At 65.7% G+C, this 57,671-nt stretch carries 43 protein-coding genes and 1 riboswitch (2 of these 44 cut by a window edge); of the genes, 21 read left to right on the plus strand and 22 right to left on the minus strand.

What is annotated here, in order from left to right; all coding sequences use genetic code 11:
• A protein-coding gene (locus H4O11_RS07515) for an NADP-dependent malic enzyme (RefSeq protein ID WP_182338777.1) crosses the window boundary here: on the plus strand, positions 1–1,524 show its 3' portion. It extends 768 nt beyond the left edge of the window; only the last 1,524 of its 2,292 coding nucleotides appear in the window; its start codon lies beyond the left edge, outside the window; it ends in the stop codon at positions 1,522–1,524.
• A gap of 149 nt (positions 1,525–1,673) precedes the next feature.
• Here H4O11_RS07515 and H4O11_RS07520 read toward each other — a convergent pair whose 3' ends face one another.
• On the minus strand, positions 1,674–5,015 hold the full coding sequence (locus H4O11_RS07520; RefSeq protein ID WP_182338778.1) for a GH92 family glycosyl hydrolase: 3,342 nt from the start codon (positions 5,013–5,015) through the stop codon (positions 1,674–1,676).
• Between the two features lie 237 nt (positions 5,016–5,252).
• Here H4O11_RS07520 and H4O11_RS07525 point away from each other — a divergent pair, with 237 nt between their 5' ends.
• The 3 genes from H4O11_RS07525 to H4O11_RS07535 are packed head-to-tail and all read left to right on the plus strand — an operon-like array spanning position 5,253 to position 7,921.
• Positions 5,253–5,450, plus strand: a complete 198-nt coding sequence (locus H4O11_RS07525; RefSeq protein WP_182338779.1) for a zinc-finger domain-containing protein — start codon at positions 5,253–5,255, stop codon at positions 5,448–5,450.
• Between the two features lie 16 nt (positions 5,451–5,466).
• Positions 5,467–6,582 (plus strand): glycosyltransferase, encoded by a 1,116-nt coding sequence (locus H4O11_RS07530; RefSeq protein WP_182338780.1) that lies wholly within the window; start codon positions 5,467–5,469, stop codon positions 6,580–6,582.
• The gene (locus tag H4O11_RS07535) at positions 6,563–7,921 is read left to right on the plus strand and encodes an O-antigen ligase family protein (protein WP_182338781.1); all 1,359 of its coding nucleotides are present in this window, start codon (positions 6,563–6,565) and stop codon (positions 7,919–7,921) included. Before H4O11_RS07530 ends, H4O11_RS07535 begins: the two co-directional genes overlap by 20 nt.
• Before the next feature lie 116 nt (positions 7,922–8,037).
• Here the strand turns inward: H4O11_RS07535 and H4O11_RS07540 are convergent, their stop codons facing one another.
• Positions 8,038–8,955 (minus strand): LpxL/LpxP family Kdo(2)-lipid IV(A) lauroyl/palmitoleoyl acyltransferase, encoded by a 918-nt coding sequence (locus tag H4O11_RS07540; protein WP_182338782.1) that lies wholly within the window; start codon positions 8,953–8,955, stop codon positions 8,038–8,040.
• Between the two features lie 70 nt (positions 8,956–9,025).
• Here H4O11_RS07540 and waaA point away from each other — a divergent pair, with 70 nt between their 5' ends.
• The 3 genes from waaA (at position 9,026) to H4O11_RS07555 (ending at position 12,605) form a co-directional block, all read left to right on the plus strand.
• Positions 9,026–10,327, plus strand: coding sequence for a lipid IV(A) 3-deoxy-D-manno-octulosonic acid transferase (gene waaA / locus H4O11_RS07545; RefSeq protein WP_182338783.1), 1,302 nt, complete (start codon positions 9,026–9,028; stop codon positions 10,325–10,327).
• Between the two features lie 104 nt (positions 10,328–10,431).
• On the plus strand, positions 10,432–11,394 hold the full coding sequence (locus H4O11_RS07550) for a hypothetical protein (protein ID WP_182338784.1): 963 nt from the start codon (positions 10,432–10,434) through the stop codon (positions 11,392–11,394).
• Between the two features lie 290 nt (positions 11,395–11,684).
• Positions 11,685–12,605 carry a hypothetical protein gene (locus H4O11_RS07555; protein WP_182338785.1) on the plus strand — a complete coding sequence of 307 codons (921 nt, stop codon included), beginning with the start codon at positions 11,685–11,687 and terminating at the stop codon, positions 12,603–12,605.
• A 172-nt stretch (positions 12,606–12,777) separates the two neighbouring features.
• On the opposite strand, the gene H4O11_RS07560 is transcribed toward H4O11_RS07555, so the two are convergent.
• The 5 genes from H4O11_RS07560 to H4O11_RS07580 form a co-directional block, all read right to left on the minus strand.
• Entirely contained in the window at positions 12,778–13,950 is a 1,173-nt protein-coding gene (locus H4O11_RS07560; protein ID WP_246333337.1) for an MFS transporter, read from the minus strand.
• Between the two features lie 82 nt (positions 13,951–14,032).
• Complete coding sequence (locus H4O11_RS07565) at positions 14,033–14,635, minus strand: TetR/AcrR family transcriptional regulator (protein WP_182338786.1); 603 nt, start codon at positions 14,633–14,635, stop codon at positions 14,033–14,035.
• A 141-nt stretch (positions 14,636–14,776) separates the two neighbouring features.
• Positions 14,777–16,138, minus strand: a complete 1,362-nt coding sequence (locus H4O11_RS07570; protein ID WP_182338787.1) for a TolC family outer membrane protein — start codon at positions 16,136–16,138, stop codon at positions 14,777–14,779.
• 16 nt (positions 16,139–16,154) lie between these two features.
• Positions 16,155–16,802, minus strand: a complete 648-nt coding sequence (locus H4O11_RS07575) for a protein-L-isoaspartate O-methyltransferase family protein (RefSeq protein ID WP_182338788.1) — start codon at positions 16,800–16,802, stop codon at positions 16,155–16,157.
• A 139-nt stretch (positions 16,803–16,941) separates the two neighbouring features.
• Entirely contained in the window at positions 16,942–17,631 is a 690-nt protein-coding gene (locus tag H4O11_RS07580) for a TetR/AcrR family transcriptional regulator (RefSeq protein ID WP_182338789.1), read from the minus strand.
• 113 nt (positions 17,632–17,744) lie between these two features.
• Between H4O11_RS07580 and H4O11_RS07585 the strand changes: the two genes are divergently transcribed.
• Together H4O11_RS07585 and H4O11_RS07590 are read left to right on the plus strand one after the other, a co-directional pair.
• Positions 17,745–18,884, plus strand: a complete 1,140-nt coding sequence (locus H4O11_RS07585) for an efflux RND transporter periplasmic adaptor subunit (protein ID WP_182338790.1) — start codon at positions 17,745–17,747, stop codon at positions 18,882–18,884.
• Positions 18,885–18,888: 4 nt separating this feature from the next.
• On the plus strand, positions 18,889–22,056 hold the full coding sequence (locus tag H4O11_RS07590) for an efflux RND transporter permease subunit (RefSeq protein ID WP_182338791.1): 3,168 nt from the start codon (positions 18,889–18,891) through the stop codon (positions 22,054–22,056).
• Between the two features lie 158 nt (positions 22,057–22,214).
• Here the strand turns inward: H4O11_RS07590 and leuB are convergent, their stop codons facing one another.
• The 9 genes from leuB to ilvC all read right to left on the minus strand — a co-directional run bounded on the left by leuB (position 22,215) and on the right by ilvC (position 31,871).
• Positions 22,215–23,279, minus strand: coding sequence for a 3-isopropylmalate dehydrogenase (leuB, locus tag H4O11_RS07595; protein ID WP_182338792.1), 1,065 nt, complete (start codon positions 23,277–23,279; stop codon positions 22,215–22,217).
• Positions 23,269–23,847 carry a 3-isopropylmalate dehydratase small subunit gene (gene leuD, locus H4O11_RS07600; protein WP_182338793.1) on the minus strand — a complete coding sequence of 193 codons (579 nt, stop codon included), beginning with the start codon at positions 23,845–23,847 and terminating at the stop codon, positions 23,269–23,271. Before leuD ends, leuB begins: the two co-directional genes overlap by 11 nt.
• Positions 23,847–25,265, minus strand: a complete 1,419-nt coding sequence (leuC, locus tag H4O11_RS07605; protein ID WP_182338794.1) for a 3-isopropylmalate dehydratase large subunit — start codon at positions 25,263–25,265, stop codon at positions 23,847–23,849. The genes leuD and leuC overlap by 1 nt, the downstream gene beginning before the upstream one ends.
• A gap of 61 nt (positions 25,266–25,326) precedes the next feature.
• The gene (locus tag H4O11_RS07610) at positions 25,327–26,100 is read right to left on the minus strand and encodes a class I SAM-dependent methyltransferase (RefSeq protein WP_182338795.1); all 774 of its coding nucleotides are present in this window, start codon (positions 26,098–26,100) and stop codon (positions 25,327–25,329) included.
• Positions 26,101–26,110: 10 nt separating this feature from the next.
• On the minus strand, positions 26,111–27,700 hold the full coding sequence (locus H4O11_RS07615) for a 2-isopropylmalate synthase (RefSeq protein WP_182338796.1): 1,590 nt from the start codon (positions 27,698–27,700) through the stop codon (positions 26,111–26,113).
• Entirely contained in the window at positions 27,697–28,797 is a 1,101-nt protein-coding gene (locus H4O11_RS07620) for a threonine dehydratase (protein ID WP_182338797.1), read from the minus strand. The genes H4O11_RS07615 and H4O11_RS07620 overlap by 4 nt, the downstream gene beginning before the upstream one ends.
• A gap of 87 nt (positions 28,798–28,884) precedes the next feature.
• Positions 28,885–29,136: an ACT domain-containing protein gene (locus H4O11_RS07625; protein ID WP_182338798.1), complete on the minus strand. Its 252-nt coding sequence runs from the start codon at positions 29,134–29,136 to the stop codon at positions 28,885–28,887.
• Complete coding sequence (ilvG, locus tag H4O11_RS07630) at positions 29,120–30,856, minus strand: acetolactate synthase 2 catalytic subunit (protein WP_182338799.1); 1,737 nt, start codon at positions 30,854–30,856, stop codon at positions 29,120–29,122. The genes H4O11_RS07625 and ilvG overlap by 17 nt, the downstream gene beginning before the upstream one ends.
• A gap of 40 nt (positions 30,857–30,896) precedes the next feature.
• The gene (ilvC, locus tag H4O11_RS07635) at positions 30,897–31,871 is read right to left on the minus strand and encodes a ketol-acid reductoisomerase (protein WP_182338800.1); all 975 of its coding nucleotides are present in this window, start codon (positions 31,869–31,871) and stop codon (positions 30,897–30,899) included.
• Positions 31,872–32,440: 569 nt separating this feature from the next.
• Here ilvC and ggt point away from each other — a divergent pair.
• Positions 32,441–34,162, plus strand: coding sequence for a gamma-glutamyltransferase (gene ggt / locus H4O11_RS07640; RefSeq protein WP_182338801.1), 1,722 nt, complete (start codon positions 32,441–32,443; stop codon positions 34,160–34,162).
• 192 nt (positions 34,163–34,354) lie between these two features.
• Here the strand turns inward: ggt and H4O11_RS07645 are convergent, their stop codons facing one another.
• Positions 34,355–35,932, minus strand: a complete 1,578-nt coding sequence (locus H4O11_RS07645) for a BCCT family transporter (protein WP_182338802.1) — start codon at positions 35,930–35,932, stop codon at positions 34,355–34,357.
• A 281-nt stretch (positions 35,933–36,213) separates the two neighbouring features.
• A riboswitch (TPP riboswitch) is annotated at positions 36,214–36,315 on the plus strand.
• A gap of 84 nt (positions 36,316–36,399) precedes the next feature.
• Here H4O11_RS07645 and thiC point away from each other — a divergent pair.
• The 5 genes from thiC to H4O11_RS07670 all read left to right on the plus strand — a co-directional run bounded on the left by thiC (position 36,400) and on the right by H4O11_RS07670 (position 45,528).
• On the plus strand, positions 36,400–38,187 hold the full coding sequence (gene thiC, locus H4O11_RS07650; RefSeq protein ID WP_182338803.1) for a phosphomethylpyrimidine synthase ThiC: 1,788 nt from the start codon (positions 36,400–36,402) through the stop codon (positions 38,185–38,187).
• Between the two features lie 93 nt (positions 38,188–38,280).
• Positions 38,281–38,958 (plus strand): ion channel, encoded by a 678-nt coding sequence (locus H4O11_RS07655; protein WP_182338804.1) that lies wholly within the window; start codon positions 38,281–38,283, stop codon positions 38,956–38,958.
• A gap of 251 nt (positions 38,959–39,209) precedes the next feature.
• On the plus strand, positions 39,210–41,585 hold the full coding sequence (locus tag H4O11_RS07660) for a winged helix-turn-helix domain-containing protein (protein ID WP_182338805.1): 2,376 nt from the start codon (positions 39,210–39,212) through the stop codon (positions 41,583–41,585).
• Between the two features lie 125 nt (positions 41,586–41,710).
• Positions 41,711–42,610: a helix-turn-helix transcriptional regulator gene (locus tag H4O11_RS07665; RefSeq protein WP_182338806.1), complete on the plus strand. Its 900-nt coding sequence runs from the start codon at positions 41,711–41,713 to the stop codon at positions 42,608–42,610.
• 47 nt (positions 42,611–42,657) lie between these two features.
• Positions 42,658–45,528 carry a TonB-dependent receptor domain-containing protein gene (locus H4O11_RS07670; RefSeq protein WP_182338807.1) on the plus strand — a complete coding sequence of 957 codons (2,871 nt, stop codon included), beginning with the start codon at positions 42,658–42,660 and terminating at the stop codon, positions 45,526–45,528.
• Positions 45,529–45,690: 162 nt separating this feature from the next.
• On the opposite strand, the gene H4O11_RS07675 is transcribed toward H4O11_RS07670, so the two are convergent.
• Together H4O11_RS07675 and ppa are read right to left on the minus strand one after the other, a co-directional pair.
• Complete coding sequence (locus tag H4O11_RS07675) at positions 45,691–46,812, minus strand: HDOD domain-containing protein (RefSeq protein WP_182338808.1); 1,122 nt, start codon at positions 46,810–46,812, stop codon at positions 45,691–45,693.
• A gap of 175 nt (positions 46,813–46,987) precedes the next feature.
• A complete protein-coding gene (gene ppa / locus H4O11_RS07680; RefSeq protein WP_182338809.1) occupies positions 46,988–47,524 on the minus strand; it encodes an inorganic diphosphatase in 537 nt (178 codons plus the stop codon).
• 241 nt (positions 47,525–47,765) lie between these two features.
• Between ppa and H4O11_RS07685 the strand changes: the two genes are divergently transcribed.
• Both H4O11_RS07685 and H4O11_RS07690 read left to right on the plus strand, forming a co-directional pair.
• On the plus strand, positions 47,766–48,251 hold the full coding sequence (locus tag H4O11_RS07685; protein ID WP_182338810.1) for a hypothetical protein: 486 nt from the start codon (positions 47,766–47,768) through the stop codon (positions 48,249–48,251).
• Positions 48,248–48,712, plus strand: a complete 465-nt coding sequence (locus H4O11_RS07690; RefSeq protein WP_182338811.1) for a hypothetical protein — start codon at positions 48,248–48,250, stop codon at positions 48,710–48,712. The genes H4O11_RS07685 and H4O11_RS07690 overlap by 4 nt, the downstream gene beginning before the upstream one ends.
• A 94-nt stretch (positions 48,713–48,806) precedes the next feature.
• Here the strand turns inward: H4O11_RS07690 and H4O11_RS07695 are convergent, their stop codons facing one another.
• Positions 48,807–50,834, minus strand: coding sequence for a sodium-translocating pyrophosphatase (locus H4O11_RS07695; protein WP_182338812.1), 2,028 nt, complete (start codon positions 50,832–50,834; stop codon positions 48,807–48,809).
• A 278-nt stretch (positions 50,835–51,112) separates the two neighbouring features.
• Between H4O11_RS07695 and H4O11_RS07700 the strand changes: the two genes are divergently transcribed.
• Entirely contained in the window at positions 51,113–51,616 is a 504-nt protein-coding gene (locus H4O11_RS07700; RefSeq protein ID WP_182338813.1) for a hypothetical protein, read from the plus strand.
• Positions 51,617–51,664: 48 nt separating this feature from the next.
• Here H4O11_RS07700 and H4O11_RS07705 read toward each other — a convergent pair whose 3' ends face one another.
• Positions 51,665–52,921: a 6-phosphofructokinase gene (locus H4O11_RS07705; protein WP_182338814.1), complete on the minus strand. Its 1,257-nt coding sequence runs from the start codon at positions 52,919–52,921 to the stop codon at positions 51,665–51,667.
• Between the two features lie 135 nt (positions 52,922–53,056).
• Between H4O11_RS07705 and H4O11_RS07710 the strand changes: the two genes are divergently transcribed.
• From H4O11_RS07710 to H4O11_RS07720, 3 genes are all read left to right on the plus strand, one after another.
• Complete coding sequence (locus tag H4O11_RS07710) at positions 53,057–53,623, plus strand: adenylate kinase (protein ID WP_182338815.1); 567 nt, start codon at positions 53,057–53,059, stop codon at positions 53,621–53,623.
• A 336-nt stretch (positions 53,624–53,959) separates the two neighbouring features.
• Positions 53,960–55,333 carry a UDP-N-acetylmuramate:L-alanyl-gamma-D-glutamyl-meso-diaminopimelate ligase gene (gene mpl / locus H4O11_RS07715; RefSeq protein WP_182338816.1) on the plus strand — a complete coding sequence of 458 codons (1,374 nt, stop codon included), beginning with the start codon at positions 53,960–53,962 and terminating at the stop codon, positions 55,331–55,333.
• A complete protein-coding gene (locus H4O11_RS07720; RefSeq protein ID WP_182338817.1) occupies positions 55,330–55,908 on the plus strand; it encodes an LON peptidase substrate-binding domain-containing protein in 579 nt (192 codons plus the stop codon). Before mpl ends, H4O11_RS07720 begins: the two co-directional genes overlap by 4 nt.
• Before the next feature lie 35 nt (positions 55,909–55,943).
• Here H4O11_RS07720 and H4O11_RS07725 read toward each other — a convergent pair whose 3' ends face one another.
• Positions 55,944–57,671, minus strand: partial view of a bifunctional DedA family/phosphatase PAP2 family protein gene (locus H4O11_RS07725; protein WP_182338818.1) — the 3' portion only. It continues 267 nt past the right edge of the window; the window shows 1,728 of its 1,995 coding nt (coding positions 268–1,995); its start codon lies beyond the right edge, outside the window; it ends in the stop codon at positions 55,944–55,946.

Below are 57,671 nucleotides of genomic sequence, written 5' to 3' on the forward strand. Positions count from 1 at the left end.
GATATCTTCCTGGGCCTGTCGGCGCCGGGCATCCTGACCGCGGACATGGTCAAGACCATGGCGCCGGATCCGGTGATCTTTGCGCTGGCCAACCCGACCCCGGAGATCATGCCGGAAGATGCGCGTGCGGCACGCCCGGACGCGATCATCGGCACCGGCCGTTCGGACTATCCGAACCAGGTCAACAACGTCCTGTGCTTCCCTTACCTGTTCCGCGGTGCGCTGGATGTGGGTGCAACCGCGATCAACGAAGAAATGAAGATCGCCTGCGTGCGCGCCATCGCGGCGCTGGCACGCCGGGCAGCCACCGACATGGGCTCGGCCTATGGCGGCGAAACGCCGAGCTTCGGCCGTGACTACCTGATCCCGCGTCCATTCGACCGCCGCCTGCTGGTGGAGCTGTCGGCAGCGGTGGCGCAGGCCGCGATGGATTCCGGTGTTGCGGCTCGTCCGATCGAGGACATGGACGCCTATCGCCAGAAGCTGTCCCAGTTCGTGTACCGCACCAGCCTGATGATGAAGCCGGTGTATGACCGCGCGCGCGCCGACAAGCAGCGCGTGGTGTATGCCGAAGGCGAAGAGGAAGTGGTGCTGCAGGCAGTGCAGAACGTGGTCGATGAAGGCCTGGCGCATCCGATCCTGATCGGCCGTCCGGATGTCATCGAGGCCCGCATCCAGCGGCTGGGCCTGCGCCTGAAGATCGGCGAGAACATCCAGGTCACCAACATCAACGATGACCCGCGTTTCAATGAGTACTGGCAGTACTACCACGGCCTGACGGGTCGTCGCGGCGTTACCGTGGCGGCAGCGAAGAACCTGATGCGTTCACGCCCGACCCTGATCGCGGCGGTGATGGTGGCCCGCGGCGAAGCCGATGCACTGCTGACCGGGGTGGTCGGCCGTTTCCACAAGAAGCTGGGCTATGTACGCAGCGTGCTGCCGCTGGAGTCGAAGGTTACGTCGACCTCGGCGATGACCGGCGTGATCAACCAGCAGGGCGTGTTCTTCTTCGTGGATACCCACGTGCAGGAAGACCCGACCGCCGAGCAGATCACCGAGGCCACGCTGCAGGCGGCGTACCGCATGAAGCTGTTCGGCATCGAGCCGAAGGTGGCGCTGCTGTCGCACTCCAACTTCGGCAGCCATGATTCGAAGGACGCGCTGAAGATGCGCCAGGTCCGCGACATGCTGCTCAAGCGCAATCCACGTTTGAACGTGGACGGCGAGATGCAGGGCGATACCGCATGGGACGAGGCGCTGCGGCAGAAGCTGCTGCCGGGTTCCACCTTGCAGGGGCGTGCGAACCTGTTCGTGCTGCCGAACCTGGAGGCGGCCAACATCGCCTATAACCTGGTGCGTGTGTTCACCGATGGCGTGGCGATCGGCCCGATCCTGATGGGCGTGGCCAAGCCGGCACACATCCTGACCACCAGTGCGACCTCGCGACGCATCCTCAACATGAGCGCCATCGCGGCCGTGGACGCGCAGATCCGCAAGCAGCTGGAAGCCGAAAAGAAGGCCTGACGGCCTTCCTTCCCTCCAGGTAGCGCGAGCACCCGGGTAGCGCCGAGCCATGCTCGGCGAGCGCGCAGCGCGGCCCATGCCGGATCGCATGAGGCCCGGGAAGAAGCCGCCGAGCATGGCTCGGCGCTACCACCAGGGGGCTCAGCCGGCTATTGGCCGGGTGCCAGCAGTTCCACTTCGGCCAGTTGCATCCGGCTCGGGGCGCCGATGCGCAGGCGGTATTCGGCATAGCGCCCCGGCTTGGCGATGCGGAATGGCCGGGTCTGCCGTGCCCATGCGAAGTCCTCGCCACGGCGCGTATCGAGCGTCGTCCAGCGGCCACCGGACGTGCGGGCTTCCAGCGTCCATTCGCCGCCATCGATGGTGCGGTCGCCGCTGGTCAGGGTGTACATCGACGGGGCGCCGTCGGCCACGCCGCTGAACACCACTGATGCCTTGGCTCCCAACGGAACCGTCGTGCCCGCATCGTCATCGACCAGTGCGTCCAGCGCGCTGCCATCCTCCAGCCGTGCCCGGGCACCCGCTGCCAGCAGGTCGTGCAGCAGTGCGGGGTGTTTGCCGCGCGCGGTCAGCGATGGCAGCACGTCGTCCGCACCGCTTCCCCAGCGCGAAGGCTCCGGGCCCATCTGGAAATCCAGCGTCGCGCCGCCTGCCACCACCTCATGTGGCAGCCAGGTCTTGGTCCACGGCTTGCCATTGACCTTCAGCGACTGCACGTAGACATTCTCCGGCGAGTTGTCCGCCGCGTTCACCGTCAGCACTGCGCCATCCTGCAGGGTCACCCTGGCATGGCGGAACAACGGCGAGCCAATGGCGTACTCCGGCGCGCCCATGCGCAGCGGATACAGCCCCAGCGAGGCGAATACATACCACGCAGAGGTCTCGCCGTTGTCCTCGTCGCCCGGATAGCCCTGGCCGATCTCGCTGCCCACGTACAGGCGCGCCAGGATCTCGCGCACGTGCTTCTGGGTCTTCCACGGCTGTCCGGTGTACAGGTACATCCACGGGATATGGTGCGAAGGCTGGTTGCTGTGCGCGTACATGCCCATGCGCACGTCGCGCGCCTCGGTCATCTCGTGGATCAGCCCGCCATAGGAGCCTGCCAGCGCCGGGTCGGCGGTTTCGGGCGTATCGAAGAACGCATCCAGCTTGGCGGCAAGGGCCTGGCGGCCGCCATACAGCGCGGCCAGCCCTTCGCCGTCGTGGGCGGCGGTGAAAGCGAACGTCCAGCCGTTGGATTCGGTGTAGTCGTGGCCCCAGGTACGCGCGTCGTAATCCTTTGCGTCCAGCCGCCAGGCGCCGTCCGGACGACGGCCCTGGAAGAAGCCGGCAGCCGGATCGAACATCGTCGAATAACCGGCGGCGCGGTGCCTGAAGTAGTCCGCCTCGGTGGCGTAGCGCTCGCGTGCCTGTGCCGTTGCCGCGCTGGTCGCCAGCTTCGCGGCCATGTTGGCGATGCCGAAATCGTTCAACGCACCTTCCAGCGTCCAGGACATGCCTTCGTGCACCTCGCTGCTGGCGAAACCACGGAAGGTGGAAAGGTCCATGCCCTTGCGACCGACGTGGCGGTCCGGTGGCACGACGGTGGCATTGCGCAACGCCGCGTCATACGCCACGTCCACATCGAATCCGCGCACGCCCTTCAGCCAGGCATCGGCGAAGGCCACGTCCGAACTGGTGCCCACCATCAGGTCGGCATAACCCGGTGACGACCAGCGTGCCACCCAGCCCCCGGCGCGGTATTGCTCCAGGAAGCCCTGCACCAGTGCGCCGGCATCGTCGGCACGGAACAGGGCATAGGCCGGCCAGGTCGTACGGAAGGTGTCCCAGAAGCCGTTGTTGACGTAGACGCGGCCATCGCGGATGGGCGCGAAGCTGCGTGCGGCACTGCCGTCGGTGTTGTCTTCGGCGGCACTGGCCTGGCTGGCATAACGCCATTCGGGTGCCTGCGCGGTGCCGACGTTCTCGTGGCCGGAATTGGGATACAGGTACAGGCGGTACAGGTTGGAATACAGCGTGGTCTTCTGGTCATCGCTGGCATCGCCGATGTCGAATGCCCCCAGCCGTGCATCCCATGCATCCTGCGCGCGCGCCGCCACCTGTTCCAGGCCATCGTCGGCAGCCAGCTCCAACGCAAGGTTGTGCCGGGCCTGTTCCACCGAGATCAACGAGGTGGCGATGCGCATGTGCACGCGGTGGTCGTCACCGGCATCGAATTTGATGTAGCCGGTGGGACGGCCGGTGTCGATGCGGCCGCTGCTGCGCCAGGGACGGTCGAAACTCGCCACCACGAACATGCGGGTCGCGCCGTTGGAGAGCCCGCTGCGTACGTCGGTGTGGCCGGACAACGTCTGCGATGCGGCATCCAGGGTCAGCCCGCCGCGTCCATCGACATTGTCGAACAACAGGTTGGCGTCCGAGCCGGCGGGAAAATCGAAACGGAACAACGCCGCATGGTCGGTCGGCGCGATGGAGGCGCTGATCCCGTTGTCGAAGCGCACGTCGTAACGATAGGGGCGGGCACTTTCCTGGTCATGCGAAAAGGACAGGGAGCGCTTGCCGCGGTCGGCCTCGGGCACGCCCCGGGTGCTGGAGGGCATGACCTGGAAGGTCTGCCGGTCGCCCATCCAGGGGCTGGGCTGGTGGCTGAGCGAAAGTGCCTGCAGGCGTGGCCGGTTGGCGTCGTCGTTGTGCTCGTTCCAGCGGTACAGCCAGTTCAACACGCCTGCATCGGTCACCGGCGTCCAGAAATTGAAGCCATGCGGGACGGCCGTGGCCGGGAAATTATTGCCGCGCGAAAAGGTGCCGTTGGATTGCGTGCCGCGGGTGGTCAGCACCCATTCGGACGGCCGCTGTGGTTGGCGGGGCGGTGCCGCGTCCAGGCGTATGTCGTCGATCCAGCCGGATACGGGCGCACCTTCCGCGCTGGCCAGCTCCAGCTCCACTGCGACAACGCGGCGCCCACGCAGCGAAGGGTCGTCGCCCAGGCGCACGGCCTTGCGTGCCCACTGCTGCGGATACAGGGTCTTCGAATCGCCCTGTGCACGGGCGCCCAGGGCGACGCCATGCTGGTCGCGCGCGGCACTGGTGGAGATCCGCTGTCCATCGTCCAGGCGCAGGTCCAGCGAGACATACGTGGAGGCCACGGTATCGCCGTGGACGATTTCCGGCAGGACCATCCACGACAGCGTGGTATCCGCATCGATCACCTGGTCGGCGTCCAGTACCACCTGCCGCGCGGCGCCACCGGCGCTGGCGTAGTGCAGCGCGTGCAGGCCGCTGTAGCCCATGTCGGCCTTGGCCGCATAGGGTGCGCTGGGGCCGGCGCCGACACGCAGTTGGATCGGTCCTTCGCTGCCGGTCGCCGGCGCCGGCTGCCCGGTTTCGAACGAGGTTGCCAGCGGGGTCGCATGGGCAGCCGGGATCAGGGCCAGCGCCAATGCGATGGACAGTGGCGCACGGCGGGCACGGTAAGGCACGGACAGGGGCATTGCGTTCTCCTCCCAGAGCAACATGAACCATCCTGCAACATGCACGTTGGCGCTGACAAGTGAATTTGGTTCGATCCAAATTCGTGAAATGGCGGTTTTGCGATATTTCACGCCCCTGGACATGGATCGATCCAAATCATGTCTGGCCCTCCACCAGCCCCTGCCGTGCCGCAAAGGCCCTGTGGCGGTGCAGATGCTAGAATCACAGGCCTCGTACCTCCTTTCACGACGCCTGCCATGAGCCATACCGCCACCGCTCCCGCCAACGCTGAAAAGCGTTACACCGTGCACCGCAGCGATCTTCCGCTGAGCTGCCCGACCCCGGAGATGGCGCTGTGGAACTCGCACCCGCGCGTCTACCTTCCGATCGAAGACGAGCCGAACGGCGAAGCCAAGTGCGCCTACTGCGGCGCCGTGTTCGTGCTGGCCGACTGACCGGAGCCCGCGCCCGATGCGCCGATTGACCGTGGTGCAGCTGCTGCCGGCGCTGCATTCCGGTGGCGTCGAACGCTCGACGCTGGAGATCGCCGCCGCGCTGGTTGCTGCCGGCCATCGCGCGCTGGTGGTGTCTGCCGGCGGCCGCTTGGTGGAGCCGTTGCTGGCCAGCGGTGCAGAGCACCTCACGCTGGATATCGGCCGCAAATCGCTGCTGACGCTGCGCCACATGCCAACGCTGCGGCGCTTGTTCGCCGAGGTCGGCGCGGACATCGTGCACGCGCGCTCGCGGCTGCCCGCATGGCTGGGGCTGAAGGCGGTGAAAGCGCTGCCGGTGGCCGGACGCCCCCACTGGGTGACCACCGTGCATGGCCTGAATTCGCCCGGTCGCTACAGCGCGGTGATGACCACTGGCGAGCGCGTCATCTGCGTGTCCGATACCGTACGCGACTACGTACGCCGGCATTACCCCGACGTGGCCGCCGAGCGCCTGCAGGTGATCCCGCGCGGGGTCGATACCGGCCAGTTCCCGCGCGTGGCGCGCAACGACCAGCGTCCCCGGCTTGCATTGGCCGACGAACATCCCTGGTTGCTGGACGAAGCGGGGCCGCTGCTGCTGCTTCCCGGCCGCGGCACCCGGCTGAAAGGCCATATCCACGCGTTGCAACTGTTGGCCAGGGTGCGCGCGGCGGGAACCCCGGCACGCCTGTGGCTGCTGGGCACCGACGAGCCGGGCCGCGAATCCTACGTCAGCGAACTGCGCCAGCAGGCCCGCGTGCTGGGGGTCGATGCGGCGCTGCATATCAGCGTTCCCACCTCGCGCATCGCCCAGGCTTACGCGGCCAGTGACCTGGTACTGCAGTTGTCCGACAAGCCCGAGGCGTTCGGTCGCACCGTCGTTGAAGCGATCGCGGTCGGGCGTCCGGTGCTGGGCTGGGACCATGGCGGCGTGGGAGAACTGCTGCGGCAACTGCAGCCTTCCGGCGCGGTGCCGCTGGACGACATGGCGGCGCTGGGTGAACGCGCGCTGGCGCTGCTGGCCAATCCGCCTGCCTTGCCGTCCCGCATCCCGTTTACCCTGCAGGCCATGCAGCGCGACACGCTCCGCCTCTATGCCGACCTCACCAGCTGACCATCACGGAGTGCCACCGGACGACCGTGCCGGTCGCTGGGCGCCATGGTGGGTGCTGGCCTTCGTGGCACTGTGGCCACTGCCGGGCATTGCCGAAGGCGTGCTGGTGCTGGGGGCGCTATACGCTGCCACGCGCATGGTCACGCGCCGGTTGCAGGGGCATGCGCGCCTGCTGAGCCCGGCTGCATGGGCGCTGGCCAGCATCCTGTTCCTTGGCTATTGGCTGCCGCAGGCATTCTCCGCGCTGGATGCAGTGGACCCGTCCGCGGCATGGACCAAGACCGCCGCGGGCCTGCGCTATCTGCCCTTCATGTGGCTGGTGGCGATCGCGGTGGCTACGCCGCAACGGCGCTCATTGACCTTGAACGGCCTGGCGTTGATCACCGCGGCCTGGACCGCAGATGCACTGGTGCAGGCAGTGGCCGGAACCAGCCCGTGGTTCTGGTCGTTGGACCAGCTGAAGCAGCTGACGGGTGGAGGTGCGCTGTGCAGCCCCGAAGAAACGGCGCTGGCTGATCGTCTCAGCGGGGCGCTGGGACCGTGCAACCTCAAATTCGGCCAGGTCCTGGCAAGCCTGTCGCCGTTCCTGCTGCTGCCTGCAGCAGCGCGGCATGGGCGCATCGGCTGGCTGCTGGCGACGTTGGCGGTGGGCATCGTGCTGTTGCTGGCTGGCTCGCGCGCCTCCTGGATCACCTTCGCACTGGTGGTGGCCTATAGCGGCTGGCGCCTGCTGGGTGGTCGGCTGCTGCTGTTGCTGGCCTTGTTCGGCAGCCTGGTTGCGGCAGGATTGGCGGCCAGCGTGCCGCAGCTGCGCGAACGCGTGGCACGCACCGCGCAGGCCTGGGAGGGCAGCGACGACGGCATGGAACAGGCACTCTCGGGTCGTGGCCGCATCTGGGCAGCGGCCGGCTGCATGATCCAGGCGCACCCGATCAATGGAGTGGGCGCGCGTGGCTTCCGCGACGCCTACCCGGCGTGCGACGCGCAGGCCGGGCAGCAGGAGGTGTGGGGCGAGGGGCCAGCGTTGCACGCGCACCAGATCGTGCTGGAAATCCTCGCCGAGACCGGAGTGATCGGCCTGCTGCTGTGGCTGGCGGCTTTCGCCCAGGCATGGCGTGCATGGCGTTTCGCCCCGCCTGATGCCCGCGACCGTGCACGGCCGGCGATGCTGGCGCTGGCCGTCACGGTGTTCCCGTTGAACACCCATCTGGCGTTCCATTCCACGTTCTGGGGCGGGCTTACCGTGTTGCTGGCGGCGCTGTATGCCGGCAGCCTGTTCGCCCGGGACGGGGACAGTGCAGCGGGGCATGGCCCCGCTCTACCGAAACCACACGGATAACTGGTAGTGACGGGCCATGCCCGTCAACCGCGCGCAGCGCGGCACATCGTCCGCAGCCGCATCCCCGCCGCCGCATGGACCCATCCGACGGAGGGGCCATGCCCGTCAACCGCAGGTTACTGGTAGTAATCGCTGCGGCCACCGGGCTGGCGCTTGAAGCGCCGGTGGATCCACAGGTACTGGTCCGGCGCCTCGCGCACCATCTGTTCGATGGCCTGGTTCACCCGGGCCGTATCGGCTTCCACGTCCTGGCTGGGGAAATCCGCCAGTGGCTCGCCGATCTTCAGGTAGTAACTGCCGCCTTCGCGGCGATGGAAGTAGGGCACCACCGCGCACCCGGTCATGCGCGCCAGCTGGTGCGTCGCGGTGATGGTGGCGGCGGTGTGGCCGAAGAAGGGAACAAACACGGTGTCCTTGCCGCGCATGTCCTGGTCCGGCGCATACCACAGGAATCCGCCTTTCTTCAGGTGGCGTACCGTCGGGCGGATGTCTTCGTTGGCGTACATCGCCTTGGCATAGCGCAGCCGGCCGAATTTCACCGCCCATTCGTAGACCGGGTTGCGGTGCCTGCGGTACATGCCGGACAGCTCGACGTGGTCGCATAGCAGGCGCCCGCACATCTCCAGGGTCATGAAGTGCCCCGACACCAGCAACACGCCACGGCCCTCGGCCTTGAGCCGATGCAGGTGCTCCAGGCCTTCGACATGCACCTTCGGTCGGATCGCATCGATGCTGCCCCACCAGGCGCGCGCGAACTCGAAGATGCCCACGCCCAGCGCATCGAAGCTGTCGCGCAACAGGCGCTTGCGCCAGGCATCATCCTTCTCCGGGAAGCACAGCCTGAGGTTGACCTCGGCAGCGCGCCGGCGGCTGCCGGCCATCCGCCATGCGACCGAGCCCACGCCGCGGCCGAGCGCACGCTGCAGCATCCAGGGCAGTCGTGCGACCGCGAACGCTCCCAGCATCACGACGAACATGGGCCAATGGCGCGGATCGCGCAGCGACGGACGGGGGGCGGTAGTGGCATCGGACATGTTGTCATTCTAGCAATCCCCCGTGCCGGGGCCGCGTGTCTTTCCCGGGGGGCTCCCGTATCCTTCGGCTATGCGCAAAGACCCCGTCGAATGGATCCTGCGCGGCCTGTACTCGGCCGTGCTCTACCTGTTGCTGCCGATCACGGTCTACCACCTGGTCTGGCGCGGCTTCCGGGTCCGCGAATACTTCCGGCGCTGGGACGAGCGCTATGCCTCCTATCCCGATTCCAGCTGCCAGCCGCGGGTATGGCTGCATGCGGTTTCGGTGGGGGAGGTCAATGCCGCTGCACCGCTGGTCAACGCGTTGCGCGCGCTGCGCCCGGACATCCGCTGGGTCATCACCACCATCACCCCGACCGGGTCGGAGCGGGTACGCGCGCTGTGGGCTGATGCGGTGGACCATGTCTACCTGCCCTACGATGTCCCGGGCAGCGTGGGGCGCTTCCTCAACCACTTCCAGCCCAGCCTGGCGCTGATCCTGGAAACCGAGCTGTGGCCGAACATGCTGTTCGGTTGCCGCAGCCGGGGCATCCCGGTGTACATCCTCAACGCGCGGCTGTCGGCGCGCTCGTTGCGTGGTTACCGGCTGCTGGCACCCCTGATCCGCCGCGCGCTGCGCACCGTGACCTGCGTGGCGGCGCAATCGCAGGATGATGCGGCGCGCTTCATCCAGCTGGGTGCCACGCCGGCGCAGGTGCAGGCGCTGGGCAACCTGAAGTTCGACATCACCACGCCGGACGTGCAGCCGTTCGTCGACCAGTTCCACCAGCAGGTACCGCCCGGTCGCCTGGCATGGATCGCAGCCAGCACCCACGAAGGGGAAGAACAAGCGGTGGTCGACCTGCATCGACGGTTGCGCCAACAGCATCCGGAACTGCTGTTGTTGTGGGCGCCGCGCCATCCCGAACGCTTTCCGAAGGTGGAGGCACTGGCGCGCGAACAGGGCTGGAAGGTGGCTACGCGTCGCGCGCAACAGTGGCCGCGGGCCGAAGACGATGTCTTCATCGTCGATACGCTGGGCGAGCTGATGTCTTTCTATGCCTGTGCGCAGGTGGCCTTCGTCGGCGGCAGCCTGCAGGCGATCGGCGGACACAACCTGCTGGAACCGGCGGCGGTGGGAACGGCTGCGGTCACTGGCCCCCACCTGCACAATTTCGCCGAGATATCGCGTCGCATGCTGGAAGCCGGGGCCCTGCTGGTCGGGCAGGACGTGCAGTCGGTGGGCGAACATCTGCGGCACCTGCTGGCCGATGCGCAGGCGCGCAGGGACATGGCCCGTGCCGGCTGCGTACTGGTCAGCAATGGGCGCGGGGCGTTGAAGCGCACCCTTGCGCTGGTAGAACCCCATCTACCACCGGCGATCGGGTCGTGATCAGCCCGGACTGCGCTTTTTAAGTCTTCTCCGATTCTCTGGATGACGCAGGCTCCCTAGCTTCAGGGGGGCAGCCGTTGGCTGCGTCCTCCACAGAGAAGCCGATGCCTGTTTCCTACCTGGCGCCCGTCCGTAGCGGCGCGCTTGCTGCCCTGCTGCTGCCCATGTCCCTGATGGCCATGGAGCGTCCCGCCGACGCCGATGCGCACCCGCGTTTCCTTGGCCCATTGGCCAGTGGCGGCCAACCGTTGCCGAAGGGCATGCTGAACGTCGAACCGTACCTGGTCACCACTCTCTCGACCAAGAGTTTCGACGGGGACGGCCATCGGCGCAGCAATGATGCGCCTGCGCAACTGGACGTGCTGGTGCCGATCAAATATGGCGTGACCGATCGCCTGACCCTGGGCACCACGCTGTCCGGACAGTACGACCGCGGGCCACGGGGTGGACGTGACGTCGTCCTGGGCGACACGTCCCTCAGCGCGCAGTACGCGCTGTACAGCGGTGGCGGGGCGCATCGCGCCGCGTGGGCGGCCACCGCACAACGCGGGCTGCCGACTGGACGCCATGACCGGCTGCAGTATGCGCGCCACGCTGGCAGTGGCAGCGGTGCACTGACCACCGGACTGTCGACCCAGGGCCAGGCCTATTTCCTCGATGGCATGCTGCGTGCGCGTGTCGATGCGGGGTGGCGGCTGCCGGCGAGCCATGCCGGGATCCACGGCAAGAGCGTCTACGGCACCGCAGCGGGGTTCACTGGCTGGGCGCGCCTGGGCAGCACGTTCAACTCCAGCGTGGCCGCCGAGTACAGCGTGCATCCGCAGTGGACCCTGGTTGCCGAGGCACTGTACGAGCGCGACCGTGGCGCCCGCGTTCGCGGCACGCTGGCCGACGGCACGGCGTTGGACCGGCAGGATCCCGCATCGTGGAGCCTGTCGGTGCTGCCTGCGGTGGAGTATCACTTCAACGACCAGGTCGGGATCATCGGCGGTATCCAGCTGGGCGTGGCCGGACGCAACACGGCGGCGATCATCGCGCCGCAGGTGGCAGTGAACGTTGCCTTCTGACCCAGTGGCCACGCATCCGGTGGTGACGGGCCATGCCCGTCACCCAACGGTCCAGGCAGCCCCCCGGTGCGGTGAGGCGCGCGCATGCGTTGTGACCGGCTAGATAGCCACAGCATCTTGGTTCTCGCTCTTCCATAAATCTTTTGATTGCTGTCTCCCCAACTTTCCGCATTCCGCTATGTGGGCGCCGCTCTTAGCGTCGATCAGGCAGGCAGATGCCTGCTGACTGGAGAGAAGACACCATGCCGTATCACGCCATTGCATCGCGCCGAGCGGGCGCCAGGATGATCATGTTGCTGGGCGCCGCGATGGCCGCGCATACCGCTATCGCCGAAGAGGCGCCACGGTTTGCCGGTCCCCTGTTGAGCCCGGCGCCCCCACTGCCGGTAGGGGTGATCAACATCGAGCCCTACCTGATCCACAGCCAGGTACGTGGCATTTACGACGGTGATGGCAATCGAAAGGATGCCAGCGCTCCGGAGGGTTGGCACCTGGCGGTGCCGGTGCAGTACGGCGTGCATGAGCGACTCACGCTGGCGGCAAGTTTCAATGCGACCTACAACCGCGATGTCGAGGCGTCGCGCGCTTTCGACATCGGCGATACCACGCTTTCGGCCTTGATCGGCCTGTACAAGGGGCAGGGACCGGCGCGGCCTACACTGACGCTTGCGTTGCGGCAGAGCATTGCCACCGGCCACCATGATCGACTCGAGGATCGTCCCATTTCAGTTGCCAGCGGCACCGGCGTCGGCGCCACCAGCGTGGGCCTGCACGGCCAGGCGTACTTCATCGACGGCCGTCTGCGCATGCGTGCCAGCTCGTTGTGGCGCACGCCGGGGGCAAACGCCGGTGTGCACGGGCAGAGCGCATTCGGCACCCCGGCGGGCTTCGACGGACGGGTACGGCTGGGTGCGGCGATGACCAGCCTGATGGCGGCCGAGTACAGCCTGTCGCGCACCTGGGTGCTGGCTGGCGAGCTGTTGCATGAGCGCGAAGGCGAAAGCAGCGTGCATGGCACGCGCCCGGGTGATGCGGGGCGGGCGGAGTTCCATCGCCGTGATCCGTCCAGTTGGCGGTTCTCGGTGGTGCCGGCGGTGCAGTACCACTGGAACGACCATGTCGCGCTGGTAGCCGGTGCGCAGGTGTCGCTGGCCGGGCGCAACAGCACCGCAGTGTTCGTGCCGCAGGTAGCAGTGAACATGGCGTTCTGACGCCCACCCTTCGATGCAGATGACACGGGTAGAGCCGGGCCATGCCCGGCTGCCGTTGCAACGATCCAGTTTGAAGGCAGATGTCACGGCATCGCGACGGCTGGCTGGCAGCGTCGCCTGCTCCAGCTTCATCCGTTCCAGTGCCAGATGTACCGTGCCTGCCAGCACGCCCTCAGTCCCAGCCTTTCCGGCCAGCGCGCAGGTACGGCAGCACGGACAACAGCGCCAGCACGGCCAGCACCATGCCGATCCACAATGCCGACCGCAGGCCGTAGCCGGCGGAGATCGCCATGCCACCCAGGTAGGAGCCGCCGCCCAGGCCGATGTTGATCACCGAGGTGTGCACGGCATTCACCATCGGGCCGGGATGGGCGACGCTGACGATGCGCGCCATCATCGCCGGGTTCATCGGTACGCCGGACAGGCCGATCAGGACCACCGCCACGATCGCCACCCACTTGTACTGGGCGAATATCGCCATGCCGAACAGCGACACGGTGAGCACGCTCAGCCCGACGACCATGATGGCCAGGCTGTGGCGGTAGGCCAGGCGACCGGTAATCACGTTGCCCACGATGTTGGACAGTCCATAGACCATCAGGATGAACGGCACGACGGTCATGCTGAAACCGGTGACGTCGACCAGCACCGGCACGAAGTAGCTGAAGGCCGCGAAGGCGGCACCGAGGATCAGGCAACTGGTGGCGCAGGCTTTCCAGTAGGCCGTGTTCCTGAAAGCCTTGAGCTCCTCTTCCATCTTCAGCGTGCCGCCACCTGCCAGTTGGGGCAGCAGGCGGACCAGGGCGAACAGGCAGGCCAGCACCAGCACGGCCACCAAGCCAAAGCTGACGCGCCAGCCCCAGTGCTGGTCGACGATGGTTGCCAGCGGAACGCCGAATACGTTGGAGACCATGAAGCCGCCAATCACCACCGAGGCGGCGAGCGGGCGGTTTTCCACTGGAACCAGCGCCATGCTGGTGGCCAGGGAAAGGCTCAGGCAGCCTGCGCACAACACGCCGGTGATGACACGGATGGCTACCAGCACGTGGTAGTCCGAGTTGAAGGCGCTCAGGCCCTGCGCCAGCACATACAGGGCCAGCAGCCACAGCAACGTGGACCGATAGGGCACTTTCAGTTTCAGGAACACATAGGTAAGCACCGGGCCGCCAAGCATGACGCCGAAAGCGTAGTACGAGATCAGGTGGCCGACCTCGCCCACGGTGACGCCGAATGCTGCGGACAGGGTAGACATCATGCCGGCCACCATCAGTTCGGCGGTGCCGAGGGAAAATATGGCCAAGCCCAGCACGTAGACGGAAATCGGCAAGCTCTTCTTCGATGACATGCTTCTCGATCTTCTCCTTATAGTGGAATAAACGTTACAAAAATCGGCGGAAGGCGGCGGACAGAACGTCGGCCAGCGCGGCTTAGAGATTGATCAACAGGCCGGCCACGACATCTTCGAGGACCGCCCTGTCCGGGATGTTGCGGCTCAGCACCCGCAGGCCGTAGTAGCCCGCCAGGAAGCCTCGTGCCATCTGCATGGCCGATGCCTTGCCAGCCACTTCGCCGGTCCGTTGGCCTTCGGTGAACACCGCAACCAGGGTCTGTTCCAGTCGCTGCCGGTATTCCTGGTTCAGCGTGGCAACCGCTTCATCCTTGCTGCCACGTTCCAGTGCGGAGAACAGCACCATTGCATCGTGCTGTCCCGGCTGGCTGAGATCTTCGTCCATGCCCCACAGCAACAGGGTGTGCAGCCTGGCCTTCACCGGCCCGGGCTGCATGAGAATGGCCAGCTGCGCCGCCATCGTCTGTTCATGGCTGCGCAGCAACGCCTGCTCATACAGCCCCTGCTTGCTGCCGAAGGCGTTGTAGAGGCTGCCCCTGCCCAGCCCGGTGCCGTCGCAGAGATCCTGCGCCGAGGTGCCAGCGAAACCATTGACGCTGAACACTGCCACGGCAGCGTCGATGACGTCCTCGTCTTCGAACTGCCTGGGGCGACCCGGATAGGACGATTTTTCAGTGCTCATGGCGGGGCGAGGAGGGCATCTGCCCGCTTCTTATGGAATGTTTGTTCCAATATTCTAGCATGCGGATGGCGAGGCGAACCGGGCCCAATGAAAAAGCCACCCGCATGCGGGTGGCTTTCCATTCCAGGCAACCTGCGCCGGTCAGTTGCCGACGGTGGTGCTCGGGTTGCCTGCATCGACGGTCAGCAGGCGGTTGATGTCCTGCAGTTCGGCGATGTCCAGGCTGCCCACGGCCTGGCTCAGCAGCAGGCGGTTCTGCAGGAAGGTGTAGCGCGCATTGGCGTAATCCAGCTGCGCCGAGAACAGGATGCGCTGGTTCTGGATCACGTCCAGCACGGTGCGGGTACCCACTTCCAGGCCAACCTGCGATGCGTCGTACGCGCTCTGCGCCGACACCACCGCCAGGCGACGCGCTTCCACTTCGCTGATGCCGGCGACCAGGGTCTGGTAGGCATTGCGGGTGTTGCGGTCCAGTGCACGCTTCTGCTGCTCGTAACCGTCCTGCGCGATGTCACGGTTGGCCAATGCCTGGCGGACCGCGGACTGGGTGGCGCCACCGGCGAAGATCGGTACGTTCAGGGTCAGGCCGATGCTGTTGGTGCGTGCATCCGGGCTCAGCGAACCGGCACCGGTGCTGTCACCCCAGGTAGCGGTCTTGCCCCAGCTGCCGCCCAGCGACAGCGTCGGCAGGTGGCCGCCACGCGCGGACTGCACGCTGGCTTCGGAAGCGCTCACCGCCAGCTCCTGTGCCTTCAGCGCCGGGTTCTGCGCGACGGCATCCTGCACCAGCTGGTCCACGTTGCCGCGGTTGGCCGGCACTTCCGGACGGAAGTCTTCCGGCAGGCCACGCAGGTTGGTCACCGGCTGGCCGGTCAGTTCGGTCAGTGCCTGGTAGGCGTCGGCCAGCGTGTTCTGCGACACGATGGTATTGGCGCGTGCCTGGTCGAACTGGGCGCGGGCTTCATGCACGTCGGTGATGGGGGCGAGGCCCACTTCCAGGCGCTTGTCAGCGAAGTCGAACTGCTTCTTGGCGGCTTCTTCGTTGGTCTTGGCGGCGTTCAGCGATTCGATCGCCACCAGCACGTTGAAATAGGCGGCAGACGTGCGGACGATCAGGTCGTCGTTGGCCGAATCGAGGGTGAAGTCGGCGGCCTTGCTCAGCTCGCGCTGCGCGCGCAGGGTGCTGAACTGGCTCCAGTTGAACAGGGTCTGGCTGCCGTCGAGGGTGTAGCTGCGGCGACGGCCGTCGATGGTGCCGCTGTTACGCGACGCATCGGCCTCGGTGCGCGTGCGGTTCAACGTGGCCACGCCGTTGATCTGCGGCAGCAGGGCGGCACGTGCCTGCACGGCGCCTTCCTTGTCGAACAACCGGGTGGATTCGGCTGCCGACAACTGCGGGTCGCCGTTGCGCGCCATTTCGTAGACCTGCAGCAGGTCGGCGGCGTGGGCGGACAGCGGCAGCAGGGCGGTGGCCAGCGCAATAGCGAGGGTTCGGCGGATCATTGCGGCTTCCTTGGACTCAGAGGTGGAACTGGGGGGCCGGCGCGGCGCCGCGCAGGTAATCGATATCGGTTTCGAACAGCGATTCGGTGCTGCCGTCGGCCTTGGACAGGATGGCTTCCATCGCCGGCGAACGGCCATGGATGACGAACAGGCGACCACCCGGACGCAGCCACGAGGCAAACTGTGACGGCACAGTGTCGACTGCGCCAGTGACACAGATCACATCGAAGCGGCGTTCGGTCTGCCATGCCAGCGCGTCGGCCACTTCCACGCGCACGTTCGTGCCCAGGCCAGTGGTATCCAGGCGGGTGCGTGCGATGGCGGCCAGTTCCGGGTCGATTTCAAGGCTCAACACATCACGCGCCAAGGCGCCGATGCAGGCCGACAGGTAGCCGCTGCCGGTGCCGATCTCCAGCACTTCGTCGCCCGGCTGCAAGTCCAGCGCCTGCAGGGTGCGGCCTTCGACTACCGGCTTCATCATCTTCTGGTCGGCGTTGAGCGGCAGTTCGATGTCCGCATAGGCCAGCGCGCGGTGTGCTTCGGCCACGAAGGCTTCGCGCGGCAGGCGGGCAAGGACGTCGAGCACCTTGATGTCCAGCACGTCCCAGGGACGGACCTGCTGTTCCACCATCAGTTCACGGGCGTGGGCGTAATCAATCGTCATGAGGTTCCAATCCAGCGCAGTGGGCCGGCCATTTTACCGGTGCCGGAGGCCGGCGGCGCGCCCAGAGCATGTATTCCGGGGCGCCGGCAACGCAGTGCCGGAAGTCATCTCGACCTCCGGCTCGTTCAGGTTGGGGAAGTCATTTCCCATCTGCGGCCTTGGCCGCCGGCCGGGTGGCGTAGGCACGCAGGAAAAAATCGACGCTGGCGGCCACATGCTGGCGTGCGCCGCCAGCATCGGGTACCGGCTGCAGCCCGCACATCATATGCGTGTGCAGCTCGCCCTTGACCAGCGTCATCAGTTGCAGTGCTGCGGTCGGGAAGTCCTGGATGTCCAGTTCGCCGCGTTCCGCGCGGGCGCGCAGGAACTCGGCCAGCGCTTCGGTGGTGCGCCTGGGACCTGCCTGCCAGAACATTTCGCGCAGGCGATCATCGGTTTCCGGCGCCATCATCACCCGCTGCACGGAGACGGCCGCATCGGAGGTGACCAGGTCGAAGAACGCATGCGCGATGCCCAGCAACTGGTCGCGCAGCGGGCCCTCCGAATCGGTGACGAACAGCGTATCGGGCAGCATTTCCACGCATTTTGACTTCACCGCTTCGGTGAACAGCGCTTCCTTGTCGCCGAAATGGCTATAGACGGTCAGCTTGGAGACATTGGCCTGGGCGGCGATTACATCCATGCTTACCCCGGTGTAACCCTGCTCTATGAACAATGCCTTGGCTGCTTCCAGGATGGCCGCACGCTTGCCCAGATCCTTCGGGCGACCGGGACCGGCAGCCTTCGTGGGCGGTTTGGCAGCCGATTTACGGGAGAAGGGACACATCATCCCGCCAATACTAGACCAATCGGTTTGATATTTATACTATACCGGTCAGTTTAATAAACCGGGCTGCTGCGGCGCCCTGTCACTCTATGGCTGCGTTATCAGGACGACAACCGATGAAGATCGTGCGCTGGATGGGAATTGCATTGGGGATGGCCGTGTTGTCGGCCTGTTCCGGCGACAAGGACGCGCCGGAGGCTGCCGTGCCGGTGCTGGTGGTCCATCCTGCCGGGGTGAGTGGGCAGGCACCCGGGGTGTATCCGGGTGAAATCCGTGCACGCCAGGAAAGCACGCTGTCGTTCCGCGTCGGCGGCGAGCTGGTCGCGCGCGCGGTCGATGCCGGCCAGCATGTGCGCCGGGGCCAACTGCTGGCCGAACTGGATGTCGCCGATTTCGCGCTGCAGGCGCGGGCATCAAAGGCACAGCTGGCTGCCGCGCAGGCCGACCTGGTGCGCGCCCGCGACGATCATCGGCGTTATGAAACCCTGGCGGCGCAGCAACTGGTCAGTCGCTCGACGCTGGACCAGCAGACCGCCGCACTGAAGGCCGCGCAGGGGCAGGTGGATGCGGCGCGCGCCAACCTGGATGTGCTGGACAACCAGGCGGGCTACGCCCAGTTGCATGCGCCTGCCGACGGTGTGATCACCCACCGCGAGGCCGAAGTGGGGCAGGTGGTTTCCGCTGGCCAGGCGGTCTTCGAGCTTGCCGCCGATGGCGCGCGGGAAGTGTTGATCGCACTGCCTGAAGCCACGATCGGCGATCACGCGGTGGGCGAGGCGGTACAGGTGGAATTGTGGAACCGCGCCGGGCGGATGCTGCCGGGAACGCTGCGCGAGATCGCCGGTGCCGCCGACGCACAGACGCGGACCTACGCGGCGCGGGTGAGCCTGGACGATGCCGTGCCGGATGGCGTGGAACTCGGGCAGAGCGCCCGGGTCTACAGTCGCGCAGGCCGCAACGGGACCCTGCAGCTGCCATTGGCGGCAGTGCAGCGTGGTGACGATGGCAGTGCCAGCGTGTGGGTGGTGGAGCCTGCTTCATCGCGCCTGAAGGCCGTGCCGGTAACCGTCGGGGCGTATGGCAGCGACGCGGTACCCGTACATACCGGTGTGTCCGTTACCGACTGGGTGGTGGCCGCGGGCGGCCATCTGCTGCGCTCCGGGCAGCCGGTGGTGGCGGTGGACCGGCAGAACCGGCCGGTGCTGAAGCCGGTCGCTGCCGCAGCCGGCTCGGCTGCTCCGAAGGGCGGGGAATAAGCCGGTGCGCCGCTTCAATCTTTCCGAATGGGCCCTGGCCAATCGCCCACTGGTGCTGTTTGCCATGCTGGCGTTCGCCTTGATCGGCATCTGGTCGTACAAGCACCTGGGCCAGTCCGAGGACCCGCCATTCACCTTCAAGGCGATGGTGGTGCGCACGCTGTGGCCGGGTGCCACCGCCGAACAGGTCTCCAGGCAGGTAACCGAGCCGATCGAGAAGGCGCTGATGAATACCGGCGAGTTCGAGTTCATCCGCTCTTACTCACGCCCCGGCGAGTCGCAGGTGATCTTCATGGCGCGCGACGACCTGCGTTCGAAGCAGATCCCGGAGCTGTGGTACCAGGTGCGCAAACGCGTCGGCGACATCCAGGCCACGCTGCCACGTGAGATCGTCGGGCCGTTCTTCAACGACGAATTCGGCGACACCTTCGGCAACATCTACGCCCTCACCGGCGAGGGATTCGACTATGCGGTGATGCGCGACTATGCCGACCGTATCCAGCTGGAACTGCAGCGCGTGCCGGACGTGGGCAAGGTCGACCTGGTCGGCCTGCAGGACGAAAAGGTATGGGTTGAACTGTCCAATGCCAAGCTGGCCACGCTGGGGGTATCGATGCAGCAGGTGCAGCAGGCACTGGCTGACCAGAATGCGATCACCGGCACCAGCTTCTTTGAAACCGGCACCGACCGCGTGCAACTGCGGGTGAGTGGGCAGTTCGACAGCATCGATGCCATCGGCGCGTTTCCCATCCGCGCCGGCGAGCGCACCGTGCACCTGGGCGACATCGCCGAAGTGAAGCGTGGTTTCGCCGATCCGGCCTCGCCGAAGATGCGCTTCATGGGGGCCGACGCGATCGGGCTTGCGGTGGCGATGAAGGATGGTGGTGACATCCTCGCCCTCGGCACGCACCTGGACGCGGAGTTCGAACGCCTGCAGAAGACCCTGCCCGCCGGCATGCAGTTGCGCAAGGTGTCCGACCAACCCAAGGCGGTGGAAGAGTCGGTGGGTGAGTTCGTACAGGTACTGACCGAGGCAGTGGTGATCGTGCTGCTGGTCAGTTTCTTCTCGCTGGGGCTGCGCACCGGGCTGGTGGTCGGGGTGACCATCCCGCTGGTGCTGGCGATGACTTTCTTCGTCATGCACTACTTCGGCATCGGCCTGCACAAGATCTCGCTGGGTGCGCTGGTGCTGGCACTGGGCCTGCTGGTGGACGATGCGATCATCGCGGTGGAGATGATGGCCACCAAGATGGAGCAGGGCTACGATCGCCTGCGTGCGGCCAGTTTCGCGTGGGAATCCACCGCGTTCCCGATGCTGACCGGAACGTTGATCACCGCCGCCGGCTTCCTGCCCATCGCGACGGCTGCATCCAGTACCGGCGAGTACACCCGATCGTTGTTCCAGGTGGTCACCATCGCGCTGGTGGTGTCGTGGATTGCCGCAGTGCTGTTCATTCCGTACCTCGGTGACAAGATGCTGCCGGACCTGTTCAACCGGCAGCCGCCGAAGCCGACCAGCATCGCCGGACGCTGGCATGCGCAGCGCCAGCGCTGGGCCGATCGCTACCCGGCGCTGGCATACCTGGTCGCACCACCACTGCATGGCCATGACCATGACCCTTACCAGCGGCCGTTCTATGTGCGTTTCCGCCGGTTCCTGGATGCCTGCCTGCGCCATCGCTGGTGGGTGATCGCAGCGACGGTACTGTTGTTCGCGCTGTCGCTGGTGATGTTCCGCTTCGTGCCGCAGCAGTTCTTCCCTGATTCCACCCGCCCCGAGCTGATGGTGGATATCGAGCTTGCCGAAGGCGCATCGTTGAATGCCACCCGCGACCAGGTGGGCAAGCTGGAGAAGCTGCTGGCCGACCGCGCGGGCATCAGCAACTACGTCGCCTACGTCGGCACCGGATCGCCGCGTTTCTACCTGCCGTTGGACCAGCAGTTGCCGGCGACCAACTTCGCCCAGTTCGTGGTGCTGGCGCAGGACACCAAGGCACGCGAGACCACGCGCGACTGGCTGCTGCACGAGGTGGTGCCGAAATTCCCGGACGTGCAGATGCGCGTCACCCGGCTGGAGAATGGTCCGCCGGTGGGGTACCCGGTGCAGTTCCGGGTGTCCGGCGAACACATCGCGCAGGTGCAGGCGATCGCGCGCCAGGTGGAAGCCAAGGTACGTGCCAACCCGCACACCATCAACGTCAACCTGGACTGGAGCGAGCCGAGCAAGGTAGTGCGGCTGGTGATCGACCAGGATCGTGCACGCGCACTGGGCGTAAGCAGCGCCCAGGTCAGCCAGTTCCTGGCCAGTTCACTGGCCGGGCAGTCGGTGAGCGTATACCGGGAGGGCAACCGCCAGATTGAAATACTGCTGCGTGGCCCGGCCGACGAGCGGGCCAACCTGGACCTGTTGTCCAGCCTGTCGATGCCGGCCGCCAACGGGGGCAGCATCAGCCTGGCCCAGGTGGCGACGCTGGAACATGGCTTCGAGGACGGCATCATCTGGCACCGCGACCGCCTGCCGACGGTGACCGTGCGTGCCGACATCGGCGATGGCATGCAGCCACTGGACGTGGTCGGGCAGATCCTGCCTTCACTGGACGAGGTACGTGCCCAGTTGCCCAGCGGCTACCTGCTGGAAACCGGCGGCACGGTGGAGGATTCCGCCCGCGGCCAGGATTCGATCGCGGCGGGCATGCCGCTGTTCCTGGTGGTGGTGGCCACGCTGCTGATGTTGCAGCTGCGCAGCTTCTCGCGGGCGGCGATGGTGCTGGTCACCGCACCACTGGGGATCATCGGCGCGACGTTGTTCCTGCTCATCTTCCGCGTGCCATTCGGCTTCGTGGCGCTGCTGGGCACCATTGCGCTGGCGGGCATGATCATGCGCAATTCGGTGATCCTGATCGACCAGATCCAGCAGGATATCGATGCGGGGCATGATCGCTGGCACGCGATCATCGATGCCACGGTGCGCCGCTTCCGGCCGATCGTACTGACGGCGCTGGCGGCGGTGCTGGCGATGATTCCGCTGTCGCGCAGTGCGTTCTACGGTTCGATGGCGATCTCGATCATGGGCGGGCTGATCGTCGGCACGGTGTTGACCCTGGTGTTCCTGCCGGCGCTGTACGCGGCGTGGTTTCGGGTAAAGCCGGGTGAGGTGGGCCAGGCGAGCTGAGCCCCGTCGCGGCTGGTGGCAGAAGTACTTTGCCAGTTTCCTGCGGTAGCGCCGAGCCATGCTCGGCGGAAACCATCCGGATCCATCAACAGGGAGCCGCCGAGCATGGCCCGGCGCTACCGATGCCGGCCCGGCCAACAACCGGGCCGACAATCCATTCAGCAGAGCAGTCGTTCGACCACCGCCGCAGTCGCCTGCGCGGTGGATGCCGCTTCGCCCTTTGCAGCCAGGTCAGCAGTAAACACACCCGCATCCAGCGCCGCATGCACGGCCGCTTCAACGGCGGCTGCTTCTGTTTCCAGGCCCAACGAATGGCGCAGCAGCATGGCTGCGCTGAAGATCGTCGCGTAGGGATTGGCGATGCCCTTGCCCGCGATGTCCGGAGCCGAACCATGGATCGGTTCGTAGATGCCGACCGCACCCGGCTCCCCCAGCGAAGCAGATGGCAGCAGGCCCAGCGAGCCGGCCAGCATCGACGCCTCATCGGTCAGGATGTCGCCGAACATGTTCTCGGTAACGATCACGTCGTATTCGCGCGGCTTGGCCAGCAGGTGCATGGCCATCGAATCCACCAACTGGTGTTCCAGCGCGATCTCCGGGAATTCCTCGCGGCCGACACGCGCGGCGACGTCACGCCACAGACGGGAGGTCTCCAGTACATTGGCTTTATCCACCGAGGTGACCTTGCCGCGACGCTGCTGCGCCAGCCGGAATGCACTGCGCATCACCCGCTCGATCTCCATCACGCTGTAGCTGCACAGGTCGCTCGCGGTATCGGCGGTGCGGGTCTTGTCGCCGAAGTAGATGCCGCCGGTCAGTTCGCGTACCACGACGAAATCCACGCCACGCAATAGCTCGGCCTTGATCGGCGAGGCGTCCAGTGCGGCCTCGTGGGTGCGCACCGGGCGCAGGTTGGCATACAGGCCAAGCGCGCGACGGATCGCCAGCAACCCTTGTTCCGGGCGTACCTTGGCATTGGGATCGGACCACTTCGGTCCCCCCACCGCACCCAGCAGTATCGCGTTGGCCGCCTGGCAGGCTGCCAGGGTCGATGCAGGCAGCGGTTCGCCATGGCGGTCGATGGCGATGCCGCCGATGTCGTGTTCGGCAAAGGTGAAGGTGTGGTTGAAGCGCCCGGCAACGGCTTCCAGTACGGCAACCGCGGCAGCGGCTACTTCCGGACCGATGCCATCACCGGGGAGTACGACGATCTCAGCGTGCATGTTCAGTCTCGTAACGTTCGATTTCAGGGGCGCGGCCCAACAGGTAGCCCAGCTGGTCGACACCTTCCAGCAGGCAGGTCTGCGAGAAGCCGTCCAGCGGGAAAGTGTAGATGCGGCCATCGGGCGTGCGCAGCTCGCGGCTGGCCACGTCGACGGTCAGCTCGTCGTCCGGGCGCTGCATCAGTTCCTGCACGTCGGCTTCGTCCAGCACGATCGGCAGCAGGCCGTTCTTCAGCGAATTGCCACGGAAGATATCGGCGATCTCGCTGCTGACGATGGCGCGCAGGCCCAAGTCGGTCAGTGCCCACGGCGCATGCTCGCGCGAGGACCCGCAGCCGAAGTTGCGACCGGCCAGCAGGATGCTGCGGCCTTCATTCTGTGGTTGGTTGAAGGCGAATTCGGGGTTCGGGGTGCCGTCGGCCTGCCAGCGCCAGTCATTGAAGGCATTGCGCCCCAGGCCGGCACGCTCGGTGGTGGAGAGGAAGCGGGCCGGGATGATCTGGTCGGTGTCGATGTTGGTCTGGTGCAGCACCACGCTGGCCGAGGTCACGCTGCGGAAACCGCTCATCAAGCCACCTCCTGTGCAAACAGTTCGCGGGTGTCGGCCACCTGGCCACGTACCGCCGACCACGCCGCACTCATCGGCGAGGCCAGCAGGGTGCGCGAACCCGGGCCCTGGCGGCCCTCGAAATTGCGGTTGCTGGTGCTGACCGCGAGTTGGCCCGGCGCCACCAGGTCGCCGTTCATGGCGATGCACATCGAGCACCCTGGCTCACGCCATTCTGCTCCGGCTGCGCGGACGATTGCATCGATGCCTTCGGCCTCGGCCTGGCGTTTGACGATTTCCGAGCCCGGCACCACCAGCATGCGCACGCCGCTGGCGACGTGCCGGCCGCGCAGCACCTGTGCGACTTCGCGCATGTCGCTCAGGCGTCCGTTGGTGCAGGAGCCGACGAACACCACGTCCACCGGCGTGCCAGCCAGGACCTGGCCTGCCTGCAGCTGCATGTAATCCAGGCCCTTGCGGGCGGCGGCATCATTGGCGTGCGGAATCGGTGCGTCCACGGCGATCGCGGTACCCGGATGCGTGCCCCAGGTCAGGGTCGGACGGATATCGACGGCATCGATGCGCACTTCCACGTCGAAACGCGCACCCTCGTCGCTGCGCAGCTGTTTCCATTCGGCGACGGCCGCATCGAAGTCCGCATCCTTGGGCCCACGTGGCGTGTTGGCGACCCAGTCGAAGGTGACCTGGTCCGGTGCCACCATGCCGGCGCGTGCGCCGGCCTCGATCGACATGTTGCACAAGGTCATGCGCTGTTCCATGTCCATCGCTTCGATGGTGCTGCCACGGAATTCCAGCACGTGGCCGGTTCCGCCATTGACGCCGATCACGCCGATCACGTGCAGCACCACGTCCTTGGCGCCAACACCCGGCGCCAGGGGACCATCGACGGTGATCGACATGGTCTTCGCCTTGCGTTGCAGGAGGCACTGCGTTGCCAGCACATGGCCGACTTCGCTGGTGCCGATGCCGAAGGCCAATGCACCGAACGCGCCGTGGGTCGAGGTGTGGCTGTCGCCGCAGACGATGGTCATGCCCGGCTGGGTGAAGCCCTGCTCTGGTGCGATCACGTGCACGATGCCACGGCTTTCGGAACTCATGTCGAACAGCTCGATGCCGTGCTCGGCGCAGTTGCGCGCCAGCATCGCCACCTGCGCTTCGGATGCGGCGCTGGCATAGGGCAGGGTGCCATCGGCAGCGGCCGGCAGGGTGGGCGTGGAATGGTCCATCGTTGCCTTGGTGCGGTCCGGGCGGCGTGGCGCCAGGCCGCGCTCGCGCAGCTCGGTGAACGCCTGCGGCGAGGTGACTTCGTGGATCAGGTGCAGGTCGATGTACAGCACGGCGGGCGCGCTGTCGGTTTCGGGAACGACCACGTGGGTGTCCCACAGTTTGTCGTACAGGGTGCGGGGTGCGGGGATCATGCGATGGCCTGGCAGGAAGTTGCGTTATCAAACATCGGGTACGTGGGGAATGGGGTCAAGTTCAGCGGCGACGGGCGAGCACGCGCAGGCGCACGTAGTCGGCCAGCGGCTGGCCCGCGGCATCGCGGGGCAGGTCCGCAAGCAGGGCACCGACCGCCGAACGCACGTCGCAGGCGGCTTCGGTGGACAGGTCGTCCAGCAGCGGTGAGGCGAACACGCGCAACCAGCCGGCTACACCGGTGGGCAGTGCCGTGGGGCGCTGCACGGTTTCGATCAACTGCACGTGGAAGCCATGCTGGCGCAGCCGATCAGCGTAGCTGTCCGCGTCGGGGAAGTACCAAGCGAAGCGACTGGGTGCGTGTCCATGGGCAACGCGCGCGGCCTGGATGGCGGCGATGATCTTCGCGACGTTGCCATGCCCGCCGAACTCGGCGACGAAGCGTCCGTCGGGCTTCAGTGCACGACGCACGCCGGCCAGCACCCGGTCGGGCTGCTGCATCCAGTGCAGTGCGGCATTGCTGAACACGGCATCGAATTCACCGTCGAAGGCCAGTGCGTGTCCATCCATCACGCGTGCATCGAGGCCGCGCGCACGCGCGGCGACCACCAGTTCAGGCGAGGCGTCCACGCCGGTCACCATCGCGCCGCTGAGCGCCAGCTCGGTGCCCAGCACGCCGTCGCCACAGCCGAGGTCCAGGATGCGTTCGCCGATACGGGGATCAAGCAGGCGCGCGACGGCACTGCCAAGTGCGGGAACGAATCCGGCATCGATGGCGTAATCCTGGGCATTCCAGCGTTGGCCGGCATCGACGGTGACGGGGGCGAAAGCGCTCATCGGGCGGTCCTCAGGCGGTGGCGGTGGCAGCGGTGGTGGCCGGCGAGCTGCTTTCGGCGGCGGCACGCTGGCGCAGCAGGCGATTGGCAACGTCCAGCCAGGCCAGGGCCGAGGCTTCGATGATGTCGCGGCTGGTTCCGGTACCCTCCAGCACCTCGTCCTGGCTGCGTACGCTCAGGTTGGCCTCGCCGCGGGCATCGGCACCGATGCCGACGCTGTGCACCTGGTAGCTGTCCAGCTGCAGGCTGACGCCGGTAGCCGCCGACAGGGCGCCGAACAGTGCGTCGACCGGGCCGTCTCCCTGCGCGGTCTCGGCCACGCGGTTGCCGTCCGGATCGGACAGTTCCACCAGCGCATTTGCGCGGCTGCCGACATCGCTGATGGTCATCGATGCCAGGCGATAACCCTGGTTGCTCGGGCCACCCTGCATCAGCGTCTGCAGGTCCGGATCAGTGACCACGCGCTGCTGTTCGCACAGTGCCTTGAATTGTTCGAAGACCAGTTTCAGTTCTTCTTCTTCCAGCCAGAACCCCAGCGCACGCAGGCGCTGCTCCACGGCGGCGCGCCCGCTGTGGCGGCCCAGCACCATCTGCGAATCTTCCCAGCCGACATCTTCCGGGCGCATGATTTCGTAGGTGCCGCGATGGCGCAGCATGCCATGCTGGTGGATGCCTGACTCATGGGCGAACGCATTGGCGCCGACGATGGCCTTGTTGCGTTGTACCGGCATGCCAACCAGCCGCTGCAGCAACTGCGATGTGGCGACGATGCGCGGGGTATTGATCGCGGTGTCCTGTTCGTAGAAGGCCTGGCGGACCTTCAATGCCATGGTGATCTCCTCCAGCGCGCAGTTGCCCGCACGCTCGCCGATGCCGTTGACAGTGCATTCGACCTGGCGTGCGCCGCCTTCGATCGCCGCCAGCGAATTGGCCACCGCCAGTCCCAGGTCGTTATGGCAGTGCGCACTGAACACCACGTTGGCGGCACCGCCCACGTCGGCCACGCCCGCGATGACCTGCTGGAACATCCTGCGGATCTCTTCGGGCGTGGTGAAGCCGACGGTATCCGGCAGGTTGATGGTGGTCGCGCCGGCGGCAATCGCCACGCGTGCCACTTCGATCAGGTAATCCAGTTCGGTACGGGTCGCATCTTCGGCCGAGAATTCGACATCGTCGATGTGCGAGCGTGCCAGCGACACATGCTTGTGCACGGATTCCAGCACCTGTTCGCGTGTCATCCGCAGCTTGTGCTCGCGGTGCAGGGGGCTGGTGGACAGGAATACGTGCAGGCGCGGATTGGCGGCCGCTTCCAGCGAGCGCAGCGAGGTCTCGATGTCACCGGCCAGGCAGCGCGACAGCACCGCCAGTACAGGCCGCCGGACTTCGTGGGCGATCATGGCCATCGCGTCGCGGTCGGATTGCGAGCTTGCAGGAAATCCGGTTTCGATGACATCCACGCCCAGCTCGTCCAGTGCGCGCGCCATCACCAGCTTCTGCTGTGGGCTCATGCTGCAGCCGGGGGACTGCTCGCCGTCGCGGAGGGTGGTGTCGAAGATGCGGATGCGGTGCGGGGTAATTCGTTCGTTGGTCGGCGTGGTCATGGGGAAGTCTCCTCGACAGCGGGTGCGGCTTCTTGCAGGTGGAAAGGGGAACAAGCAGGTTTCAAAGGCTTGGCGGTGGCCGCGGCGAGCGCAGGCCGGGGAAGTTCAGGGCGTCGTCGACGCGGTTTGCGCGGTGCGCGCGGGCGGACGTCGGTGAGCAGGCCGGCAAGCACCCCGGCATCGATGTTGCCGCCGGAAACCACCGCGAACTTGCGCCGGCCGGCCACGCGTCGGCCAGCGGCCAGGGCGAGCGCGCCAGCGCCTTCGGCGATCAGGTTCTCTTCCAGTGCCAGCCGCACCAGGGTTTCGCGCAGCTCGGCCTCGCGCACGATGACCACGTCGTCCAGCAGCGCCGCGCACAGGCGGCGGGTCAGGAAACCCGGTATCTGGACCCGCACGCCGTCGGCCAGCGAGGCCACGGGTGCGATCGGACGGACATCGCCGCGTATCGCGCGGGCCATGGAGTCGACGCCCTCGACCTGCGCGCCGACAATGCGCACGCCCTGTGATTTCAGCGCAAGGGCGACGCCGGAGGCCAGCCCGCCGCCGCCGATCGGTACGATCACCACGTCAGGGCAGTGCGCGGCGAGCTCGATGCCAACCGTGCCCTGGCCGGCGATGACATCGGGATCGTCGAAGGCGGACAGGAAGCGATAGCCATTGCGCTGCGCCAGGTCCATCGCGAACGCCCACGCTTCGTCATAGCTTTCGCCATGCTGGCGCACCGTGGCGCCCCAGTGGGCGACGCCGGCGACCTTGTTCGCCGGTGCACCGTGCGGCATCACGGTGATGGCCTGCACGCCCAGGCGGTGCGCTGCCCATGCGACGCCCTGTGCATGGTTGCCGGCAGAGGCGCAGATCACCGGCCGCAGGTCGCCGCGCTCGCGGCCGGCCAACAGCGCGTTCAGCGCGCCACGGACCTTGTACGAGCCGGTGCGCTGCAGGTTCTCCAGCTTCAGCCAGGTACCGAAACGTTCGGCATGGTGCAGGGGAGTGGGCGGCAGGAAGCGGCGCAGGCGCGCCTGCGCCGCCAGCACGTCGGCAACGGTTACGTCGCCTACGTCGGTTTCGCCGTTTGCATGGTCAGGCGCGGGCATGGTGATCCATGCGGTGCGCGAGCGTCGGCGGGCACGCGCGGCGAAGAAGACGCCTCCGTGCCGGCACCGCTTGCACGGTACGAGCGTTCATGCTGCCACTCCCTGCAGTTCGGTCACCTGTACCGAGATGCAGTCGTAGATCTTCTCGATCTGCCGGCACAGGGTTTCAGGCGGACGGGTGCCGTCCACCACCAGTTGCAGGTGCCACCGGCCCTGGTCATCGGCATCGGGTGCGCCGTTGATCGCGCGCGGCGCAAAGCCCCGGCGTTCGGCCATGCCGATCACGCGCAGCAGCGCGCCTTCGGCCGGGTACAGCACCAGGTCAAGCCGGTATTGCATTGGGAGCCTCCTGGCTGGCATGGGCCGGATTGGATTCCAGCATCGTGCTGTTGGCGGTATTGGGCGGGACCAGCGGCCACACGTTGGCACGTGCATCGATGGCCACGTGCAGCAGCGCCGGGCCCGGCTCGGCCAGCAGCGCGGCCAGCCCGCCCTCGACGTCATCGCGTACATCGATGCGGCTGGCGGAGATGCCAAACACCTTGGCCAGGGCCACGAAGTCGGGGTTGTCCGACAGGTCGATCTCGCTGTAACGCTCGGCGAAGAACAGTTCCTGCCATTGCCGGACCATGCCCAGCGAACTGTTGTCCAGCAGCACGATCTTCACCGGCAGGCGGCAGCGGGCAATGGTCGCCAGCTCCTGCACGTTCATCATGAAGCTGCCATCGCCGGAAACCAGCACCACGGTACGATCGGGGCAGGCGAACTGTGCACCCATCGCGGCCGGCAGGCCGAAGCCCATGGTGCCCAGCGCGCCGCTGGTCAGGTGGTTGCGCGGGTGGTTGAAACGACAATGCTGGGCGACCCACATCTGATGCTGGCCAACGTCGCAGGCGATCACCGCATCGGCCGGTGCCAGTTCGCTCAGTCGCTTCAGCAGCGCCGGCGCATAGATATGGTTGCCAGGGGCGTCGTAGCGGGCAGCGAACTTCTCGCGGTGCTGCGCACAGCGCTTGCGCCACGCGTCCTGGTGGGCCCTGGGGGAGGGGAAGGCCGCAGCCAGTGCGCGGATTGCCTGCGCGATGTTGCCGGGCACGGCCACGTCGGCGGTACGCAGCTTGGAGATCTCGTAGGCATCGGCATCGACGTGCACGACGCGTGCGAACGGCGCGAACTCGGCCAGTTTGCCGGTGGCACGGTCATCGAAGCGCGCGCCCAGCACCAGCAGCACATCGCAGTCCTGCACCGCCATGTTCGCGGCGCGGGTGCCATGCATGCCCAGCATGCCCAGCGACTGCGGGTGCCCGACCGGCAATGCGCCCAGGCCACGCAGGGTCAGTACGGTCGGGATGCCGCTGGACTCGGCGAACGCGCGCAGGTCCTGCACCGCGTCGCCCAGGGCAATACCGCCACCGGCGTAGATCACCGGTTTCTCGGCGGCGGCGATCGCCGCGATGGCCTCGGCGATGGCCTCGGCGGCAGGTGCCGGCGGTGCCTCCACGTTGGCCGGCACGTGGACAGGCAAGTGGCTGGCATCAGCTACCTGCACGTCCTTGGGCAGGTCGATCAGCACCGGGCCGGGCCTGCCTTCGCGGGCAATGCGGAAGGCGTCGGCGACAATGCGCGGCAGGTCGTCGACGCTGCGCACCAGCCAGCTGTGCTTGACGATCGGCAGGGTCAGGCCGAACACGTCCAGTTCCTGGAACGCATCGGTACCCAGCAGGGGCGTGGCCACCTGTCCGGTGATGCAGACCATCGGCACCGAATCCAGCATGGCGTCGGCGATGCCGGTGACCAGGTTGGATGCGCCCGGGCCGGAGGTGGCGATGCACACGCCGACGCGGCCGCTGGCGCGCGCGAAGCCGTTGGCGGCCAGTGCCGCGCCCTGTTCGTGGCGCACCAGTACATGCTTCAGCCGCGAATCCACCAGCGCATCGTAGAAGGGCATGATGGTGCCGCCCGGATAGCCGAACAGCGTCTGCACGCCTTCGGCCTCCAGGGCCTGGGTCAGCCAGCGCGCGCCGTTGGGCGGCGCGCTGCGTTGTGCGGGGTTGTTCATGGGGAACCTTGCAAAGCGGGTGGGGGGTAGGCCGCGCGGTTTACGCGGCCTGTCCTTGCAACCAGACCATCTTGGCGCGCAGTTCCTTGCCTACCTTTTCGATCGGGTGCTCCAGGTCGGCCTGCTTGAACCTGTTGTAGTTCGGCAGGCCGGCTTCGTATTCGGCTACCCAGTTCTTGGTGAAGGTGCCGTCCTGGATGTCCTTCAGCACTTCCTTCATGCGCTCCTTGGTGCCGGCGTCGATCACGCGCGGGCCACTGACGTAGTCGCCGTACTGAGCGGTCTCGGAGATGAACTCCAGCATCCGCGAGATGCCGCCTTCGTAGAACAGGTCGACGATCAGCTTCAATTCGTGCAGCACTTCGTAATACGCGATCTCCGGCTGGTAGCCAGCTTCCACCAGCGTTTCGAAGCCGGCCTGCACCAGTGCCGAGGCGCCACCGCACAGCACCGCCTGCTCGCCGAACAGGTCGGTCTCGGTTTCTTCCTTGAAGGTGGTCTGGATCAGGTTGGCACGTGCGCCGCCCAGGCCGGCGGCATAGGCCAGCGCCAGCTCGGCGGCCTTGCCGCTCTTGTCCTGGTAGACCGCCCAGATGCACGGCACGCCACGGCCGATCTCATATTCGCGGCGTACCAGCGCGCCCGGTCCCTTCGGCGCGACCAGGACGACGTCGAGGTCTTCGCGCGGGGCGATCATGTTGAAGTGGACATTGAGGCCGTGGGCGAACAGCAGGCAGGCGCCGTGCTTCATGTTCGGTGCCAGGACGTCCTCGTACAGCTTCTTCTGCACCATGTCCGGGGTCAGCACGGCGACCAGGTCGGCATCCTTCACTGCCTCGGCCGGTGCCTTGACGGTGAAGCCGTCCGCCTGTGCCTTGACTTCGGTCGGGCCGCCGGGACGCAGGCCTACCACGACGTCGAAGCCGGATTCACGCAGGTTCAGCGCATGTGCGCGTCCCTGGCTGCCGTAGCCGACAACGGCGATCTTGGTCTGGGGCAGGTCGTTGGTGCTCATCGTGGTGGTTCCTTGCAGAGAGAGTGGGTGAGGGGTGTCACTGGGTCTTGAAACGAAAAAACCCGCGCCGGGGACCGGTGCGGGTTCTGATCGAGTTCCTGTGTGTGTCTGCTGCTTACACGCTGGCTCGTCCCGCTCCTGTGGGCTGGCTAATAAGTACGAGCACGAGAAGCGAACGCAGCGAGGCGGCGCCGATGGCGGCGGGCTCGAAGTTCGGCAGCGGGGGCGTGTGGCGTTGCAACATGGGTCCGAGGAAACCACGTGCGCACGGGTGTGTCAACCCTTTGCGCCGGCTTCGGATTGGTTGCCGGTGCATCCACATGAAAGCCTTGCAGGACGGGCTTCGTTGCGACTGAAACCACTGTCCCATTGGCCCAGCCAGCCGGCCATCCACGCCATTCGCGCGGCTTTGAAAAAAGGGGACGGAGGGGATTAAGTCGCAATTGGCCACGACCAGCTGATTGCGACTTAATCCCCTCCGTCCCCTTTTTTCATGACCTATGCCGGATAGGCAGGGCGGCAAAGACCGGCGACCATCGGGGGAACCCAATTCCTGAAGAAGCCACTCCGTGACCCGACACCTTGTCCGTTGCCTGCTTGCCGCTGGTTTGCTGGCTGCTCTTCCGACTGTATCCCCCGCCGCCGACCGCATCACCGGCCACGGATTCGCTACCCGTTCGGAAGTCATCGCGCCACATGCGATGGCCGCCACCTCGCAGCCGCTGGCGACCCAGATCGCGCTGGACGTGATGAAAGACGGTGGCAGTGCCGTCGATGCCGCGGTTGCCGCCAATGCGGCGCTCGGCCTGATGGAGCCGACCGGCAACGGCGTCGGTGGCGATCTGTTTGCCATCGTATGGGACCCGAAGACGCAGAAACTGTACGGCTACAACGGCTCAGGCCGTTCGCCGAAGTCGCTCACCCTGGCCGAATTCCAGCGCCGTGGCCTGAAGGAGATTCCCGCCACCGGTCCGTTGCCGGTATCGGTGCCCGGCGCGGTCGATGGCTGGTTTGCTTTGCACGAGCGGTTCGGCCGCAAACCGATGGCCGACAACCTGGCGCCCGCCATCCGCTATGCGCGGCAGGGACATCCGGTGGCGGAGGTGATTGCGTATTACTGGGACCGCTCGGTACCCCGTCTGTCGCAGTATCCAGGCTTCAAGGAGCAGTTCACCATCGATGGGCATGCCCCGCGCAAGGGTGAGATGTGGAAGAACCCGAACCTGGCCGACACCCTGCAGAAGATCGCCGATGGCGGACGCGATGCGTTCTACAAGGGCGACATCGCCCGTACGATCGGCACCTATTTCAAGGCCAATGGCGGCTACCTGAGCTACGACGACATGGCCAGCCACCATGGTGAGTGGGTCGACCCGGTCAGCAGCAATTATCGTGGCTATGACGTGTGGGAGTTGCCGCCCAACAGCCAGGGCATTGCCGCGCTGCAGATCCTCAACGTACTGGAAGGTTACGATTTCTCGAAGATTCCGTTCGGTTCGCCCGAGCACGTGCACTTGTTCGTGGAAGCCAAGAAGCTGGCATTCGCCGACCGTGCCCGCTTCTACGCCGACATGGCGTTCCAGCCTGCAGCGCCGGTGCAGAAGCTGATCTCCAAGGAATATGCCGCCGAGCGACGTGCATTGATTTCGATGGACAAGGCGTTGAAGGAAGTGCAGCCGGGGACGCCGAAGCAGTTGGAGGAAGGCGATACGATCTACATGACGGTGGCCGATGCCGACGGCATGATGGTCTCGCTGATCCAGTCCAACTACCGGGGCATGGGTAGCGGCATGGCTCCTCCGGGCCTGGGCTTCATCCTGCAGGATCGCGGCGAGATGTTCGTGCTGCAGAAGGATCATCCCAACGGTTATGCACCCGGCAAGCGGCCGTTCCAGACCATCATCCCCGGCTTCATCACCAAGGGCGGCAAACCGTATGCCAGCTTCGGCGTGATGGGTGGGGCGATGCAGCCGCAGGGCCACGCGCAGATCGTGATGAACCTGGTCGACTTCGGCATGAACCTGCAGGAGGCCGGTGATGCGCCGCGTATCCAGCATGATGGCTCCACCGAACCCACCGGGCAGGCCACGGCGATGAGCGACGGTGGCGAGGTCAACCTGGAAACTGGATTTCCGTATGAAACAATCCGCGCGTTGATGCGCAAGGGCCACCGGGTGGTATTTGCCGACGGCCCATACGGCGGTTACCAGGCGATCCTGCGTGATCCGGACACCGGTGTGTATTACGGCGCCTCGGAGAGCCGCAAGGATGGGCAGGCGGCGGGGTACTGATCGAACGGGTGTGTAACCCCCGCCCGGCCATCGACAGGCCATGCACACGTCGACGTAGCGCCGGGCCATGCCCGGCGGAATGGGGGGATGGGCAGGGCGGGTCCATGGCCCGCTGCCGTTCGCGCAACGCCGGAAGCAGGAGCGGCGGGTCACGGACCCGCCCTGTACCGGCGCCCCGTTATCCCGCCACCCTCAGTCGCGATCCTGCGCGGCGGCTGATTCGATGCGGGTTTCTTCCTGGGCCGCCATCTCCCGCTCTATCCAGGATTCGATCATGTGCCGCGCGCGTTGTGCCTGGCGACGCTCCCGTGTGTACTCGAAATCCAGCACCCTGTAGAGCGAGACCATCACCAGCACCATCAACAGCGCGAAGGGCAGGGCCGCGATGGTGATCATGCCCTGCAGCGCGTCCAGCCCACCGGCAAGCAGCAACGCCGCAGCGATCAGCGCCACGGCCACGCCCCACGCCATCTTGCGTTTCAGCGGTGGATCGCCTGCTTCTTCGGTGGACATGCTGGCCAGCACCAGCACCGCCGAGTCGGCGGAAGTGACAAAGAAGATCATCAGCAACACCAGCGCCACGCTGGCCAGCACCACCGGCATGGGCAGGCTGTCGAACATGGTGAACAGCACGGTTTCGTAACCATTGCCCAGCGCCTGGACCAGATCCACGTGGCCGAACAATTGCGACCACAACGCGGTGCCGCCGAATACCGAGAACCACAGGAAGCCGAGCACGGTCGGTGCCACCACCACGCCGATCACGAACTCGCGCACGGTACGCCCACGGGAAACCCGGGCGATGAACGAGCCGACGAACGGAGCCCAGCTGATCCACCATGCCCAGTAGAAGATGGTCCAGTCCGCCACCCAGGTGCTGCCGGAGAACGGGGACATGCGCAGGCTCATCGTCACCAGTGAGTTGAGATAGGAGCCGAGCGTGGTGGTGAAGGTATCGAAGATGAAGCCGGTGGGGCCAAGCACCAGCAGCGCGGCCAGCAGCAACGCGGCCAGGCCGAGGTTGAAGTTCGACAGCCACTTGATGCCGCGGTCCACGCCGCTGCTGGTGGACAACATGTAGAGCACGAACGCCACGGCGATGATGGTCATCTGCACCGGGACGCTGGCGGTGATGCCGAACACCCGCTGCAGGCCCGCGGCTATCTGCACCGTGCCGAAGCCCAGCGTGGTGGCTACCCCGATCGCAGTGGACACCACGGCGGCGATGTTCACGGTGTGCCCGATCCAGCCACGATGGTGGCGACCGATCACTGGCTGCAGCATGTCGCTGACCAGTCCGCGGCCATTGCGGTTGTACTGGAACCATGCCATTGCCAGGCCGATCAACGCATAGATGGCCCACGGGTGCAGGCCCCAATGGAAGAACGAATAGCGCATCGAGGCCCGCGCTGCCTCCATGCTCAGCGGGGCCAGCCCCTCGGGTGGCTTGACGAAGTGCGAGACCGGCTCGGCTGCGCCCCAGAACACCAGCCCGATGCCCATGCCGGCGGCGAACAGCATCGACAGCCAACTGGGGTTGGAGAACTCCGGTTCGGCGTCCTCGCCGCCGATGCGCAGGTTGCCGAGGCGACCGAACGCCAGGTACATCAGGAACGTGAGGGCCATGAACACGACCAGCAGGTACAGCCAGCCGACACCCCGGATGACCTCGGCCAGAGCGACCTGGACCACGGCGTTGAAGGGGCCGGGCAACAAGCCGGCAAGCAGCACCAGTACGGTGACCAGCGCGATGGAAATTCGAAACACCATGAAGGAGCTTCTCCGATCAGCGAATGAGGGGAGCGAGCAGCAGCTTGCACCATGCGACGGTGCCATGGGCACGGCCGTGGACGACAGCCGCATCGGGCGGCACGCACTCCAGGCAGGGAATGTGCCGGCGCAGTGTAACTCCCTGCGTCGTCATGACCGCGTCAGTCCAGCACGCGCATCCGATGGTCCCATGACGCTGCAGGAACCATCGCTGGCAGCATGCGACGGCGCGTGCCCACGGCGTACCATGTCATCGCGATACGCATTCTGTGGTTTAATCCCGGCCGAAGCGGGGGTACCGAGGCTGCAAGGCCACGGTTGAGATAGTCCCTTGGAACCTGATCCGGCTGATACCGGCGTAGGGAAGCTTCGCAATGATGGAGGTGCGTGGAACCCCGCCCAGGGGAGGTCCGCGCGCATGCATCAGTGCGCCGCCGCTTCGTCCCTGAATCCACTGGACGATGCCGATGAACGCACAGCTCTCTGCCCTGCAGCAACAGGCCCAACAACTCTCCGGATCGGTCACCCGGCCGATTCCAGGCTCACGCAAGATCCACGTCGAAGGTTCCCGCCGCGACCTCCAGGTGCCCATGCGCGAGATCGTGCTGGCCCGCACTCCTGCCTTGTTCGGTGGTGGCGAGAACGCCCCCCTCACCGTCTACGACACCTCCGGTCCGTACACTGATCCGGGCGCCCACATCGATCTGTCGGCTGGCCTGCCTGCGTTGCGCGCGGCATGGGTTGCCGAACGCGGCGATACCGAGGCGCTCGATGGCCCGGGCTCCCTGTTTGGCCGCTCCCGCGAGACAGACGCGCGGCTGGATCCGGTGCGCTTCCCTGCACGCAACCAACCGCGTCGCGCCTTGGCCGGCGCCAATGTCACCCAGATGCATTACGCACGCCGCGGCATCATCACGCCGGAGATGGAGTTCGTGGCGATCCGCGAGAGCCAGCGCCTGGAGGCAGTACGGGATGCGGATCTGTTGAAACAGCACGCGGGGGTGTCCTTCGGTGCATCGATCCCGAAGATCATCACGCCGGAATTCGTCCGCGACGAGATTGCGCGCGGACGCGCCGTGCTGCCCAACAACATCAACCACCCGGAAAGCGAGCCGATGATCATCGGCCGCAATTTCCTGACCAAGATCAACGCCAACATCGGCAACAGCGCGGTGTCCTCGGGCATCGCCGAGGAAGTGGAGAAGCTGGTGTGGGCGATCCGCTGGGGAGGCGACACGGTGATGGACCTGTCCACCGGGAAGCACATCCATGAGACGCGCGAGTGGATCATCCGCAACTCGCCGGTGGCGATCGGTACGGTACCGATCTACCAGGCATTGGAGAAGGTCGATGGGCGTGCAGAGGACCTGAGCTGGGAGATATTCCGCGACACCCTGATCGAGCAGGCCGAGCAGGGCGTGGATTACTTCACCATCCACGCTGGAGTGCTGCAACGGCATGTGCCGTTGGCCGCCAAACGGGTCACCGGCATCGTGTCGCGGGGCGGCAGCATCCTGGCCAAATGGTGCCTTGCCCATCGCAGGGAAAATTTCCTCTACACCCATTTCGAAGACATCTGCGAGATCATGAAGGCCTACGACGTGACCTTCTCGCTGGGCGATGGCCTTCGTCCCGGCTGCATCGCCGACGCCAACGACGCGGCGCAGTTCGCGGAGCTGGAAACGCTGGGCGAACTGACCAGGGTCGCGTGGAAGCATGACGTGCAGACCATGGTCGAAGGTCCCGGGCATGTGCCGATGCAGCTGATCAAGGAGAACATGGACAAGCAGTTGCGGGAGTGTGGCGAGGCACCGTTCTACACGCTGGGGCCCCTGACCACGGACATCGCGCCGGGTTACGACCACATCACCAGTGCGATCGGTGCGACGATGATCGGCTGGTATGGCACGGCAATGCTCTGCTATGTCACCCCGAAGGAGCACCTGGGCCTGCCCAATCGCCAGGATGTGCGCGACGGCATCATGGCCTACCGCATCGCCGCACATGCCTCGGACCTGGCCAAGGGCCATCCCGGCGCGCAGGTGCGCGACAACGCATTGAGCAAGGCACGCTTCGAATTCCGCTGGGAAGACCAGTTCCATCTCGGCCTGGACCCGGAGAAGGCCAGGGAGTTCCATGACGAAACCCTGCCCAAGGAGGCGCACAAGCAAGCCCACTTCTGCTCCATGTGTGGCCCGCACTTCTGCTCGATGAAGATCAGCCAGGACGTGCGCGATGCACATGCCGATGGATGAAGATCGTTGACGGGGGCGCCGTCGCGCCGGTGGAGCATGGCCCGGATCCATCCCGGGCGGTATCCTCCGGCCATCGTCCAACGGTGCCCTGCGATGTCGACCCCGTTTGCCCTCCGTTGGCTGGCCCTTGCCCGGCGCCATCCTTCAGCCTGGTTGCTCGGCGTGCAGCTGCTCGGGGTGCTGCTGTACCCGGCGATGGACGAAACAGCGGCAGGCCGCGCCGTGTTCGGTACGTTCGGCATCGCGGTGCTCGGCCTGGCGCTGTGGGTGGTCCAGCGCAGCCCACTGGGTACCTGGCTGGCACTGCTGTTGGCCATTCCTTCGGTGGTGTTCTCCATCGCTGCCGTCATGCTGGGCAGGAGCAGCCTGGGCACCGCCGCACAGTTGCTGGAGTGCCTGCTGTACTTCTATACCGCCGGCGCGCTGATCGCCTACATGCTGCAGGACCACAAGGTCACCCGCGACGAACTGTTCGCGGTGGGCGCGACTTTCACCCTGCTGGCGTGGGCATTCGCTTTCGCATTCTCGGTCTGCCAGCAGTGGTATCCGGGCAGTTTCCTCGCCGCCACGACGACCGGGACACGCACGTGGATGGAGTTGCTTTATCTAAGCTTCAGTTTACTGAGCGGCGTGGGCCTCAGCGATGTCATTCCAGTACATCCGCAAGCGCGCGCATTGGTAATGCTGGCGCAGTTTTCAGGGGTAATGTACGTGGCGCTGGTGGTGTCGCGGCTGGTCGGATTGACCATGCTGCAGGGTCCACGAAAATGAATGCCAGATAAAAAAATCGCGCCCAGAGGGGCGCGAATAGTAAAACTGATTATCTGAATACGTAGGCGAGAGAGTGCCTGATGTCCGCCGCAGCATGTGCGGTTAACGCGCATAGGCTAGTATTCGCGCGCTTCAGTTGTTTTGCGATATGGGTCCATGCTGTTTGCAGAGTCTGGCTGTTCGTGTGTTCCGCGTAATGGAATCCTCGCGCGCCTGGCTGGCACGACACCTGCCACCCGCGTACGAGAATGATGACCATCAGTAGCAGCCCTTCCCACGACGCTGACATCCTGCGCATCGGCGAATGCACCGTGACTCTTTCGTCACGTGAAGTGCAGGTTCCTGGGGTACGTCGCCTGCGCCGACTGACCCCCAAGGCAGTGGGCGTGCTGCGCGTGCTGGCGCGCAGCAATGGGCGCGTAGTGACGCGCGATGAGCTGTTCGCCGAGGTATGGCCGGATACCTTGCCGACCAATGACGTGCTCACCCAGGCAATCACCCAGTTGCGCAAGGCCTTTGCGGGCGACAGCGACGGCGGGACGGCCTATATCGAAACCATCGCCAAGACCGGCTATCGCCTGCTGGTCCCGGTATGCGTGGACGACGTGCCTGCGCTGCCAAGGCAATCCGCACGGGTGGACGAAAAGGGCGACGAGGCAGGACCGGATCCGCTCCCCGTGGGTTCCCTGACCGATACCGGTGCTGCGGCCGACGACGAAGCGACGCCGGCACTGGAGCTGGACGGAGCAGCCACATCGGCTGTGGTACCGCAGCACAGCCGAAGTTCCTGGCGTCGGACCCGACGATGGATGTTGCTGGGTGTCGGTATCGTGATGCTGGTTGCGCTGGCGGTAATGGCATGGCTGCTGCAGCGCAGCTCTGGGCCAACACCGCTGGACGCGGCCGTGGAAAACGGCACACGGGTCATCGGCAGTCCGCAGCGGCCTTACCGGCTGATCACGGCCGGCACGGGCTTCGAGACCTACCCGACGATGTCGCCCGATGGATCGCAGGTTGCCTATGAGGCCAGCGGCGACGATGGCCAGGGCGGACAGATCAAGCTGCAGACCTCCGGCAACGCGCCCGCGCGCAACCTGGTGGAACGACCGCCGGGTGCGATGGACCGGTTCCCCAACTGGTCGCCCGACGGTCGTGAGATCGCATTTGCGCGCTTCTTCGACGATGGCCGCTGCCAGGTGCTGATCGCCAGCGCGACCGGTGGCAACCTGCGCCAGGCCACGCGCTGTGACGGGACCGAACTGCTCAGTTTCGATTGGATGCCCGATGGCCGTGAACTGGTGTTCGGCAGCATGGTCGGTGCGTTCGCTCACCGGGGAATCCGGGTGCTGGAGCTGGGCAGCGGCAAATGGCGCGCTCTGGACTATCCGGCACAGGATGATGATTTCGACTATGCACCGCGTGTGTCCCCGGATGGGCGATGGCTGGTGTTCGTGCGTAACCCGCAGGTCGGTGACCTGTGGCGCATGCCGGCCGAAGGCGGTCCATTGGAGCCGCTTACCGATGATGCGGCGGAAATCCGCGGATGGGCATGGCTGAGCGACAGCCGTCATATCGTGTTCGGGCGCCGGGTCGACAGCGAGGTACGCCTGTACCAGTTGGACACCGGCACCCGGACCCTGCGCGACGTGGGCCTGGACGATGCCCAGTGGCCGGCCGTCGCACGCAACAGCAACATGCTGGCTTTCGTCCATCGCAAGGCGCAGTTCGGCCTGTTCAAAGTGCCGGTGCACGAGCCTGCCAAGGCTGAGCGACTGTTTCCCTCCAGCGGCCGTGACAGCCAGCCGATGCTGGCCCCTGACGGCCAGCAGTTGGTATTCGCGTCCGACCGCTCCGGCAGCTATGCCTTGTGGTGGGCCGATCTGCAGTCGCCGCAGTCGTTGCGGCCGATCCAGGGCCTGCGGCCGGATACCCGGCAGTCGCCGGACTGGTCGCCCGACAGCCGCCACCTGCTGATGGTAGGCCGCGATGACCACGGTGAATCGCTGGTATACGAAATCACCCCGCGCGACGAGCAACTGTCCGTGCTGCCGGTTCCCGCGACGCGGCCACTGCAGGCGCTGTATACCGCCGACCCGACGCAGTTGCTGGTGATCGAACGCGATGACGACCAGCGCACCAGGCTCAGCCTGTACGATAGGCGGACGGTGCCGTGGCAGCGGCTTGCCACCCTGGAAGGTGTCTCCCAGGCTCGCTTCGACGCGGGTCGCCAGCATGTGTTGTTCGCCCGATTCGGTTCGGGCGGGCTGTGGATGGCCGATTCCACGCTGGCTGCAGCGAGCGTGCAGCAGGTCAGCACGGACAGGCCTTCGCGCTGGCGCTATCGGAACTGGGCGGTGGCGTCGGGTGGCAGGATCGACTACGTCGATGACTGGGCCGGTTGCAGCACCGGGTTGTTGCGGATCGGTGCGTCCTCCCCACCGCAATCGCACTGCGTGGACGCGAAACGGCTGAGCGCCGGCAACGGATTCAGCGTCAGTGCCGATGGGAATGACCTGTACGTATCGATCGCAGTCACCGACGGTGCGGATATCGGGGTGATGCCGTTGCCCGATGCATCTGTGGACATCTTTCCGGCCTTTATCAAGCCATTGATGCTGAAGGAATAAATTCCTTCACAAGTCTTTCGTATTGCCATCGTGTCGATTTCGTCGCGAAGTCGTGTCGACGTCCTGACGGCCGCCACCTGATTTGGCAAAACGGATGCCCTGTATTGGCAAATCCGTGGTGCCCCATGCGTCAGCTTTCCTTGGCCGATCGCGGTCAAACGATTTCACTGGACAAGTCGCCGGACGACGTCACTCCCATCTGCCTGGGCGTGGCCCGGCTGGGCAGCCTGCAGACCGCGGGCAGTTGCTTCACTGTCTGGATCCAGATCCGCGGCAGTGCATGGGTGGAGGCGAAGGAAGGCCGGTTCCGCTTGCGGCAGGGGGAGTGGATCGCTTTCGAAAAGGAATCCCGTCCGCTGGTGCAGGCCGGTCGCAATGGGTTGTGCATTGGCCTGGCATTGAACTCCGATGCCATGCGCATGCTGGCCGAACTGGCCGACTGCGGCCTGTACGCCGGCCGCGGGTTGATGAAGCGCCCGGAGCTTCGAGTGGCCCTGCGCCTGTGGCGCGATGCGCTCGATAGCGGCTTGCCCGCACAGGCCCTGCGTCCCTTGCTGCTGCATCTGGCATCGCTGCAGCGCACGCTGGCCGGAACCGTGCAGCGTTGCCCGGGACGGTCGCGTAGCCGCAAGCGCCAGGTGTTCGGTCGCATGCAGCGCGCACGCCTGTACCTGGAAGGCAACAGCCACCGCGTGGTGCGCATCGGGGAACTGGCGGAACTGACCAACTTCTCCAGCTGGTACCTGTCCAAGACGTTCCAGAGCCTGTACGAAGAAAGCCCGCAGGCGCTGTCGGCACGGCTGCGGCTGGAGCGCGCCGCAGACCTGCTGCGCGACACCGACATGATGATCGGCGAAGTCGCCGCGGCCAGTGGTTTCGACAACTGCTGCAGCTTCGCGCGGGCGTTCCGTGCCCGCTTCGGCCAATCCGCATCACACTTCCGTGAAGGCATCGCAAAGCTGCCGCCACATTCGGCAAAGTCTCTGGCTGTGTCGCGCAAACCAAGGGTCGCAACACAATCGTAACGTTTGGGGGCGTTTTAACACGCCACTAACGTACCTTGGAGAGATACATGAATTTCCGTAACCCCGCCGTTCGGCTGGGCATGCTGCCTGCCGGCATCGCGCTGGCGCTGAGCCCGAGCTTCGCCTCGGCGCAGGAAGCTGCAGCATCCGGCACTACCGATCTGGACCGTATTTCGGTCACCGGCTCGCGCATCCGCCAAGCAAGCATGGAAACCGCCCAGCCGGTGATTGCATTGCAGCGCGCCGACATCGAGAAGCAGGGCTTCACCAGCGTGGCCGATATCGTGCAGAACCTGGCCGCGACCGGTTCCCCTGCAATCAGCCGCAATGACGCATTGACCTCCGGTGAAGAAGTGGGCGGTCAGTACGTTGACCTGCGCAACCTTGGCCCGGAGCGTACCCTGGTGCTGCTGGATGGCAAGCGCATGGGCACCAGCACCGGTGGTTACACCGATCTGGCTGCGATCCCGACGTCGGTCGTCGAGCGTATTGAAGTACTGACCGACGGCGCGTCGGCCATCTACGGTTCAGATGCAATTGCCGGTGTGATCAACATCATCACCCGCAAGAACTTCGACGGCCTGGAAGCCAGCGTCTACCGTGGCCAGTACGGCCAAGGCGATGGTGACAAGGAAACCTACAACTTTGTGTACGGGCAGACCGGTGATCGCGGGTCGATCACCTTCGGTGCCGAGTACAGCAAGGAAAAGCCGGTTTTCGCCAAGAACCGCCGCTACAGCCGATATCCGAACGGCCAGTGGCACCAGTCGCCGAACGAGACGGAAGGCGCCAATGGCTGGTCGGCTGCGTCCAACAAGGGCGTTCTGATCGATGGCGACGACAACTGGTATGTGCTCAACCCGGGTGCGTCCGGTTCCAGCCTGTCCGATTTCCACGAGTTCGGCTTGGATGACTACACCAATGCCAGCGAGGAAATGTGGCTGCAGAACAAGCTGGAGCGTCGTTCGGTGTTCGCCAACGGCAACTTCGACCTGACCGACAACGTGCGCGCAACCGCGAACGTGCTTTACACCAAGCGCACTGCGACGTCCCAGATCGCAGGCTACCCGTACCAGTCGGAAGTCTATGAGACCCCGCTGTCGGCCGATAGCGCGTTCAACCCGCTGGGCGAAGATGCGAACTTCATCCGCCGTGGTTCCGAAGTGCCGCGCCAGACCGAATCGGAGCAGGAAACCTTCCGCTTCAGTGCTGGCCTGGAAGGTTCGTTCCAGTTCGCCGACAAGTACTGGGACTGGGACGTGGGCTACGTCTACAACCAGAACAAGGGCGTCAAGACCGGTACTGGTGACCTCTTCATTCCGAACGTGCAGAACGCGGTCGGCCCTTCGTTCATTGATGCCGGTGGCGTTGCCCGCTGTGGTACCGAAGGCGCCGTGATCTCGGGCTGCACCCCGTGGAACCCGTTGCTGCCCTACGGCGCCACCGGCGCTGGTGCGCTGGCAGGCAACGAGGCGCTGCAGAACTACCTGTTCCTGCCGAGCCACGATACCTACACCAACACCACCAAGGTCTACAGCGCCAACATCGCCGGTTCGCTGTTCACCTTGCCGGCTGGCGATCTGGCCATTGCCGCCGGTTACGAGCACCGCGAAGAAAGTGGCGAGTACAACCCGGATGCGCTGTTGCAGTCCGGTTTGAGCACCAGCCTCGCCGGTGCCCCGACCCGCGGTGATTACGACCTTGACGAGTTCTATCTGGAACTGAACGTGCCGATCCTGGCCGATCTGCCGTTCGCCAAGGAACTGTCGCTGGACATGGCGGGTCGCTATTCGGATTACAGCACCTTCGGCGACACGGTGAACTCGAAGTTCGGCCTGAAGTGGAAGCCGATCGATGACTTGCTGATCCGTGGCACCTACGCCACAGGTTTCCGTGCACCGAACATCTCGAACCTGTACGGCGGCGTTTCGCAGACCTTCGACAGCTACACCGATCCGTGCGACACCAGCTTTGGCTCGGCTTCGCGCAATCCGTCGGTTGCTGCGGCCTGTGGTGCAGCCGGCCTGCCGGCTGACTTCCGCCAGATCACGTCGGGTGGCGCAGTTTCCACCGGCCCGGGTACGCAGTCGTACAGCGCTTTCGAGTCGGGTTCCAACGCAGAGCTGAAGCCGGAGACGTCCAAGACCTGGACGGCCGGATTCGTATATAGCCCGAACTTCGTGCAGGGTCTGGACGTCAGCCTGGATTGGTGGAAGATCCGCATTGACAACGTGATCGCCGCTGAATCGGTGACCTCGATCCTGAACCAGTGCTATGTGCTGGGCATCGACTCGGCATGTGACCGCTTCGACCGTGGTACCGAAGGCCGTACCACTGGCCAGGTGGTCGATGTGACTCGTACGCTGATCAATGGTGGTTACCAGGAAACCTCGGGTTACGACCTGGGCGTGAAGTACCGTCTGCCGGAGTTGGCAATCGGCAACTTCACCATCGATTGGAAGACCACCTACGTCGATTACCTGGAATACAAGCGGGATAACGAAGCTGAAACCCCGGTCGAGCAGTCCACCGGTTGGGAAGGCAACTTCCGCGTGCGTTCAAACCTGAACGTCGATTGGAGCTATGGCAACTTCGGTGTCAACTGGGGTGTCCGTTACTTCTCCGGCATGAAGGAAGCGTGCTCCTATGACATGGATGGTGGCCGCGAGTGCAACCAGCCGGACTTCAGCTCGCCGTACACCCTGGCCCAGCCGACCCGGAAGGTTGGTTCCAACACCTTCCACGACCTGCAGATCCGTTACAACGCTCCATGGGATGCCACCATCTCGCTGGGCGCCAACAACGTGTTCAATCATGAAGGTCCGGTCATGTACAGCCAGCCGAACTCGAGCTTCTCGTATTACGGTGGCTTTGACATCGGTCGTTTCTACTACATGAAGTACACCCAGCGCTTCTGATCCATCGAAGCATTGGTGCATGAAAGGAAGGGCGGGCCGCAAGGCCCGCCCTTTTTTCTTCTTCCATGGGCTGCGCTGGATGTTCGCGCGCGCATTTGACGGGCATGGCCCGTCACTGCCAGGCCCCACGATCAGAGGGCGGGGGGCATCCGCGCTGGACGTTCAGGCCTCTGGCGAGGCCAGCCCCATCAGTGCATTGGCGTGCTCGCGCCATTCGGGCAGCTTGTGCAGCACGCCCGCGCGCTGCAGATAGGCCTCGTCCACCGGGTCGCCATTCACCAGTGCCAGCGCAACGTGTACCGCGCCGGTCACCCAGAAGCTGCGGGTGTTTGCGCGCTGGGGCTGCAGATGGAAGCCGACGGCTTCCACGATCGGCATCGGCAGGCCCCACAGGCCGAGCAGGTAGGCGCCTGCTTCGGCATGGCCCGGTCGTGCATCGTCGGCCGGTATCGATGTGTCGCGTTCATTGCGTACGCCCGGCAACAACAGGCCGATGTCGGCCAGCAGGGCGGCGGTGGCGCCCAGTTCTGCACTGGACGTGGGCAACAGGCGTGCGGCCAGGCGCGAAGAGAGCAGGGCGCGCTGCTGCAGCGAATTGCGTTCGGCGGCGGACAGGGTCGGCGCCGAAAATACTTCGCTGGCCAGCACCAGGTCGCGCAGCGTCGACAGGCCCAGGCGGGTGACGGCGGTGCGCAGGTCGGAAATGGTGCGGCCGCTGCTGAAGAACGCCGAATTGGACAACTGCAGCACTTTTGCGGCGATCGCCGGGTCGGCCGCGACCAGCCTGGCGACGTCGGCGCTGTCGGCATCGTCATCGTGCTCCAGCGCCTGGGTCAGGCTCAGGTAGACGTGGGGCGGCGACGGCAGCTTCTCGATGCGGCCGATGGCCTCGCGCAGCCGCGGGTTGTCCAGCAGTTCACGCAGCTCTTCCAGGCTGCCCAGGGCTTCCAGCAACATTTCCGGTGCCAGCGGCAGTGGAAGGAACCGATGGGCGACACCGATAAGGCGGGCCGGTGGTGGGCGATTGCCCTGCTGGGCATCGATCAGCGCGATGCGGATGGTTCCTGGCCGCAGCGTGCGGACCTGTCCAAGCAGCGTGGTCGCATCCATATCGCCCAGATACGGGCTGACCACCACGGCATCCACCGCCGAGGCGGCAACCGCTGCCATCGCAGCGTGGCCGCCTGGCAGTGTCGTGGTAAGCCATTCTTCCCCAAGATCGGCAATGAAACCTGTCAGCTCAGCCGGAAGGCTGGCTTCGTCCCCAACAAACAGAATGCGCACGACGCGTTCCCCTGGCGGACCACGCACGGCGTCGTGGTCGAAGTGAAGTGCCGCAATTTAACCGATTCGGCCCGGTGGCGGATGTGCCACAAGGCCGAACGGTGAACTGCCTGGCAGGCCGCGAACGGGCGGCTGCCAAGCTGCGCAGCCGATGCCACGTGCGTGGCCGGAGCGATCAGGCCTTGCCGTCGAGATAACGCTGGTGGGCCTCGACCAGGATCTGCTTGGCCTCGGCGGCGCCGGCCCAACCATCCAGCTTGACCCACTTGCCCTTCTCCAGGTCCTTGTAGTGCTCGAAGAAGTGGCCGATGCGCTCCAGCCAGTGGCTGGACACCTGCCCGATGTCTTCCACGTGGGCGTAACCACTGAACACCTTGGCGATCGGCACGGCCAGGATCTTCTCGTCGCTGCCCGCCTCGTCGCTCATCTTCAGCACGCCCACCGGACGGCAGCGCACCACCGAGCCCGGAATCAGCGGCAGCGGCAGGACGACCAGTACGTCGGCCGGGTCGCCGTCGCCGCACAGGGTGCTCGGCACATAGCCGTAATTGCACGGATAGCGCATCGGAGTCGAAAGGATGCGGTCGACGAAGATCGCGCCGGTGTCCTTGTCCACTTCGTACTTGACCGGCTCGGAATCCTTCGGGATCTCGATGATGACGTTGATTTCGTCCGGCGGGTTCTTGCCGGGGGAGACGAGTTCCAGACCCATTGATGTGCTCCGGTAGCGGGGGGCGAAAAGAGGACCATTTTATGCGTTTGCCGATCTGTGTGCAGGTGGGATTCCTGCAGCCTGCCGGGAAGAACCTCCAGCGCGGGCCGCGGACTCCCCCGATGCCCCAGGGCCGGGCATCGCTGGATGCTGGGGACGAGCCCCACAGAGCTTGACCATGTTTCCCTTCACCATGCTGCCAAAGCGTTACATGGACCTTGCACGTCTGGTCCTTATCCACATGTTGACCGTTTCTGCCCCCCTGCTGGCAGGCCCGGCACATGCCCACCCGGGTGTCGATGGCCGGAACCGGTTCGTGGATCTGGTTGACCATCCGGCGCCTGAGGCGAACTGGGATCGCTTCTATGACCTGGAAGACCGTCTGGCCGCCGGATTCCAGGCCGCCTGCGCGAACGAGGCCTGCGTACCGCGGCGCTTCCTGTGGCCGATGCAGCTGCGATGCTCGGTCCAGGCGCAGGATGGCAGCATGGCAGCATGCATCTGGGTGGTGGCCGGCAGTGACCTGCGCGTGCGCGCGGCAGGCAGCATCGAGCCTGACGTCGTGGTATGGCGCTGCGTGTTGCCGATACCTCCAGGCCTGGGGGTAGACGCCTTCCATGCCGCACTTGATGTGGCCGAGCCGTTGCGGGTGCGCCTGCCGGGGGCATCGGCCAGCCTGCTGCAAGGGCTGCGCCGCTGCCTGGCCAAGCCGGGGACCGCGTCATGACCGGACTCCTGCTGCTATTGCTGGTCGCTGGATCGATGCCCGCGGACATCCATGTCGATGCGCGCGACCATCCCAGGCCCGGGGAGGGCGAGGCGGCCTTCGCTGCGATGGAGCGTGCGCTGGTACGTGGATTTGATGACATCTGCGGCGACACGTTCTGCGAAGGCGACTACGGCAACCTGCGTGCGCTGCAGTTGCGGTGTGCCGTCACCCGGAACACGGGGGCAGTGGCAGAGTGCCTGTGGAGCTTTGCAGGCAGCTATGCCTGGGTCAACGAGCGCGACGCACTGCCCAGTGTCGATTCCCGGACCTGGGCGTGCCGGTTGCCGGTGGTGCCGGGAACCCGTTTGTCGGTGCTGCTGCCGTTGCTCAGCGGTCCGGGCGCGCTGGATACCGCATTGCCCTGCAGCGACCCCATTACTTGCCCGAGTACCTACGATGCATTGACCGACTGCCTCTGATGGCAGCGAGTTGAAATGAGCAAAGGGGACGGGACTGGGGCGGCGCCGCGATGTGATGGACCTCCCATCCATCCTGCGGGGCCGCCCCTACCTGTCAGAGCAGTGGCACCAGCAGCAACGCGACGATGTTGATGATCTTGATCAGAGGATTGATCGCCGGGCCTGCCGTGTCCTTGTAAGGGTCGCCCACGGTGTCGCCGGTTACCGCAGCCTTGTGCGCTTCACTGCCCTTGCCACCGAAGTTGCCATCTTCGATGTACTTCTTGGCGTTGTCCCAGGCGCCACCGCCGGTGGTCATGGAGGTGGCAACGAACAGGCCGGTGACGATGGTGCCGATGAGCAGGCCCCCCAGGGCGATCGGCCCCAGCAACAAGCCCACGGCGACCGGCACCAGCACCGGCAACAGCGAAGGCAGGATCATCTCGCGGATGGCCGATCGGGTCAGCATGTCCACTGCACGGTCGTACTGTGGTTTTCCGGTGCCCTGCATGATGCCGGGGATGTCCCGGAACTGCCGACGCACTTCTTCCACCACCGCGCCGGCGGCACGACCGACGGCTTCCATGGCCATCGCGCCGAACAGGTAGGGGATCAGGCCACCGATCAACAGACCGATGATCACCTCATGGTTGGACAGGTCGAAGCGGAACTCCTGGCCGGGATTGGCGGCCTGCAGGTTGTGCGTGTAATCGGCGAACAGCACCAGTGCCGCCAGTGCTGCCGAACCGATGGCGTAGCCCTTGGTTACCGCCTTGGTGGTATTGCCGACCGCATCCAGCGGGTCGGTGATGTCGCGGATATCCGACGGCAGTTCGGCCATTTCGGCGATGCCACCGGCGTTGTCGGTGATTGGGCCATAGGCATCCAGCGCCACGATCATGCCGGCCATGGACAGCATCGCCGTGGCCGCAATCGCGATGCCATACAGGCCACCCAGCGCATGCGCACCCCAGATCGCCGCGCATACGGCAACCACCGGCAACGCGGTGGACTTCATCGACACGCCAAGGCCTGCGATGATGTTGGTGCCATGGCCGGTGGTCGAGGCCTGTGCGACGTGCTGCACCGGTTTGTACTGGGTGCCGGTGTAGTACTCGGTGATCCAGACAATGAGCCCGGTCAGCACCAGCCCGATCAGGGCGCAGCCATACAGAGCGTAGGGACCGTGCACGTTGTCGCCCATCAGCGCGGTAGTGATGGGGTAGAACGCGACGGCCGCCAATGCGCCGGAGACGATCACGCCCTTGTACAGCGCGCCCATGATGGAGCCGCCGGGCTTCACCTTGACGAACAGCGCGCCGATGATCGAGGCCAGGATCGATACGCCACCCAGCACCAGCGGGTACAGCACCGCGTTGCGACCGGCTTCGGCGATCATCAGGCTGCCCAGCAGCATCGTGGCGATCACCGTCACCGCGTAGGTTTCAAACAGGTCCGCAGCCATCCCGGCGCAGTCCCCTACGTTGTCGCCGACATTGTCGGCGATCACGGCGGGGTTGCGCGGGTCGTCCTCGGGGATGCCGGCTTCCACCTTGCCGACCAGGTCGGCACCGACGTCAGCCCCCTTGGTGAAGATGCCGCCGCCGAGGCGGGCGAAGATCGAGATCAGCGAGGAGCCGAAGGCCAAGCCGACCAGCGCATGCAGCGCCTGTCCCACGTCCAGCCCGAGCCGCAGCAGGATCCCGTAATAGCCGGCAACGCCCAGAAGGCCCAGCCCGACCACCAGCATGCCGGTGATCGCGCCGCCGCGGAACGCCACGTCCATCGCGGCACTGATGCCTTGTCGCGCGGCTTCGGCGGTTCGTACGTTGGCACGCACCGATACGTTCATGCCGATATAGCCGGCCGCGCCGGACAGTACTGCGCCGATGGCAAAACCGATTGCCGTGTACCAGCTGAGGAACAGCCCGACCAGCACGAACAAAACCACGCCGGCGATGCCGATGGTCAGGTACTGGCGGTTGAGGTAGGCGCGGGCACCTTCCTGGATGGCGGCGGCAATCTCGGCCATCCGCGCGTTGCCGCTGGGCTGGCGCAGGATCCAGCGCGCCGAGACGATTCCATACACGATTGCGACAACGGCGCAGACCAGCGCCAGTGATAATCCATGACGTTCCAGCATGACCCCTCCCGAGTTGGATGATTGGCATCCAGCGGTGGTGAACGGCACCACGAGGGGGACGATGGGCTGCAACTCTGGAACCAGCCCGTGCCGACCTTGGCGGTCGTCCTACGTATGGCGGTGTTCAGCAATCCCTGGTGACCGCAGTATGCGGTGCGTTGCGTGAGGGTGCCAGCGGCGTGCCGCGTGGGGCCGTGGCGCTGCGTCATCCCGGCATCTTTGCGCGCCGTTAAGCCGGGCTCTGCGACCGTGCGCCGAACCTGTCGTGGAGAATGCCGATGCGCCTGCCTGTCCTGATCCTCTCCATGTCGATGTCGGCGGTGCCGGCGTTGGCTGCCGAAACCCCGGAACTGCAGCGTGCCGTTGGCGCCGCGCAGGCTGTGGGTGCCGTGCATACGTTGCGGCAGATCCCGGAGGCCTGTGCCCGGCTCGAGGGTGCGTTTACCGGCGACGCCGCACAGCCTTATCGCTTCGCACCGGTGCGCACCAGCGAGCAATGCCAGCCCCGCGCGCGCTTCGTCGATTACGCCAAGGCGCAGCCAACCGCTGAGAAAGGCTGGAAGCTCAATGACGTGATCCGTGTTCCAGAAGCCGCGTGTCCAGCGCGACAGGCGGTGGTGCGTGTCTGGCGCCTGCCCGTTGCACCCAATGCCGAACGCGACGGCCAAGGCCAGTCGCGCATCTATCTGGAGGATGCGAAGAAGCAGGCGGCGTCGGGAAAAATACCGCAGGTGACGATGTTCGCCGCGCAGTTGCAGATGGAAGGCAACGCCTGCAATTGACGGTGACGGGCATGGCCCGTCACTGCCGGGGCTGGCCGGGGCCGCCGCTCAGGCTTCGAAGGCTTCCAGTTTCTTCTTTACCGCCGTGTTCTTCAGCGTGACGTATTTCGGCAGGCCGTCCGGCCCATAGGGCAGGGGGGCCTCGCCCTTGATCAACGGCTGCAGATAGGCACGTGCCTTCTCGGTGATGCCGAAGCCGTCCTTGCGGATGAAGCCGGCCGGCATCTTCTTTTCGTGGTTGGCGATCTTCGCCAGCGGTGCAGCGTCGATCTTCCAGCGATACGGCTTGTCGCTGCTGCGCACGATGACCGGCATGACCCCGTTGTGTCCGGCCAGCGCCAGCCGGACGGCAGCCTTGCCCACCGCCTGCGCCTGCTCCCAGTCGGTCTTCGAGGCGATATGGCGGGCCGAGCGCTGCAGATAGTCGGGCACGGTCCAGTGCACCTTGTAACCAAGCTGGTCCTTCACCCGTGCCGCCAGGTGCGCGGCGACCCCACCCAACTGGGTATGGCCAAACGAATCCTTGCTGCCGCCGGCATCGGCCACAAAACGGCCGTCAGCACTGGCGATGCCTTCCGAAGCGACCACCACGCAGTAGCCGACGCGTTCGACCACCGCGTGCACCTTGGCCAGGAAAGCCGCCTCGTCGTAGGCGCGCTCGGGCAGCAGGATCACGTGCGGTGCCTCATCGGCGCCATTGCCAGCCAGGCCGGCGGCGGCGGCCAGCCAGCCGGCGTGGCGGCCCATTGCCTCGTAGACGAAGACACGGGTGGAGGTCTCGGCCATGGCGGCCACGTCGAGGGCCGCCTCGCGTACCGACACGGCGGTGTATTTGGCGGCCGAACCGAAGCCGGGGCAGGTGTCGGTCACGGCCAGGTCGTTGTCGATGGTCTTGGGCACGCCGATACAGGCCAGGTCATAGCCGAAGGCCTTGGCAAGCTCGGACACCTTCAATGCGGTGTCGGCGGAATCATTGCCGCCGTTGTACAGGAACCAGCGCACGTCGTGGGCCTGCAGCACCTGCAGCAGCCGCTCATAGCGGGGCCGATCGTGCTCCAGTGATTTCAGCTTGTAGCGGCACGAGCCAAAGGCGCCACCCGGCGTGTGGGCCAGCGCGCGGATGGCGGCGATGGACTCGCGTGAGGTGTCGATCAGGTCCTCGCGCAGGGCGCCGAGGATGCCATTGCGCGCGGCCAGCACCTTCACCCCGCGTGCGCGGGCTTCCTGGATCACCGCCGAAGCGGTCGCGTTGATGACGGCGGTGACGCCGCCTGACTGGGCATAGAGCAGGGTGCCTTGGCGCATGGAGACTCCGGTCTGGGGGAAGGACATTGCAGGGACATTACCCGGATGCGGTAAAGTGCGGGTATTGCGGTGCAGCGATACCGGTCCGTCCGGGCGCGGCATCTCCCGGAATTTCAACACGTTGGAGTCAGCTAGATGCGATTGGTTCTGTTGGGGCCGCCCGGTTCGGGCAAAGGAACGCAGGCTACCCGCCTGAAGGAAGATCTCGGCATCGCCCACATTTCCACCGGAGACCTGCTGCGCGCCGAAGTGGCTGCGGGCACGGAGCTGGGCAAGCAGGCCAAGGCGGTGATGGATGCCGGCAACCTGGTATCCGACGAGATCCTGCTGGGCATGCTGGAAGCACGCCTGGGCCAGCCTGATGTCGCCAAAGGTTTCATCCTCGACGGCTATCCGCGTAACGTGGCGCAGGCCAACGCGCTGGACGGACTGCTGGCCAAGATCAGCCAGCCGCTGGACGCGGTGGTGCAGTTGGACGTGGCCACCGAGCTGCTGGTCGAACGCATTGCCGGCCGCGCTGCGGAACAGGGGCGCGCCGATGACAATCCCGAATCGGTACGCCAACGCCTGCAGGTCTATAACGAGCAGACCGCCCCGGTGGTCGATTTCTACGCGGGTCGTGGCACGCTGGCACGCGTGGACGGTGTCGGCGAGCTGGACGAGGTGGAAGGCCGCATCACCGCCGCATTGCCGAAGCACTGATCAGGCAGTGGCGGCATTGCCGGGCCATGCCCGGCAATGCCGGGTTGGCGCATGAAAAAACACAGGCCTGGTCCATTGCGGACCAGGCCTGTGTCGTTCAGAACGCCAGCGGTAGGGCTTGCTCAGGGCCCCGCAGCTTGAGCTCCCATGGGGATGGCCACTTGGGGAGTAGGACCGGTTGGGAACTGCGGCTGGCGACGTAAATTGTGTCCGTGATCATACTTTTACGCTATCAGGATTTCCCCTACATTGCGTTGGAGTTTTCTCATAGGCGTTGTAGGACTTTTCTGACTTGAATCGACGGCCTCTGCCCATGGAGCAGGGCGATCGGTAACAATGTCCGTCATGAGCAACATACACATTCTTGGAATTGCCGGTACTTTCATGGGCGGCGTCGCGGCGTTGGCACGCGAACGCGGCCACGCCGTCACTGGCAGCGACCAGGCGATCTATCCGCCGATGTCGACCCAGCTGGAAACGCTCGGCATCGGACTGGACCAGGGCTATCGCGCCGACAGCGTGCCGGCCGGCACCGACCAGGTGGTGGTCGGCAACGCGCTGTCGCGCGGCAATGCTGCCGTTGAAGCGGTGCTCGACGCGGGCCAGTCCTATGTTTCGGGCGCGCAGTGGCTCAGCGAGCAGGTGCTGCCGGGGCGTGACACGCTGGCGGTCGCCGGCACGCACGGCAAGACCACCACCACCTCCATCCTGGCCTGGCTGCTGGAAGCGGCAGGCCGTTCGCCGGGATTCCTGATCGGCGGCGTGGCCGAGGACTTTGGTGTTTCGGCGCGGTTGGGACAGGGACGCGAATTCGTGGTCGAAGCCGATGAATATGACACGGCGTTCTTCGACAAGCGCAGCAAATTCGTCCACTACCGTCCGCTGGTGGCCATCCTCAACAACCTGGAATACGACCATGCCGACATCTTCCCCGACGTGGCGGCGATCCAGCGCCAGTTCCACCACCTGGTGCGTACCGTGCCGGCCCGGGGACGCCTGATCGTCAACGGCGGGGATGCCCACCTGGCGGAGGTGCTGGCGATGGGGTGCTGGACACCCGTTGAGCGTTTCGGGTTCGACGCATCGCTGGAATGGCACGCTGAGCTGGTGCAGGCCGATGGCAGCGCATTCAGGGTCCATCACCGCGGCCAGGCCATTGGCCTGGTGCAGTGGTCGCTGCTGGGTCGGCACAACGTGCTCAATGCCCTGGCGGCGTTGGCGGCGGTGCATGCCGTCGGCGTGGAACCGGCCAGCGTGATGCCGGCGTTGTCGCGTTTCCATAGCGTGAAACGTCGCCTGGAGATCATCGGCCAGGCCGCTGGCGTCACCGTATACGACGATTTTGCCCATCATCCCACTGCGATCGCCACCACGCTGGAGGGTCTGCGGGCGAAGGTCGGTGATGCGCGCATCGTGGTGGCGATGGAGCCGCGCAGCAATTCGATGCGGCTCGGTGCCCATGCCGATGCGCTGGCGCCTTCATTGGCATTGGCGGATGAGGTCGTGTTCCTGCACCGGCCGGAGCTGGCCTGGGATGCTGCTGCCGTTATTGCTGCCGTGCGTGGCAACGCGCATGCCGTGACCGGCCCGGACGCGCTGCTGGCGCGATTGCAGGCCATCGCGCGCGCGGGCGACCATGTGGTGTTCATGTCCAACGGTGGCTTCGACGGCGCGCCGCGCAGATTCTTCGCCGGGCTGCAGGAACGATGAGCGATACCGGTACGCTGCCACTGTTCCCATTGCATTCGGTGCTGCTTCCCGGTGCGGCCATCGGCCTGCGGGTATTCGAACGCCGTTACCTGGACATGCTGCGCGGGAACAGCCGCGACGGCACCGGCTTTGGGGTCTGCCTGATCCTGCAGGGCGAAGAGGTCGGCGCTGCGGCGGTACCCGCAGCGTTCGGCGTGGATGTGCGGGTGGAAGATTTCGACATGGGTGCCGACGGGGTGCTGCAGTTGCGCCTGCGCGGGATGCGGCGCTTCCACGTCGAACGTACGCGCGTGCGCGACAACGGGCTGGTGGTGGCCGATGTCAGCTGGTGCCTGCCGGACAGTGATGATGAGCTGCGTCCGCAGCACGCCCTGCTGGGCACGCTGCTGCAGCACATCATCGAACAGGCTGGCAGCGAATACGCGCCGGCGTCCCCGGTGCAGCTGGACCAGGCGGCCTGGGTAGGCTGGCAACTGGCCCAGTTGTTGCCGCTGGAAGAGAGCCAGCGGCTGCAATTGCTGCAGCTGGATGATCCGCACGAACGGCTGCAGCGGCTGCTGGGCTGGATGCCCTGAGGTTGCCTTGCCGGGCATGCCCGGCAACGCTGGCATCACTGCCCGGTGCGGATGCGAAGCACCGGCAGGCCGGTGGCAGGATGCACGTCTTCCTGCACCGGCAGGCCATCCAGGGATTGCTTCACCGCAGCCATTGCCGGGTCCACGCCCCGCATCGGATGCCACATGCCGATCCAGTTGAAGTGACGGGTGAAGCGCAACGTCTGTGCACTTCCCAGCCACAGGGGAACCTCGCCAGGCTGCAGCATCGCTTGTGCCGGCCACAGGCGCAGCACGTGGCGCTCATCGGCGTGTTCGCCATCGCGCACCAGCAGCAGGCTTTCCACCTGGGTATCCAGCGTGGCCGGCATCACCGGCAGCTCCTGTGCCCCGGTGTCCTGGTCCAGCATCAGCAGTGCCTGTTCCCAACCAGCCTGCGGCTGTACCTTCCAGCCGCGTGCCTCCATCCGTGCCTGCAGTGGCGCCAGCGGTCCGGCTACCTGCACATCCAGTGGCCAGCGCTGGTCATCGTCGAATTCGTTGCGGCGCGATGGCAACTGCTGCCATCCCTGCTGCCACCATTGCGTCGCCTGCAGCGCGGTGGGGACCGCCGGGCGTGGCTCGAAGCGCTCAAGCTTGATCGGGATGTTGCGTGGCGCATAGCAGACCGCGGCCGCTGCGAAGGTGCCGTAGAACAGCCAGGCAGCCGGTTTGACCCAGAACGAACGGTTGAAGCGGCGACGGTAGGCGATGCCGAGCACCAACAGCCAGAACGTCCCGAACAACATGCCGCCGACCACGTCGCTCAGCCAGTGGGCGCCGAGGTAGATGCGCGAGAAGCCGATCAGGCTGACCACGATGCCCGACACCAGGTATGGCCAGACGCGGGTGCGTCCTGGCAGCTCGCGCGCGATCAGCACGGCGAAGAAGCCGAAGGTGATGGTGGCCATGGTCACCGATACCGACGGGAAGCCGAAACCACTGCTGGCATCCGGCGGACGCACCACGTCCACGGTCGTGCCGAGCAGCATGGTCAGGGCCAGCCCGAAGGCCAGTGCCGCCAGCCAGTGTGCGGCGGCCATCCAGCGCCTGCGCCAGACCAGGTAGCCCATGCCGGCCGCGATGGCCGGCAGCAGCACCGGCCAGGCGCCCAGCGACGCCAGCGCGGCCATCGGATGGTCGGCCAGCGGATTGCGCAGCGCCAGCATGGCCTGGTGCACGGCAAGGTCCACGCTGAGCGGTTCCCCGTGCGCCACTACCACCATCAACAGTGCGAACCAGCCCCAGCCGAGCATCAGCAGCATCAGCGCCAGCATGGCCAGGGGCACCGATTCGCGGCGTTGCGGATCGAAGACGGATACCGAGTAGCGGCCGAGGGCGGGATGGCGTTGCGACCAGGCCAGCAGCCGTGCCAGCCAGTTGTCCATGCGCGCCGCCGACCAGCGGTAGCCGTACAGCACGATGGCCCAGACCAGGCCGAGCAGCACGCCCAGCAGCCCCAGTACCACCACCAGCCGGCCTGCCACGGCAGCTACCGCATCGTAGGCTTCGCCCAGCACCCAGCCTGGCAGCAGGAACAGCACCGCCCAGGACAGGCTGGCGATGCCGCTGGCCTGCACGTAGCGGCTGGCATTCATCTTCAGCATGCCGGCGATGGCCGGCACGAAGGGCCGGATGGCGCCAACGTAGCGTGCCACCAGGATGCTTTTGAAGGCGTTGCGCCGGAACATCGTCTCGCCGCGCTCCAGCAGTTGCGGGTGGCGGCTGAAGGGCCAGACACCGCG

Source organism: Stenotrophomonas tumulicola, from assembly GCF_014117215.1.
Taxonomy (GTDB): domain Bacteria; phylum Pseudomonadota; class Gammaproteobacteria; order Xanthomonadales; family Xanthomonadaceae; genus Stenotrophomonas; species Stenotrophomonas tumulicola.

What these genes read in the sequence shown, in the direction of transcription:
- H4O11_RS07520 (WP_182338778.1), bottom strand. Translation starts at nt 5,015, where the DNA reads ATGCCCCTGTCCGTGCCTTACCGTGCCCGCCGTGCGCCACTGTCCATC.
- H4O11_RS07525 (WP_182338779.1), top strand. Translation starts at nt 5,253, where the DNA reads ATGAGCCATACCGCCACCGCTCCCGCCAACGCTGAAAAGCGTTACACC.
- H4O11_RS07530 (WP_182338780.1), top strand. Translation starts at nt 5,467, where the DNA reads ATGCGCCGATTGACCGTGGTGCAGCTGCTGCCGGCGCTGCATTCCGGT.
- H4O11_RS07535 (WP_182338781.1), top strand. Translation starts at nt 6,563, where the DNA reads ATGCCGACCTCACCAGCTGACCATCACGGAGTGCCACCGGACGACCGT.
- H4O11_RS07540 (WP_182338782.1), bottom strand. Translation starts at nt 8,955, where the DNA reads ATGTCCGATGCCACTACCGCCCCCCGTCCGTCGCTGCGCGATCCGCGC.
- waaA (WP_182338783.1), top strand. Translation starts at nt 9,026, where the DNA reads ATGCGCAAAGACCCCGTCGAATGGATCCTGCGCGGCCTGTACTCGGCC.
- H4O11_RS07550 (WP_182338784.1), top strand. Translation starts at nt 10,432, where the DNA reads ATGCCTGTTTCCTACCTGGCGCCCGTCCGTAGCGGCGCGCTTGCTGCC.
- H4O11_RS07555 (WP_182338785.1), top strand. Translation starts at nt 11,685, where the DNA reads ATGTTGCTGGGCGCCGCGATGGCCGCGCATACCGCTATCGCCGAAGAG.
- H4O11_RS07560 (WP_246333337.1), bottom strand. Translation starts at nt 13,950, where the DNA reads ATGTCATCGAAGAAGAGCTTGCCGATTTCCGTCTACGTGCTGGGCTTG.
- H4O11_RS07565 (WP_182338786.1), bottom strand. Translation starts at nt 14,635, where the DNA reads ATGAGCACTGAAAAATCGTCCTATCCGGGTCGCCCCAGGCAGTTCGAA.
- H4O11_RS07570 (WP_182338787.1), bottom strand. Translation starts at nt 16,138, where the DNA reads ATGATCCGCCGAACCCTCGCTATTGCGCTGGCCACCGCCCTGCTGCCG.
- H4O11_RS07575 (WP_182338788.1), bottom strand. Translation starts at nt 16,802, where the DNA reads ATGACGATTGATTACGCCCACGCCCGTGAACTGATGGTGGAACAGCAG.
- H4O11_RS07580 (WP_182338789.1), bottom strand. Translation starts at nt 17,631, where the DNA reads ATGATGTGTCCCTTCTCCCGTAAATCGGCTGCCAAACCGCCCACGAAG.
- H4O11_RS07585 (WP_182338790.1), top strand. Translation starts at nt 17,745, where the DNA reads ATGAAGATCGTGCGCTGGATGGGAATTGCATTGGGGATGGCCGTGTTG.
- leuB (WP_182338792.1), bottom strand. Translation starts at nt 23,279, where the DNA reads ATGCACGCTGAGATCGTCGTACTCCCCGGTGATGGCATCGGTCCGGAA.
- leuD (WP_182338793.1), bottom strand. Translation starts at nt 23,847, where the DNA reads ATGAGCGGTTTCCGCAGCGTGACCTCGGCCAGCGTGGTGCTGCACCAG.
- leuC (WP_182338794.1), bottom strand. Translation starts at nt 25,265, where the DNA reads ATGATCCCCGCACCCCGCACCCTGTACGACAAACTGTGGGACACCCAC.
- H4O11_RS07610 (WP_182338795.1), bottom strand. Translation starts at nt 26,100, where the DNA reads ATGAGCGCTTTCGCCCCCGTCACCGTCGATGCCGGCCAACGCTGGAAT.
- H4O11_RS07615 (WP_182338796.1), bottom strand. Translation starts at nt 27,700, where the DNA reads ATGACCACGCCGACCAACGAACGAATTACCCCGCACCGCATCCGCATC.
- H4O11_RS07620 (WP_182338797.1), bottom strand. Translation starts at nt 28,797, where the DNA reads ATGCCCGCGCCTGACCATGCAAACGGCGAAACCGACGTAGGCGACGTA.
- H4O11_RS07625 (WP_182338798.1), bottom strand. Translation starts at nt 29,136, where the DNA reads ATGCAATACCGGCTTGACCTGGTGCTGTACCCGGCCGAAGGCGCGCTG.
- ilvG (WP_182338799.1), bottom strand. Translation starts at nt 30,856, where the DNA reads ATGAACAACCCCGCACAACGCAGCGCGCCGCCCAACGGCGCGCGCTGG.
- ilvC (WP_182338800.1), bottom strand. Translation starts at nt 31,871, where the DNA reads ATGAGCACCAACGACCTGCCCCAGACCAAGATCGCCGTTGTCGGCTAC.
- H4O11_RS07645 (WP_182338802.1), bottom strand. Translation starts at nt 35,932, where the DNA reads ATGGTGTTTCGAATTTCCATCGCGCTGGTCACCGTACTGGTGCTGCTT.
- thiC (WP_182338803.1), top strand. Translation starts at nt 36,400, where the DNA reads ATGAACGCACAGCTCTCTGCCCTGCAGCAACAGGCCCAACAACTCTCC.
- H4O11_RS07655 (WP_182338804.1), top strand. Translation starts at nt 38,281, where the DNA reads ATGTCGACCCCGTTTGCCCTCCGTTGGCTGGCCCTTGCCCGGCGCCAT.
- H4O11_RS07660 (WP_182338805.1), top strand. Translation starts at nt 39,210, where the DNA reads ATGACCATCAGTAGCAGCCCTTCCCACGACGCTGACATCCTGCGCATC.
- H4O11_RS07665 (WP_182338806.1), top strand. Translation starts at nt 41,711, where the DNA reads ATGCGTCAGCTTTCCTTGGCCGATCGCGGTCAAACGATTTCACTGGAC.
- H4O11_RS07670 (WP_182338807.1), top strand. Translation starts at nt 42,658, where the DNA reads ATGAATTTCCGTAACCCCGCCGTTCGGCTGGGCATGCTGCCTGCCGGC.
- ppa (WP_182338809.1), bottom strand. Translation starts at nt 47,524, where the DNA reads ATGGGTCTGGAACTCGTCTCCCCCGGCAAGAACCCGCCGGACGAAATC.
- H4O11_RS07685 (WP_182338810.1), top strand. Translation starts at nt 47,766, where the DNA reads ATGTTGACCGTTTCTGCCCCCCTGCTGGCAGGCCCGGCACATGCCCAC.
- H4O11_RS07690 (WP_182338811.1), top strand. Translation starts at nt 48,248, where the DNA reads ATGACCGGACTCCTGCTGCTATTGCTGGTCGCTGGATCGATGCCCGCG.
- H4O11_RS07695 (WP_182338812.1), bottom strand. Translation starts at nt 50,834, where the DNA reads ATGCTGGAACGTCATGGATTATCACTGGCGCTGGTCTGCGCCGTTGTC.
- H4O11_RS07700 (WP_182338813.1), top strand. Translation starts at nt 51,113, where the DNA reads ATGCGCCTGCCTGTCCTGATCCTCTCCATGTCGATGTCGGCGGTGCCG.
- H4O11_RS07705 (WP_182338814.1), bottom strand. Translation starts at nt 52,921, where the DNA reads ATGCGCCAAGGCACCCTGCTCTATGCCCAGTCAGGCGGCGTCACCGCC.
- H4O11_RS07710 (WP_182338815.1), top strand. Translation starts at nt 53,057, where the DNA reads ATGCGATTGGTTCTGTTGGGGCCGCCCGGTTCGGGCAAAGGAACGCAG.
- mpl (WP_182338816.1), top strand. Translation starts at nt 53,960, where the DNA reads ATGTCCGTCATGAGCAACATACACATTCTTGGAATTGCCGGTACTTTC.
- H4O11_RS07720 (WP_182338817.1), top strand. Translation starts at nt 55,330, where the DNA reads ATGAGCGATACCGGTACGCTGCCACTGTTCCCATTGCATTCGGTGCTG.